This is a genomic window from Allomuricauda sp. CAU 1633, assembly GCF_017313225.1.
Classification (GTDB): domain Bacteria; phylum Bacteroidota; class Bacteroidia; order Flavobacteriales; family Flavobacteriaceae; genus Flagellimonas.
The window spans coordinates 1-57,671 of the sequence record NZ_JAFLNE010000010.1 but is presented as its reverse complement, the minus strand read 5'-3'; the positions used below and the strand labels follow the sequence as shown (position 1 = coordinate 57,671).

48 protein-coding genes and 1 other RNA gene (1 of these 49 running past the window's edge) are annotated in these 57,671 nt (G+C 41.1%); 19 read left to right on the top strand and 30 right to left on the bottom strand.

Annotated features, from left to right (window positions below):
- Positions 1-1,753, top strand: the 3' portion of a protein-coding gene (locus J0X14_RS17865) for a tetratricopeptide repeat protein (protein ID WP_207099189.1). Its footprint begins 35 nt before the window's first position; 1,753 of the gene's 1,788 nt are visible here — the last part of the coding sequence; its start codon lies beyond the left edge, outside the window; its stop codon occupies positions 1,751-1,753.
- Positions 1,754-1,858: 105 nt separating this feature from the next.
- Here J0X14_RS17865 and J0X14_RS17860 read toward each other — a convergent pair whose 3' ends face one another.
- Positions 1,859-3,043 (bottom strand): hypothetical protein, encoded by a 1,185-nt coding sequence (locus J0X14_RS17860; protein WP_207099188.1) that lies wholly within the window; start codon positions 3,041-3,043, stop codon positions 1,859-1,861.
- 250 nt (positions 3,044-3,293) lie between these two features.
- On the opposite strand from J0X14_RS17860, the gene glyA reads away from it, so the two are divergent.
- A complete protein-coding gene (gene glyA, locus J0X14_RS17855) occupies positions 3,294-4,568 on the top strand; it encodes a serine hydroxymethyltransferase (RefSeq protein WP_207099187.1) in 1,275 nt (424 codons plus the stop codon).
- A gap of 47 nt (positions 4,569-4,615) precedes the next feature.
- Here glyA and J0X14_RS17850 read toward each other — a convergent pair whose 3' ends face one another.
- From J0X14_RS17850 to J0X14_RS17810, 9 genes are all read right to left on the bottom strand, one after another.
- Positions 4,616-5,275, bottom strand: a complete 660-nt coding sequence (locus J0X14_RS17850; RefSeq protein WP_207099186.1) for a hypothetical protein — start codon at positions 5,273-5,275, stop codon at positions 4,616-4,618.
- A gap of 174 nt (positions 5,276-5,449) precedes the next feature.
- On the bottom strand, positions 5,450-6,118 hold the full coding sequence (locus tag J0X14_RS17845) for a response regulator transcription factor (protein WP_207099185.1): 669 nt from the start codon (positions 6,116-6,118) through the stop codon (positions 5,450-5,452).
- Positions 6,119-6,142: 24 nt separating this feature from the next.
- On the bottom strand, positions 6,143-8,239 hold the full coding sequence (locus J0X14_RS17840; RefSeq protein ID WP_207099184.1) for an ATP-binding protein: 2,097 nt from the start codon (positions 8,237-8,239) through the stop codon (positions 6,143-6,145).
- Between the two features lie 99 nt (positions 8,240-8,338).
- On the bottom strand, positions 8,339-8,530 hold the full coding sequence (locus J0X14_RS17835; RefSeq protein ID WP_207099183.1) for a hypothetical protein: 192 nt from the start codon (positions 8,528-8,530) through the stop codon (positions 8,339-8,341).
- Positions 8,531-8,567: 37 nt separating this feature from the next.
- On the bottom strand, positions 8,568-8,729 hold the full coding sequence (locus J0X14_RS17830) for a hypothetical protein (protein WP_207099182.1): 162 nt from the start codon (positions 8,727-8,729) through the stop codon (positions 8,568-8,570).
- Positions 8,730-8,867: 138 nt separating this feature from the next.
- Entirely contained in the window at positions 8,868-9,602 is a 735-nt protein-coding gene (locus J0X14_RS17825) for a LytR/AlgR family response regulator transcription factor (protein ID WP_207099181.1), read from the bottom strand.
- Between the two features lie 129 nt (positions 9,603-9,731).
- The gene (locus J0X14_RS17820) at positions 9,732-11,288 is read right to left on the bottom strand and encodes a choice-of-anchor Q domain-containing protein (protein ID WP_242528093.1); all 1,557 of its coding nucleotides are present in this window, start codon (positions 11,286-11,288) and stop codon (positions 9,732-9,734) included.
- A 2-nt stretch (positions 11,289-11,290) separates the two neighbouring features.
- Complete coding sequence (locus J0X14_RS17815; RefSeq protein ID WP_207099180.1) at positions 11,291-11,680, bottom strand: acyl-CoA thioesterase; 390 nt, start codon at positions 11,678-11,680, stop codon at positions 11,291-11,293.
- Complete coding sequence (locus J0X14_RS17810) at positions 11,680-12,744, bottom strand: glutaminyl-peptide cyclotransferase (protein ID WP_242528092.1); 1,065 nt, start codon at positions 12,742-12,744, stop codon at positions 11,680-11,682. The genes J0X14_RS17815 and J0X14_RS17810 overlap by 1 nt, the downstream gene beginning before the upstream one ends.
- A gap of 76 nt (positions 12,745-12,820) precedes the next feature.
- On the opposite strand from J0X14_RS17810, the gene ffs reads away from it, so the two are divergent.
- The 3 genes from ffs to fsa all read left to right on the top strand — a co-directional run bounded on the left by ffs (position 12,821) and on the right by fsa (position 14,451).
- Positions 12,821-12,919, top strand: an RNA gene (gene ffs, locus J0X14_RS17805) — signal recognition particle sRNA small type.
- Positions 12,920-12,942: 23 nt separating this feature from the next.
- Entirely contained in the window at positions 12,943-13,752 is an 810-nt protein-coding gene (locus tag J0X14_RS17800) for an SDR family oxidoreductase (protein ID WP_207099179.1), read from the top strand.
- A 42-nt stretch (positions 13,753-13,794) separates the two neighbouring features.
- On the top strand, positions 13,795-14,451 hold the full coding sequence (fsa, locus tag J0X14_RS17795; protein ID WP_207099178.1) for a fructose-6-phosphate aldolase: 657 nt from the start codon (positions 13,795-13,797) through the stop codon (positions 14,449-14,451).
- A gap of 58 nt (positions 14,452-14,509) precedes the next feature.
- Here the strand turns inward: fsa and J0X14_RS17790 are convergent, their stop codons facing one another.
- Positions 14,510-15,895: a TlpA family protein disulfide reductase gene (locus J0X14_RS17790; RefSeq protein WP_242528091.1), complete on the bottom strand. Its 1,386-nt coding sequence runs from the start codon at positions 15,893-15,895 to the stop codon at positions 14,510-14,512.
- Positions 15,896-16,061: 166 nt separating this feature from the next.
- Here J0X14_RS17790 and J0X14_RS17785 point away from each other — a divergent pair, with 166 nt between their 5' ends.
- Entirely contained in the window at positions 16,062-17,690 is a 1,629-nt protein-coding gene (locus J0X14_RS17785; protein WP_207099176.1) for an ABC-F family ATP-binding cassette domain-containing protein, read from the top strand.
- Here the strand turns inward: J0X14_RS17785 and J0X14_RS17780 are convergent.
- Positions 17,687-18,406, bottom strand: a complete 720-nt coding sequence (locus J0X14_RS17780) for a hypothetical protein (RefSeq protein WP_207099175.1) — start codon at positions 18,404-18,406, stop codon at positions 17,687-17,689. The two genes, J0X14_RS17785 and J0X14_RS17780, sit on opposite strands and share 4 nt — an antisense overlap.
- A gap of 214 nt (positions 18,407-18,620) precedes the next feature.
- Here J0X14_RS17780 and J0X14_RS17775 point away from each other — a divergent pair, with 214 nt between their 5' ends.
- A complete protein-coding gene (locus J0X14_RS17775; RefSeq protein ID WP_207099174.1) occupies positions 18,621-19,157 on the top strand; it encodes a fasciclin domain-containing protein in 537 nt (178 codons plus the stop codon).
- 2 nt (positions 19,158-19,159) lie between these two features.
- Here the strand turns inward: J0X14_RS17775 and pheT are convergent, their stop codons facing one another.
- Positions 19,160-21,577 (bottom strand): phenylalanine--tRNA ligase subunit beta, encoded by a 2,418-nt coding sequence (pheT, locus tag J0X14_RS17770; protein WP_207099173.1) that lies wholly within the window; start codon positions 21,575-21,577, stop codon positions 19,160-19,162.
- 129 nt (positions 21,578-21,706) lie between these two features.
- Between pheT and J0X14_RS17765 the strand changes: the two genes are divergently transcribed.
- Positions 21,707-22,954, top strand: coding sequence for a peroxiredoxin family protein (locus tag J0X14_RS17765; protein WP_207099172.1), 1,248 nt, complete (start codon positions 21,707-21,709; stop codon positions 22,952-22,954).
- Here the strand turns inward: J0X14_RS17765 and leuB are convergent.
- Both leuB and J0X14_RS17755 read right to left on the bottom strand, forming a co-directional pair.
- Positions 22,951-24,069, bottom strand: a complete 1,119-nt coding sequence (gene leuB / locus J0X14_RS17760; RefSeq protein WP_207099171.1) for a 3-isopropylmalate dehydrogenase — start codon at positions 24,067-24,069, stop codon at positions 22,951-22,953. The two genes, J0X14_RS17765 and leuB, sit on opposite strands and share 4 nt — an antisense overlap.
- Positions 24,070-24,105: 36 nt before the next feature.
- Positions 24,106-25,278 carry a 2-isopropylmalate synthase gene (locus J0X14_RS17755; protein ID WP_207099170.1) on the bottom strand — a complete coding sequence of 391 codons (1,173 nt, stop codon included), beginning with the start codon at positions 25,276-25,278 and terminating at the stop codon, positions 24,106-24,108.
- Between the two features lie 146 nt (positions 25,279-25,424).
- On the opposite strand from J0X14_RS17755, the gene J0X14_RS17750 reads away from it, so the two are divergent.
- A complete protein-coding gene (locus J0X14_RS17750; RefSeq protein ID WP_207099169.1) occupies positions 25,425-26,969 on the top strand; it encodes a hypothetical protein in 1,545 nt (514 codons plus the stop codon).
- On the opposite strand, the gene J0X14_RS17745 is transcribed toward J0X14_RS17750, so the two are convergent.
- From J0X14_RS17745 to panB, 3 genes are read right to left on the bottom strand one after another with little or no spacing between them, the layout of a single operon-like run.
- The gene (locus J0X14_RS17745) at positions 26,966-27,664 is read right to left on the bottom strand and encodes an RluA family pseudouridine synthase (protein WP_410548710.1); all 699 of its coding nucleotides are present in this window, start codon (positions 27,662-27,664) and stop codon (positions 26,966-26,968) included. The two genes, J0X14_RS17750 and J0X14_RS17745, sit on opposite strands and share 4 nt — an antisense overlap.
- Positions 27,658-28,383 carry an SGNH/GDSL hydrolase family protein gene (locus tag J0X14_RS17740; protein WP_207099167.1) on the bottom strand — a complete coding sequence of 242 codons (726 nt, stop codon included), beginning with the start codon at positions 28,381-28,383 and terminating at the stop codon, positions 27,658-27,660. Before J0X14_RS17740 ends, J0X14_RS17745 begins: the two co-directional genes overlap by 7 nt.
- A 15-nt stretch (positions 28,384-28,398) precedes the next feature.
- On the bottom strand, positions 28,399-29,217 hold the full coding sequence (gene panB, locus J0X14_RS17735) for a 3-methyl-2-oxobutanoate hydroxymethyltransferase (protein ID WP_207099166.1): 819 nt from the start codon (positions 29,215-29,217) through the stop codon (positions 28,399-28,401).
- Positions 29,218-29,289: 72 nt separating this feature from the next.
- Between panB and J0X14_RS17730 the strand changes: the two genes are divergently transcribed.
- Positions 29,290-29,772: a nuclear transport factor 2 family protein gene (locus tag J0X14_RS17730; RefSeq protein WP_207099165.1), complete on the top strand. Its 483-nt coding sequence runs from the start codon at positions 29,290-29,292 to the stop codon at positions 29,770-29,772.
- A gap of 25 nt (positions 29,773-29,797) precedes the next feature.
- Here the strand turns inward: J0X14_RS17730 and J0X14_RS17725 are convergent, their stop codons facing one another.
- From J0X14_RS17725 to J0X14_RS17715, 3 genes are all read right to left on the bottom strand, one after another.
- Positions 29,798-30,328 (bottom strand): STM3941 family protein, encoded by a 531-nt coding sequence (locus tag J0X14_RS17725; protein WP_207099164.1) that lies wholly within the window; start codon positions 30,326-30,328, stop codon positions 29,798-29,800.
- An 88-nt stretch (positions 30,329-30,416) separates the two neighbouring features.
- A complete protein-coding gene (locus J0X14_RS17720; RefSeq protein ID WP_207099163.1) occupies positions 30,417-31,520 on the bottom strand; it encodes a glycoside hydrolase family 105 protein in 1,104 nt (367 codons plus the stop codon).
- Between the two features lie 23 nt (positions 31,521-31,543).
- Entirely contained in the window at positions 31,544-32,968 is a 1,425-nt protein-coding gene (locus J0X14_RS17715; RefSeq protein ID WP_207099225.1) for an L-serine ammonia-lyase, read from the bottom strand.
- Between the two features lie 229 nt (positions 32,969-33,197).
- Here J0X14_RS17715 and dnaK point away from each other — a divergent pair, with 229 nt between their 5' ends.
- Positions 33,198-35,108, top strand: a complete 1,911-nt coding sequence (dnaK, locus tag J0X14_RS17710; RefSeq protein ID WP_207099162.1) for a molecular chaperone DnaK — start codon at positions 33,198-33,200, stop codon at positions 35,106-35,108.
- 69 nt (positions 35,109-35,177) lie between these two features.
- Here the strand turns inward: dnaK and J0X14_RS17705 are convergent, their stop codons facing one another.
- The gene (locus J0X14_RS17705; RefSeq protein ID WP_207099161.1) at positions 35,178-35,822 is read right to left on the bottom strand and encodes a response regulator transcription factor; all 645 of its coding nucleotides are present in this window, start codon (positions 35,820-35,822) and stop codon (positions 35,178-35,180) included.
- Positions 35,823-36,490: 668 nt separating this feature from the next.
- The gene (locus tag J0X14_RS17700; RefSeq protein WP_242528090.1) at positions 36,491-37,336 is read right to left on the bottom strand and encodes a hypothetical protein; all 846 of its coding nucleotides are present in this window, start codon (positions 37,334-37,336) and stop codon (positions 36,491-36,493) included.
- Positions 37,337-37,706: 370 nt separating this feature from the next.
- Between J0X14_RS17700 and J0X14_RS17695 the strand changes: the two genes are divergently transcribed.
- Positions 37,707-39,197 carry a potassium/proton antiporter gene (locus tag J0X14_RS17695; protein ID WP_207099160.1) on the top strand — a complete coding sequence of 497 codons (1,491 nt, stop codon included), beginning with the start codon at positions 37,707-37,709 and terminating at the stop codon, positions 39,195-39,197.
- Positions 39,198-39,203: 6 nt separating this feature from the next.
- Here J0X14_RS17695 and J0X14_RS17690 read toward each other — a convergent pair whose 3' ends face one another.
- Both J0X14_RS17690 and J0X14_RS17685 read right to left on the bottom strand, forming a co-directional pair.
- Positions 39,204-39,554, bottom strand: coding sequence for a tRNA-binding protein (locus J0X14_RS17690; protein ID WP_207099159.1), 351 nt, complete (start codon positions 39,552-39,554; stop codon positions 39,204-39,206).
- A gap of 64 nt (positions 39,555-39,618) precedes the next feature.
- The gene (locus J0X14_RS17685) at positions 39,619-40,011 is read right to left on the bottom strand and encodes a DoxX family protein (protein ID WP_207099158.1); all 393 of its coding nucleotides are present in this window, start codon (positions 40,009-40,011) and stop codon (positions 39,619-39,621) included.
- Positions 40,012-40,543: 532 nt separating this feature from the next.
- Here J0X14_RS17685 and J0X14_RS17680 point away from each other — a divergent pair.
- On the top strand, positions 40,544-41,062 hold the full coding sequence (locus J0X14_RS17680; RefSeq protein ID WP_207099157.1) for a hypothetical protein: 519 nt from the start codon (positions 40,544-40,546) through the stop codon (positions 41,060-41,062).
- Between the two features lie 68 nt (positions 41,063-41,130).
- On the opposite strand, the gene J0X14_RS17675 is transcribed toward J0X14_RS17680, so the two are convergent.
- Positions 41,131-42,090, bottom strand: a complete 960-nt coding sequence (locus tag J0X14_RS17675; RefSeq protein WP_207099156.1) for a helix-turn-helix transcriptional regulator — start codon at positions 42,088-42,090, stop codon at positions 41,131-41,133.
- Between the two features lie 169 nt (positions 42,091-42,259).
- Complete coding sequence (locus tag J0X14_RS17670; RefSeq protein ID WP_207099155.1) at positions 42,260-45,667, bottom strand: HEAT repeat domain-containing protein; 3,408 nt, start codon at positions 45,665-45,667, stop codon at positions 42,260-42,262.
- 336 nt (positions 45,668-46,003) lie between these two features.
- Here J0X14_RS17670 and J0X14_RS17665 point away from each other — a divergent pair, with 336 nt between their 5' ends.
- From J0X14_RS17665 to J0X14_RS17650, 4 genes are read left to right on the top strand one after another with little or no spacing between them, the layout of a single operon-like run.
- The gene (locus J0X14_RS17665) at positions 46,004-47,905 is read left to right on the top strand and encodes a DUF3604 domain-containing protein (protein WP_207099154.1); all 1,902 of its coding nucleotides are present in this window, start codon (positions 46,004-46,006) and stop codon (positions 47,903-47,905) included.
- 60 nt (positions 47,906-47,965) lie between these two features.
- Positions 47,966-49,840, top strand: coding sequence for a DUF3604 domain-containing protein (locus J0X14_RS17660; RefSeq protein WP_207099153.1), 1,875 nt, complete (start codon positions 47,966-47,968; stop codon positions 49,838-49,840).
- 5 nt (positions 49,841-49,845) lie between these two features.
- The gene (locus J0X14_RS17655) at positions 49,846-50,712 is read left to right on the top strand and encodes a peptidyl-prolyl cis-trans isomerase (protein ID WP_207099152.1); all 867 of its coding nucleotides are present in this window, start codon (positions 49,846-49,848) and stop codon (positions 50,710-50,712) included.
- A 2-nt stretch (positions 50,713-50,714) separates the two neighbouring features.
- On the top strand, positions 50,715-51,707 hold the full coding sequence (locus J0X14_RS17650) for a HupE/UreJ family protein (RefSeq protein WP_207099151.1): 993 nt from the start codon (positions 50,715-50,717) through the stop codon (positions 51,705-51,707).
- A gap of 85 nt (positions 51,708-51,792) precedes the next feature.
- Here the strand turns inward: J0X14_RS17650 and J0X14_RS17645 are convergent, their stop codons facing one another.
- From J0X14_RS17645 to J0X14_RS17635, 3 genes are read right to left on the bottom strand one after another with little or no spacing between them, the layout of a single operon-like run.
- Positions 51,793-52,200 (bottom strand): hypothetical protein, encoded by a 408-nt coding sequence (locus J0X14_RS17645; RefSeq protein ID WP_207099150.1) that lies wholly within the window; start codon positions 52,198-52,200, stop codon positions 51,793-51,795.
- Positions 52,200-53,582 carry a hypothetical protein gene (locus J0X14_RS17640; protein ID WP_207099149.1) on the bottom strand — a complete coding sequence of 461 codons (1,383 nt, stop codon included), beginning with the start codon at positions 53,580-53,582 and terminating at the stop codon, positions 52,200-52,202. Before J0X14_RS17640 ends, J0X14_RS17645 begins: the two co-directional genes overlap by 1 nt.
- Positions 53,583-53,588: 6 nt before the next feature.
- Positions 53,589-54,203: a hypothetical protein gene (locus J0X14_RS17635; protein ID WP_207099148.1), complete on the bottom strand. Its 615-nt coding sequence runs from the start codon at positions 54,201-54,203 to the stop codon at positions 53,589-53,591.
- Positions 54,204-54,758: 555 nt separating this feature from the next.
- Here J0X14_RS17635 and J0X14_RS17630 point away from each other — a divergent pair.
- Together J0X14_RS17630 and J0X14_RS17625 are read left to right on the top strand one after the other, a co-directional pair.
- The gene (locus tag J0X14_RS17630) at positions 54,759-56,033 is read left to right on the top strand and encodes a tyrosine-type recombinase/integrase (RefSeq protein ID WP_207099147.1); all 1,275 of its coding nucleotides are present in this window, start codon (positions 54,759-54,761) and stop codon (positions 56,031-56,033) included.
- Position 56,034: 1 nt separating this feature from the next.
- Positions 56,035-57,372, top strand: a complete 1,338-nt coding sequence (locus tag J0X14_RS17625) for a hypothetical protein (RefSeq protein WP_207099146.1) — start codon at positions 56,035-56,037, stop codon at positions 57,370-57,372.
- Positions 57,373-57,671 lie beyond the last annotated feature (299 nt).

The following is a 57,671-nucleotide window of genomic DNA, read 5'->3' as shown; positions in this document are numbered from 1 at the left end:
TTGGGTCATTTTTATCTTTGGAGTGTTCCAAACCACGATTTATTCCCAAAACAAGGGGCAATTGATCAAAGGCAAGGTGTCCGATGGCGTAGACCCCTTGCCCGGGGTCAATATTACCATAAAAGATGCCGATACGGGAACACAAACCGATGCAATAGGAAACTACTCCATTTTGGCTTATCCGCGCGATGTTTTGGTTTTCAGTTATATGGGCATGAAATCCGTTGAAATCATTGTTGAGGATGTCACCTCCGTTTTAAATATTGAATTGATGCCCATTATTCAAGAGTTGGATGAGGTGGTGGTAGAAAAAAGAAGAAAGAAAACTCGAGAGGAACTGGAGTTGGAATATGCATCCAACAAGCGTTTGGTAAAATCAGTCTTCGGTATTTTGGATGGGGAGCGCTCGGGATTTTCATTGAGGGTGATTGATGCATCGGAAATAAACCTGGTTGCAGGCAGTATTGCAAATGTTATACAGACAGAGTTTCCCGGTGTTCGGACACGGAATTGGACCAATCCACGGACGGGGACTTCGGGTCCCGCTATTTTCTTGAACAGGACGGCATCTTTTGGAAACGCAAAACCGGTCATATATGATGTTGATGGGGTGATTTTCGAGGATGCCCCACCAATTCCTATTGAAAACATTAAACGAATCGCTTTAATCTCAGGAGTTTCTGGCACCACTCGATATGGAGGCATAGCCTCTGGTGGTGTGGTTATCATAAACACAAACCAAGGGGTCTATGTCAGGGAACCAGGAACAGATAGTCCCTACGACTTGGCTAAATTGAGGAACAATTTTTTTGAGGAATCAAACACCAAGGAGTACCAAAGGAATGCCCTGCCAAAATATTTAGAAGAATTGTTGGCATCCAACACTTTTGAGGAGGCCAAGAGTATTTTTGAGAACCATCGTAAAGTCTACGGAGGCTCGCCTTATTTTTACTTGGATGCATTTTTCTATTTCTCGGATGCTTGGCAGGATAAAGAGATAAGTTGGGAAATCAATGAACATATCCGTTCAAGTTTTGAAAACAATGCGGTAATTCTTAAGACATTGGCCTATATGCTGGAAAAAGCGGGTAGGGGAGATTTAGCTCTGGAAGTATATCTTCAGGTCTTCAGATTAAGGCCAGCTTACGGACAGTCCTATAGGGACTTGGCCAATGCCTATTCCGAAATGGATGATTACAAGAATGCATTGAAATTTTATGCCCGGTATGTTGAATCAAGAAAATTACGTAAAACGTCTGCTCCATCTATGGGTATAGATTCCATTGTGCTGACGGAATTGAACCAATTGCTCAAGAAAAGGTCTGCCGAATTGGAGGAGGCCCATATTCTCTTCGACGAAAATACCATATATGGAACACGACTATTATTTGAATGGTCCAATACTGAGGCAGAATTTAAAATTCAGTTTGTAAATCCACAAAAACAATACTTCATTTGGAACCATACTTTGGAAGAGAACTATGATAGGATAAAAGATGAAAAAATAAAAGGATATTCCTCGGAGCAGTTTTTTATGGATGAAAACCTTGTTGGTAACTGGCAAATAAACCTCGATTATTTAGGAAATAAATCCTTTGACCCTACCTATATGAAGGCAACGGTTTGGACCAACTACGGTACTCCTTTTGAAAACAAAAAACTGTACTTTTTTAGATTATCCGAACAAAATGTAAACCAAAAAATATTTTCTGTCAAAAATAATCCAATGTTGGAAAGTGCAAGCAAAAGATGAGGAAATGGCGATTTCTAGATGGTTCTATTTGATATTTTTTCACCTTAGAAGACAGACAATAAGCTCCATAAAAAAAATCCCCGGCAACCGCCAGGGATTTTTATTTTAATTGAATTGATATTGTGAGACAATGTCTTTCAGCCTTGCTTTAAGGTCTTCCCCGGCATCATATACCATTTGTTCGTTGGACGGGAAGGGAACCTCCCGGGCATTCAAATAAATTAAAAGGTCATCTTCCAAAGCTCTTTTGTCCCCTTGAAAGTTGGCAAAAATATGCTCAAACACAAACTGACTGGCTAGGGGATAGGCATTGATTTCCTGTCCGCTTCTTAGGTCGGTAAACCGAACCTTGGCTCCAATTTGAGCGCTCTTGCTCTGTGTAAATTGAAAGAACCTACAGGTAACGGTACGCATTTTATCTACTTTAATGTCATTGCCCAAACTGTCCTTTGCCACATTTCCATTGGCATCCAACGCATATTCCCATCCGTCTTTGATTTGACGTTCTTTGATGATTTGGGTTTCGTTGACGCGCTCTGGGGAAATATTGATTTCCATAAAATCCAAATTCATGGCGTAGTCATATTTTATGTTGGACAAAGGGTTGGTGTGGTATTGCAACCAAAAATTATCAATACCAAAAGCATTGAAGTCCAATAGCTCTTCTTCTAATCGCTCTGGGATAATCTGCTCAGTCTGATTGGCAATTTCCACACGGACAAACTCCAAGCCTTTGTTATAAGCCTCGTCCATTTTGGCAACAGTTTCCTTATAACCAGGATTGATGTCCTGCAAATACTTCAAATCGTCATAAGCTGCTCTGTAATCGGCTTTGTATTTAGCGGAAGCCAAAAGACCTAGGGCGCTTTCATACAAATGTTCGGACAAGTCATCCTTTGTATTCAAAATTTGATTGTCGTAATTGACAAATTTAAATCGCGCATCCCTACCTTCTTCATAAATGGTGAGGGGCAACAAAGGTCTGATACGTTGTTGAATGTTCTTTAATCCCAAATACTTGTTGTAGATGGTTTCCAAATTGGCTGGGTTGCCATCATTCTGCAGAAAAGCGATTTCTTGTTGTTCTCTTTCCGCGTTCTTGGCAAAAGCCTCTTCCAAAAGGGTGATGTACTCCTGATTTCCCTTTTTGGTCTTGTTCTCAGCCAAGTTTTTTATGGCCTTGTTCATGGCGGTATGGTAGTTACCGCTATTGAGGGCTTCTTGGGTTTTTTTGACTCCTCCGCAGGCGGCAAGTAAAACCAATACAGTGATAAGTAGAATTTTTTTCATGGTTTTTTGATTTATTGGTTATGGATGGTTTTTCAATTGCTGTGCCAAAAACCAATATTTTTATAACGAAAAAGGTTGAACGGTAGTATAGTATCGATGAAATACTAAAAAACAACTCATTTTCAAGGGGTTAATGAGGAACGGGAAATTGTTAATTGCCGTTTGATAAAATCCACTCCATAGCTACTTTTTATGGATGAAATTCAACATGCAATTCGTAATTTTGGCCTTTCTTATAATTAAAGGCAAGATGCAAAGAGACCACAAGATTTTTGAATTAATAGCGCAAGAGAAGGATAGACAAATTGAAGGTATTGAATTGATAGCTTCGGAAAACTTTACCAGTCCACAGGTTATGGAGGCCGCTGGTTCTGTATTGACCAACAAATATGCCGAGGGCTATCCCGGAAAACGCTATTACGGAGGTTGTGAAGTGGTGGATGAAGTAGAACAACTTGCCATAGATCGTGCCAAGGAGTTGTTTGGAGCGGTATATGCCAATGTGCAGCCCCATTCAGGTTCCCAAGCCAATGCATCGGTCTACCACGCTTGTTTGAATCCCGGCGATACCATTTTAGGATTTGATTTGTCCCACGGAGGACATTTGACCCATGGTTCGCCCGTAAATTTTTCAGGAAAATTGTACAATCCGGTTTTCTATGGCGTGGATGAGGAGACTGGAATGTTGAATTATGATAAAATTCAGGAGATTGCCGATAAAGAAAAACCACAATTGATCATTGCGGGTGCCTCTGCCTATTCCCGGGATATGGATTTTAAACGGTTCAGGGAGATTGCCGATAGTGTTGGGGCTATTTTGGTCGCAGATATTTCGCATCCTGCAGGTCTAATTGCCAAAGGAATTTTAAACGACCCCATTCCGCATTGCCATATTGTAACCACTACAACCCACAAAACGCTTCGTGGACCACGAGGTGGACTTATTTTGATGGGTGAAAATTTTGATAATCCTTTTGGCATCAAATTAAAAAATGGAAATCTGAGAAAAATGTCTGCTTTGTTGGACTTGGCAGTTTTTCCAGGAAACCAAGGAGGTCCGTTGGAGCATATCATCGCAGCCAAAGCCATTGCATTTGGTGAGGCTCTTTCCGATGAGTACTTGCATTATATGATTCAGGTGAAGAAAAATGCCGAGGCCATGGCCAAAGCGTTTATGGCGAAGGATTACAAAGTAATTTCAGGAGGAACTGACAACCACATGATGCTCATCGACCTAAGAAACAAGGGTATCACGGGTAAAGATGCTGAAAAAGCATTGGAAAAAGCAGCCATTACCGCTAACAAAAACATGGTGCCTTTTGATGATCAGTCTCCGTTCATTACTTCAGGTATTCGTTTTGGAACTCCTGCTATAACCACTAGGGGCTTGAAAGAATCGGATATGGAAACTATTGTGGAATTTATCGATGAGGTAATCACTGACCCTGAAAACGAGGCCCATATTGCTGAAATAAAACAAAAGGTCAAAGATTTAATGAAATCCAGACCTTTGTTTAATTCGTAATGGTTGGGTTGTTGGTTGTACGGTTTAAGATTGCCCCTTAAACGTATTTATTCCAGAAGAAAAAGATCTTCATGACAGAGTTCCTTGTCATTTAGGGAATATATCATTACCCGGTGGTGTACTTTGTCTTCAAAATATAAGCCCCAATAGTCAAAATAGCTGCTTTGACTTTTTTTGGGTTCAAAAACATTTTGTGCATTTCCCTCATAGACAGGAACAAATACCTCATAGGGCATCTCTGTTAGGCCTTTGGTAAAATAGACAAAGTGTTCGCTTATTTTGGCAAGGATGGCACCTGTTTGTTTTGGAATGCTGAACTCACTTGTTCTGGAAACAACGATGGATGTATCCTTGTAGTGAAATGAGGCTTCAACGATATCCAATGAATGGCTGTTCTGGGCATTTAATTTTTCCAATGCTTTCGTAAAACTGGACGACATCTGTATCTGACTTTCCTGAGGATAGCTAAAATTGCCCCAATCGCCCCCATTAAAGTGGCGAAGGATTTCCGTAAGGCCAAAATTGAAATTCAAGTCAAGAATCAACTCAGCTTTGTTATGGGCACTGTTAAAATGGCATTGCATTTTGGCTTCTGCAAAAAATTCTCTTTCCAAGGTTTTGATGAACTCATCAACACCATTGACGGCCTCAAAAATCTTTGCACCGCTAAAGTGGAAATTAGGATCGTTCTTTCTTCGGGATGACATGTTTTTCAGCGTTATAATTTCGTACCACTAAAGTTAGAACGATTCTTTTTTTTTGGATTGGAGGAAATCCTTAAAAATTTTAGGGTTTTCCCATTATTTGTAGGGTTTTTACCTCAAAAAGAAGTGATATAAATTACGGTAATGCCTTGTGCAAGAAGAAAATGGATGAACCTCTTAGATGAACCCTCTATTTTTTGCGGCAAGAATGAGCGCCAGGTCGTTTTCGTTTTCGGTACCAAAAAGCGTTTTTAAGTGGCGCTTTCTGTTTTCAATGGAGGAGGGCGAAAGCCGTATAAATTTTTCCAAATCCTTGTTTTTGGTACCCTTGGAAAGATGGTACAATATCTGCCGGTCCTTTTCATCCAAATCAATATCGCTGGACATTTTTTTACGAATGGCAACTAAGGCTTTTGAAGAATAGTAGGGTGGGTTTTGTACAATGGTCTTTACCGCATCTTCCAAGGTTTTTGGGTCAATATCCGTTTTTACCAAATACCCATCGGGGTCCACAGTTTTTAGGATACTGTTGATGCGATAATTGTCGCTAAAGGACGACATGTAGACAATTTTACTTTCAGGGACTATTTTACGGGCCAAAATCCCCAGATCTTCTCCCGTATACGGTTGATCTTCATTGGGCGCGAAAAGCTGGACATCCAAGAACAGGATATCGTATTTAAAGGAATTGGCGGAATTTTCAATGAGTTTTTTACCAGATTCATATGAATTGGCGGTATCTACGAGGATGGTGTAGCCGTCAAAAGCAATGCGTTCAAGTATAAATTTATACCCAAGCATCGTCATTTCATGATCATCTATGGCCAATATTCTAAGCGTACTCATAATTTGGTTTTATAGAAATAAGATTCAGGCGTTTAAAGCTTGTTTTTGTGCTACATCTTGTAGCGTATTTTCCAACCCAATATATGTACTGGGTATCGTTATCGTAATTGTGGTGCCCTTGCCCTTGACACTGTCAATGGAAAAAGCCCCTTTAATTTTTTTGACCCTTGATGTGATATTGCGTATGCCAATTCCCCGTTTTCCTTTATTGGCATCAAAACCAACTCCGTCGTCCGAAATGGTGAGTTTTAATTTTTCACCATTCATTCCAAATGCAATATCAATATGTTCGCACTGGGCGTGTTTCACACAATTTTTGAGTGCTTCCTGAACAATTCTGTAGGCATTTATTTTAATATCACCCAAGAGATTGTCCCAATTCACTTTATTGTCGTACGTAAAAGAACATGCAATTCCGGAAGACTTTTCAATACCGTTGATCAAATCTTCCAGTGATACAATAAAGTTATGAAATTTTTCATAAGACGCATGGTTCAGCTCATGCGAAATGGTTCGGATTTCTTCTTCCACTTCGCGTAAACGTTCAATAAGGTCGGCACGTTGCTCTACCGAAGCATCATCATCACGTTCGTTCAATCCGCTTAATATGAGCCTAATACCAAGCATTTCGCCCAAGATGCCATCGTGCAGTTCTTCCGAAATTCGTTTTTGCTCCAGTTGCTTGCCCTCTTCAAATTTACCTTGTTGGGAAAGCATAAGATTATAAATCTCATGGTTGCTTTCCTGTTGTCTTTGCCGGTATTTGAGCCTATTGTTGTTGATGTACTGGAACAGGATAATAATGATGGCCATACCAAATAGGATTAGCCCCAAAATGGTGCCCATCCAGATTTGTTTTTCTTGGTAGAGGATCTCATTTTCATGTATCACCTGATCGGTTTCCAAACGGATGCGCGCAAACTTGTCCCGCTTGGTGCGTTCTTCTTCCTGTATGGTCTCGTTAAGATCATAGTAGGCATCAGAGTAGGCCAGGGCATTCTCGCCATCCAATTTGGTAAGCAACCGCAGCACCTCGGTCAAGCGTTCGTTGTTGTAGGTTTCTTGGGCCAAGGCCCGCGACTCTTTGGCGTATTGGAGTGCTGTTGCGGTATCACCTTGCTCGGCCAAAAGCTCAGCGTAGTATTGTTTTGCCCTAGGTTGATCTACATCATGATTGATGCTATCATTTAATTTGATGGACTGGTTAAGCAGTGTTTTAGCCTTTTCAACATTTTGTTCGCCTTTATAAATGGAATAGGCTTGGCTCGTAAGGGCTAAGGAGTATAATTCTGGGTTATCTTTCTTTGTGGTCTTATCCTTGAGTAGTTTGTCAAAAACTTCTTCTGCACGAAGAAAATCTTCTTTTTGTGAAAGCTCGTGGGCAATGTTATACTGATTTTGCTGGATGAATTCCGATTGTTCTGACTCATCGAGTTCATTTATATAAGAACCAGCCTTTTTAAAGTTTTCTAGTGCTTTTTCACTGTCATCCATACCACTAGCGATAATGCCAAGTACATTGTAACAATTATAGGTTCTTTTTGCATCACCTAAATCATCAAATATTCTTAGCGCCGAAGTAATACTTGTTTCCGCACCCAAATAATCTTTATAGGAATCCTGTATTTTTCCCATACTATAAAGCATTCTTCCTCTAAGGGAATTGGATGTTGAGTCTGTGGAAAGCTGCTCAAAACTTTTTAGTGCTCTTTGATAGTGGTAAAAAGCACTGTCCAAAACACCATAAGAACGAAAGAAGGCAGCCATATCCCAATGGGAATCTCCCAAAGCATCATAGATTTCTGCTTTTTCGGCCAACTTCATCACCTGCTGATTGGTTTGTCTGAATTGCAGAGAATCTTCCAAATTTTTATACGCCAGAGAAATTTTGGAAAGTTGTTCAACACCAAGACTGTCATTGGCCAAGGTGAAGACCTTGTCTTTTGCTTGCTGCAGTAGATTCTTCCGCTCATCCATAGAAAAATCAGCACTGTCCCGTGCGGCCATAACCCAAGCATCAATCAATTGGGCCTCTGGGTCAACCGTAACCGCTTGCTTTTGGGGCTGCTTGCCACAGCCTAACAGAGCAATGAAAAGGGCAATAAGGAATTTCTTTTTCAATATTCAGTAGGTTATTGTTGAGTTACTCCTATTACAAGGTAACAAAAAAGCCCCAAATCTTGGTTGAAATGGGGCTGATTGTATTTTTGACATTTTAAATTATAATTCCCTGTCGTCATCGGAAAAGGACTTAAACTTATAGGATTTGCTTTGTACGCTATCCTGAAGATAAAGCCTTTTTTGGATTTCACTTTCCTTATAAGATAGTGCTGGTCCAGCAAAATCGTTTCCTTTGGTCTTGCAGGCTATTATAAAGAACATTATAAATAAAGAAGGGAAAATCTTATTCATTTAATTCTCGTATGACTTTTTTTGGCTGGAAAACCTCCTAGTTTTCGCGATCATCATCATTTGAAGACTTACCATCCGTAGACTCTTGGTCCATGGTTTGTAATAGGGCTTCGGTTTCTTGTACATCGGTTTCAGGTTCGCAAGAATACATTCCAACGGCCAATAGTGCTAGTGCGAAAATACTTAGTGCTCTTCTCATAATATTAGGTTTATGGTTTAATAAATAGGTTTATGCGGCTAAGATATTTAGCCGCATAAGGGAAGGGCACTTTGCAACAAATGTTTTAGTATATGGCACAATTCTGCTAGAATTCTGCCTAAAAGCGTTAGAATTTTGCTAATTAACGGCCTTTACCGCGGTTTTGGAGAGCATTTCCTTTAAGGCGTCTATCTTATCCTTATAGGTTTTGGAAAAGGGGAGTTCCTCTTCCCGATCATGGTTTAATGTGCAGATGGACTTCCCATAATTGATACGGGATACATACCTGCTGTTCAATATATAGCTCTGGTGTATACGTATAAAGCCTTTGGGAAGTTTGTCCTCAAAAGATTTTAAGGTTTTAAAGGCGCTGACCACATTACCATCGCGCATGTAGAAATCTGTAGTATTGTTATCGGATTTTAGATAGAGAATATCCTTGGTGTCCAAATACCGATAATCATTGTACGATTTTAAACAAATGGTAGAGGGCAAGTGATGTTTTGGATGCACTTTGCGAAGCCGCATAACGGTCTTACGAACATCAAATTCGTTATGCGGGAGTATCCAATAGTCGAAAAAGCCGCTTTTTATAGCGTTATAGGCAAATTTTTTGGTTTTGGAGTATCCTATAATAATAGGAAGTGAGGGCATGTATTGGTTCAACTCCGTAACCATTTGAAAGTAATCCATTCCATCTTCGCCAAGATTGATCAGCACCAAATCGGGATTAAACTTCAATATGGTGTTTAATCCTTCTGATGGATTGGTGGCCACACCTGCGCAGGTGAAATCTTCATACTCTTGCAAGTAGAGCTGTAATTGCAGCTTGGAGGCTGCACTGGAATCGATTATGGCGTAGGTGTAATCCATGTGCAATTTACTGATTGCAAGTTACTAACGCACCAAAAAAACTCATTGCAGTTTTCCCTTAAAAAAACTATGGGTTTCCCCTTGAAACGGTTCTTTTTCCTACAATTCTCCTTAAAAATTCGTTAAAAGCTAATTATCTGTAATGAATTCGTAGGCGCCAATGTCCGGATTTTGGGTTCTATCGGTTCCTAAAATATCAGTGGGAACGGTGAGGGAAGCATCGGGGTCGGCAAGGTCAATGGCAGCGGAGTTTTCATGTATGTTCAGTTGGTTTTTGGTTTGGTTTTTAAACTCAGGGTCTTGGTTGAACACTATGTTACGGTAAAAACTGCTATTATCAAAATTATAGAGAGGGTTTTCGACAACGGAATCATCGCTCAGATTGAACTTTATGAGGCAATTGCTGAAGTTAAAGTTGAAATCAGAAGCCGAGTCCTGCTCCAGCAAAAGTTCGGTAGAAACACTTCCAAAGATGATGCTGTTCACAAAATCAGCATACTCCAGAGATTCGGTAGTTCTATCTCCAGAAGGGAGAATTGCAAAATTTTTAAGTGAAAGGGCCAGACCGTTTCTAGGGCCCTTATTCCAATAATTGGCCAAAGTGCTATGGGTAAAGTTATATTTTCCACCCAGTTCCCCATAAAAAGATGAACCGCCTGCACTTCCCAAAACCGTATTTTCGGCAACAATATATGCTTCAGTACTCCATACATTGTGGTTTTGGCTATTGTAAATCTGACTATTGCGAATGGTAAGGGTAGGGGTGTCCAATGTTCCATCGCCCTCAATACGCAGACCTACGGTGGCATTTTTTAGGGTAAGATGGTTGATTTGATTGTTGCTGCTCCCTTCCCGAAACCAGATAGTGCCCCATTGTCCAGGCTGGTCGGCATACCCAGGCTCTAAGCGATCTCCCTCAAAGATGACTTCGTTTTCCAGGAGTTCTTGGTCTTCACTCAGGACACCATTTATGGAAAGTGATGCCCCGACATCTACCAAAATACCGGAATTTTTATGAAAATGGACGTGTGTTCCCGGTTGCATGGTCAATGTGCTCCCTTCTGGAACAGCGGCATACCCATAAATTACATAGGGTTTTTCGTTGGTGAAGAGCAACTCTTCTGGTTCCAAATAAAATCCTTCCACTGTAATTTCAACTCCATTTTCATCCATGCCCAATACCAAGGATTCTTTGGTGCCATCGGATAGGGTTCGGGGATAAAGAAAAACGGCATCCCTGACTAAAGTGACCAATTCCACCTTCTGAGTCAAAGGTCTCGTACCGAATAAAAGACTTTCAGTATGCAGAAATTCATTTTCTGGGATTTGGGAAACATCGAAAGTGGTTTCAATAAAAATGTACAGACTATCCTTGGCCAAAAGCGGCACATCATCGAATTCTTTTCCAGGTAGGCCATCAACATTCAATCGATAACTACTGTTTTGACCTGTCTCCAAACCTACATAAGGAATGTAAATGTCCTCGTCAGAACGATTATACACTTTTAAGGAGTAGGTGCTGCTTCCAATATTGGTAAAAACGGTGTCCAAAAAAACCGTGTCCTTGGAAAATTCCAAATTACCAGTGCTTGGGGTGTATTCAAAATCGTTGCGACAAGAGGCGGCCCCAATAACAAGAAGCACCCCCACTATTGCAATAGTCCATTTAATATACCAACGATTCAAGTTTATGTAAATAGGTTTTGAACGGACTCGGGTACACGTTTGGGACGAAACGTTTTTGCATCCAAAAGGCACCATTCCGTATGAGCATTAACCAAAAGTTGCCCTGTTTTATTGTCCTTGATCTCAACAACTCTTGTGGAAATAGGCCCCTTATTGCTCTTTATATAGGTGTTCATTTGAATGGTATCGCCCAACACAGCGGATTTGTGGTAGGAAATATTGTGGTTTTTCACCACCCAAACCATTTCTTTGCGAATTTCCTCGGTGGTGACCTCTTGCCAATGGTTTTTGGAAATTTCCTGAATCCATTCCACATAACGGACATTGTTTACGTGGTTCAGGTCGTCCAAGTCTTGCAATTGTACTTCAAAGGTTTCGGTGTAGGCTTGCATCAGTCCTTTTTACGGATTTTCACCTCAAACAACTTGTCCCAGTTCTTGCCGGTCACAAAGAGCGTTTCTTTTTCCTTGTTGTAGGCCACGCCGTTCAGTACCGAGTTGGTATCGTCCCATTCCGGTCCGCGGTTTACCTTGCTTTTCAATCCTCCGAAGTTTACCACACCTTCAATGGCGCCAGAGGTGGCGTCAATGATCATCATACTTTCCTTTTGGTAGACATTGGCGTAAATCTTTCCGTTTACGTATTCCAGTTCATTGGCTTTGTTAAAGATGGATTTATTGGTAACCGTCTCTATATGGCCTTGCTCTTGAAGGGTTTCAGGGTCCAAAAACCAGATTTTTTCCGTGCCGTCACTTTTGTACAGTTTTTCGCCATCGTTACAAAGGCCCCAGCCTTCCCGACTTTCACCATAGGTGAAGGTTTTTATTTGCTCCAGATTTTCGGGATTGTACACATAACCCATTCCACTTTGCCAAGTGAGTTGGTACAGTTGGTTGTTGAGAATGGTAATGCCCTCACCAAAAACCGTATTTTCCATGTCTATTTTTTGAAGAACCTCGCCGGTTTCATAATTGACTTTCCGAACTGTAGACGCTCCCCGTTTTCCTGTGCTCTCATAAAGCATCCCATTGTTGAACTCCAGCCCTTGGGTGTACGCTGTGGGGTCGTGCGGATAGGTGTTGATGATATCGTAGGTATAGATTTCTGGAGCGGATGGTGCTAAAAGCCGAAGTTTTTCCTCAATTTCTACAGGTTGGTCCTCAATATTGAATTTGGCAGTGAGGACTTTGCTTCCTAAAGTCGGCACATTTAGGACAAGTTTGCCATCTTCCAATGGAAGTTCTTGCCCATCCATATAATAATGGACTTCTGAAATTTCGATATCTTTTTTGTTTTTGAGGGTTACCCCAACTTTTTGGTTTTGCTGAGGATTTTTCTCTTCCAACTGAATTGAAAAATGCTTGGATGGGTCGGCTTCCCCTCCACAGCCCAGAAAGAAAAGTAAAAAGCCAGAAATGGAAAGCAGTTTTACCATGGTTTTTATGTCATGCTTCATGATGAATGATCCTTGATCTTCGAAATTAAGGATGAAATAGGATTGTAACAAATTTAAAAGGTCGTATATTTGCAGTTGGCAAGTCCTACACGACCAGCTCCTGTAGAATCCCCCAGGGCGGGAACGCAGCAAGGGTATACGGTCGTAGCGGTGCGATGTAGGTAGCTTGCCTTTTTTTGTTCCCTGAACTCAGCTAAAATGGATAAAAAAGTTGTTCTGATCACCGGTGGTTCTTCCGGCATTGGCAAATCCATTGGAACTTTTTTGACTTCCAAGGGGTACACAGTGTACGGCACTACACGAAATCCCCAGAATTACCCTGATTTTGACGCTTTTGAACTGGTTCAGTTGGATGTAAAGGATGTGCAAAGCATTGAAAAAGCAGTTTCCCATGTCATTTCCAAGGAAGGTCGGTTGGATGTATTGATCAATAATGCAGGAGTGGGCATTACGGGACCTATTGAAGAAACGCCACACGAAGAAATCCTTAATGTTTTTGAGACCAATTTTCACGGCCCAGTGCATGTGATGAAAGCTGTTCTGCCCCAAATGCGCAAGCAGGGTGGGGGAGCCATTGTAAACATTACCTCCATTGCTGGGTATATGGGATTGCCCTATAGAGGATTTTACTCGGCCACCAAAGGTGCCTTGGGCATATTGACCGAAGCCCTTAGAATGGAAACCAAAGATTTTGGCGTAAATATTACCAATGTGGCCCCCGGTGACTTTGTCACCAATATTGCAGCGGGACGATACCACGCCCCAGTTTTGGACGGGTCCCCTTATGAAGATAAATATGCCCAGACCATAGATGCCATCAACAATGATGTGGATAGTGGGGGTGACCCCATTAAAGTGGCAGAGGCCGTGTACAAAATCATCAACCAAAAACGACCCAAAGTCCACAATCCGGTTGGGGCTTTTTTACAAAAGTTTTCCCTTACCTTAAAGAAGATTTTACCCGATAAAGTCTACGAAAAGCTATTGATCAACCATTATAAGTTGTAGTTTTACACTTCTTAGTACTAATCAAATTGAAAATAAGAAAGCATGAAGTTTTTTATTGATACCGCAAACCTAGACCAAATAAAAGAGGCTCAGGAATTGGGGGTTTTAGATGGTGTTACCACCAACCCTTCACTTATGGCCAAAGAAGGCATTACAGGGAAGGACAATATTTTAAAACACTACGTGGACATCTGCAACATTGTTGATGGAGATGTTTCTGCTGAAGTTGTTGCCACCGATTTTGAAGGCATGGTAAGAGAAGGCGAGGAGTTGGCCGAATTGCACGAACAGATTGTAGTAAAGGTGCCCATGATCAAAGATGGTGTAAAGGCGCTTAAATATTTTTCAGATAAGGGTATCCGTACCAATTGTACCTTGGTTTTCTCTCCAGGGCAGGCCTTGTTGGCTGCTAAAGCGGGAGCTACCTATGTTTCTCCTTTTTTGGGTCGACTGGACGATATCTCCACAGATGGATTGAACCTAATCTCTGAAATCCGATTGATTTATGATAACTACGGGTTTGAAACACAGATTTTGGCTGCCTCCATCCGCCACACCATGCACGTGATCGATTGTGCCAAAATAGGCGCTGATGTTATGACGGGCCCACTTTCTTCTATTGATGGACTGTTAAAGCACCCATTAACGGATATTGGTCTGGCCAAATTCTTGGAAGATTATGCCAAAGGAAATTCCTAAAAAAACAGAAAGTAAATAGAAGAGGCCCTGAAAATTCAGTTTTTCAGGGTTTTTTTATTTATAACGAAGTGTAGAGGTCGGCAAAGGCATCAACAATGACAGTGTCCTTGGTAATGATACACTTGTTGAGCTTGTCTATGATCATGGCCATTTGTATTTCCTTAAAGTTTTCGCCATGAAATTGGGTATTCTTGTCCAACTTATATTCCTCCACTAGAAGTTGCCATTGCGGATAGCTGGTCTTGAGATTGATGCCCACAAAATTGTGGTCAGGGTATTTCTTTTTTAGTTTTTCTACATGCTGCATATTGCTTCTAAACGGCTTCTGCTGAGAAGCGGTCCAAAAGTAGAAAACAGTATTCTTCTTTCTCCCGACAATTTCTTTGAGGGAGATATTTTGGTTGTTGATATCCTTCAATATAAAATTGGGAAGGGATTGGTTGGGCTGCAGATGTCGTATTCCTTTGTATAGATGATCTATTTCCTCTTTATGCTGCTCGTTGGAGGAGAGTTTATTGAACTTATCAATAAATAGCTGACACTCTTGACTTGGATTGTGTTCTTTCAGCAAATAATCCACTGCAATGTTCCTGAACAAAATATCCCTGATTTCCGTTTCGGCCACCAAACTGTCCACCAAATACAATTTGTGTTTATTAAAGTGTAGACGATCATTCACCGCCTCGTGGTCACCTCCGCAATCTTTTAGACAGGACATATAGGAAATATTCCCAAAATGCCATTTCATAAAATCGAAATAGGGTCTAAAATAGGTAAGGTCTCTATTGTTGAAATCTATATTTTTTCGGTAATCATAGAAAGATTCATCTAAATCGTGAATGGTTTCCTCGCCGGTCTTTCGCTTGTGATAGAACGGGTATTTTTCTTTTGTAATATAGCTGTTGTAATCTATGGTTGCCTTGGCCATGTTCAATGCTCGTTCCGAAAGCTGGTTGTCCACTACCAAATCATTGAGGTGGTTGATCTTTATGGCTCGCAATGAATCTATTTTTTGGCTAAAGGCTTCTGGATCTAAAGGGTAGTATTCATAAATCTGCGGTTCTTCGTTCTCATAAGCCAAAAACATTTCCACCAAAAAATTGTTCACCTCGCTTCCAGTTCCGGAAAAGACCAAGGATTCATCAAACTCAACAGTGTTCAATCGAGCCAAAAGACTATCACCCTCTTGTAGGTAAATATATTGGAGTTCTGGAGCATGATCAAAATGGTATAACCCCTCGTCAATCCCTTGTAGATTAAAGGAAAAGCGATTGTTGTCATCTAGTCTTACCGAGTCGATGTAGGCATCATTTCGGTAAAGGACAACGTAGTCATTAGTAGGGTTGACAATCTCACCGCCAAAGAAAACAGAAGCACATTCTCCGTTCTTCTTTGCACAACCAAAAGTTGACAATAAAGTGAGGCCGAGTAAAAATCTAACCATATAGGGAACCATACATTTATCAAACAAAATTAAGGATACCTGTTAGCTGAGCTTGTTAATGGGTAGTTAAATGTTGTAAAACTGTGTTTTTGTGGCGTTTAATAATATGCTCTTAAATTGGAAATACGGATAGGTTTTAGCTACTTTTGCAAAAAATAATAGTTGCATGTTATCAGTATCCAATTTATCCGTACAGTTTGGAAAACGCGTATTGTTTGATGAGGTAAACGTATCCTTTACCGATGGGAATTGCTATGGTATCATTGGGGCCAATGGCGCAGGGAAATCCACTTTTTTAAAGATTTTATCCGGCCAACAGGACCAAACCTCGGGACATGTTCATCTTGAACCGGGCAAACGAATGTCCATTTTGGAGCAGAACCACAATGCGTATGATGAATTTCCTGTATTGGAGTCTGTGGTGATGGGAAACAAGCCTTTGTACAAGATTAAAAAGCAGATTGATGCCCTTTATGCCGACTATACGGACGAGAATGCAGAGAAAATTGGAGAGCTGCAGGTTGAGTTTGAGGAAATGAACGGTTGGAATGCCGATAGTGATGCGGCGGCGCTTTTATCAAACTTGGGCATTACTGAGGATTTGCACTATACCTCCATGGCCGATATGGACTCCAAATTAAAGGTAAGGGTGTTGTTGGCCCAGGCCTTGTTTGGCAACCCAGATGTATTGATTATGGATGAGCCTACCAACGATTTGGACTACGAGACCATCAATTGGTTGGAAAACTTTTTGGCCAATTATGACAATACTGTAATTGTGGTGTCGCACGATAGGCACTTTTTGGATGCCGTGTGTACCAGCATTGCCGATATCGATTTTGGAAAAATCAACCTGTACTCAGGAAATTATACATTCTGGTATGAAAGTAGCCAATTAGCAGCCCGTCAGAGAGCGCAACAGAATAAGAAAGCTGAAGAAAAGGCCAAAGAACTCAATGAATTTATTCAACGTTTTAGCGCCAACGTGGCCAAAAGCAAGCAAGCTACTTCCCGAAAGAAGATGTTGGATAAATTGAAGGTCGAGGACATTAAACCCTCAAGCAGAAGATATCCGGCCATTATTTTTGACCGCGAACGTGAAGCGGGAGACCAGATTCTTAATGTGGAGAAACTTTCCGCCACTTCCGAAGATGGTGATGTTTTGTTCCAAAATGTGAACATCAACTTGGCAAAAGGTGATAAAGTGGCCATTCTTTCCAAGGACTCTAGGGCTACAACGGCATTTTATGACATCATTGCCGGAAAGACCAAGGCTGATTCGGGTTCCTATCAGTGGGGGGTGACCACCACCCAGTCCTATTTGCCAGCGGATAACTCGGACTTTTTTAAAGATGACATCAACTTGGTGGACTGGCTACGCCAATGGGCCAAGACTGAAGAGGAACGCGAAGAGGTGTACATCCGTGGATTTTTGGGAAAAATGTTGTTCAGTGGGGAAGAGGCCTTGAAGAAATGTACGGTACTATCCGGAGGAGAAAAAGTAAGGTGCATGTTGAGCCGTATGATGATGCTTCGCGCCAACGTTTTATTGTTAGATGAACCAACCAACCACTTGGATTTGGAAAGCATCACCGCCTTCAACAATTCCTTGAAAAACTTTAAGGGAACAGTGCTATTGACCACGCATGACCATGAGTTTGTACATACCGTTGCCAATAGGATCATTGAATTGACTCCGAAGGGCACCATTGACCGTTACTTGACCTTTGACGACTATATGTCTGATAAGTCCATTAAGGAGCAACGGGAAAAAATGTACGCCGTTACGGTCTAGGCATTAAAATATTTGCTGTTCCAAATAGTAGGATTAAAGTTCTTGCCCAAAGCAAATCCGTAGAAGATAACTACGGAGGCCATGCATTTGAACATAAAAAAGAAGATAATCCAAAACTCGGCAGTGCTGTTGTTTTTTGAAAACAGGCCGTTGGGTACCATCAGCGTTACCAAATAGCTGATCAGGACTACGAGCAAGGTGAGGTTGACCATATTTTTAAAAGGCCATGCCAAAAACTTGCGAAGCGGGTGCAAGTCATTGCCCCATTTGTGAATCAGATAAAAATAGTCATTGCCGATGGGTGCAAAGAGGAGGGGGTCGTCCTTGTCCTCCAATTTAAAGAGTTTGGAGGGTGCCATAATTTTGTATCCTTCTATTTTGGTTTGATGGATTGCCTCGAGTTGTTTTATTTTGGAAAGGGCACTTTGCGGAATCGTACCCTTAAAATAGGAGCTGTTCAAAAATCGTAGCCGGTAATCAATACAGATTTCCTTGATTTGGTCTATGTGGAAGATTTTATCGGTATCCAAAAGGTCAAAAATAAAATCATTGGAGTTTGATGTGTTTTTTGAGATGAGTTCCTTGGAAATTTTCTCATTTTTCAACGTGTCATTCCGCAGAATTTCCCGGACTTCTTTTAAAATTTGCTCCTCTTTTTTCTGTTTGTCCCTGATTCTTTGGAGCTTATCCTCAATGTCTGTTCCTTTAAAAAGCATACCTGTTTTCTTAGCAATTCATTCAAAGTTAAGCAATTGAGAAATTGATTGTGGAAGGGGGTTGAAAAAACCTCACGTTAACATTTCGTTAAATCAAATTTGAAGCTAAAAAAAGAGCTCTCGTTCTAGGAAAAAAATGTATCTTATCGAAGTTTTTGACCGTTAATCGTAAAACCACAATAATTGATAACCGCCCAAATCTGAGAACCAACCCATGAAAGCCCCCCTTCCTAGAATTTTGCTTTGCCTTCTTTTTATTGCCAGCACATCAATATATTCGCAAAGTACCGGTTCATCCAGTCCTTCCATAGCTCAAAATACAATAGGCTCGGATCACCATAAAATTCTTTCTGCCGCTGTTAAAGCCACAGAGTTGGATGCCGTTCTTGAGAACGCAGGGCCTTTCACGATTTTTGCACCTTCAGATGCTGCTTTTGAACGGTTTTCAAGTGAAAAGATTACACAACTCATCAATTCACAAGACAAAAGTGAATTAAAGTCATTGGTGGCCTATCATATTGTTGCAGGGCATTTAACGGCCTCCCGAATTCTTAGAGCCATGTGCAGGGGCAACGGCAAAGCCAGTTTCACTACCATTCAAGGAAAAAAATTATTGGCACATTTGGATGGCTATGACATCGTTTTAACCGATCCCATGGGAAATACAGCCCGAATCACTACGGCGGATGTCAATCAAAAAAATACGGTCATTCACGAAATTGACAGTGTGATTCTTCCCGCCCAAATGTAAATCTAACGTAGTTCCGCTCCTAATTCTTTTTGATACTGGGCCAGCAGCTTGCCCATTATTTTATCGATTTGCTTATCCGTTAAGGTTTTGTTTTCGTCCATCAGCGTAAAACTAACCGCATAAGATTTTTTCCCTTTGGGTAGATTTTTTCCAGTATAGACATCAAATAAATTCACCTTTTTCAAAAGCTTTTTCTCTGTGTTCCAAGCAATGTCGTACACTTTTTGGAACGAGGCCGAATCATCCAACAAAAGTGCAAAATCCCGCGTTACCTCTGGGAACTTAGGAATATCTTGGAAAGCTACGTTTTGGGTGCTTACCAATGACAAAATGGAATCCCAATGGAAATCAGCGAACAGGACGTCCTGTTTAATGTCAAACTTCTTTAAAATGGCCTTGCTCACTAATCCATACGAAGCCAAAGGGGTTCCGTTCTTGCCGCATGAAAGTCCTTCTGAATAATTGGAATCTGAGTAAGGTGCTGTTTCAATATCTTTCAAGCCCAATCGTTCAAACAAGTTTTCAACGATACCTTTAAGAAAGAAGAAATCCGTTTTCTTTGATGCCATGGCCCAACTATCATCTGCTCTGTCTCCAGAAATGAATAACGATAAATGTCGTTTCTCAAGGTTTTCTCCGTTGGATTTATGGTAGGTTTTACCGAATTCAAAAAATTTGAGATTGTTCTTCTGTCTGTTGTGGTTAAAACTTACCGTCTGCAACCCAGAGAGCAACATGGAAGTTCGTAAAACCGATAGGTCAGCACTTAGAGGATTCAACATTTTTATAGCTTCATCTTCATTGCCAATGCCTTCTGTTTCTGCCGCGACCAAACTATTGGTCATGATTTCATAGAAGCCTTGGGCAGCCAGCATATTCCCAACCACATCTTGAATTTTGTGGTTTTCAAATCGGGATGTTTTGGCAATCGAAGCCGTGAGCTTCTCTTTATAATCGATATTGTTGTACCCATAGACCCTCAAAATCTCTTCGATGACATCCACTTCTCGGGTCACATCCACACGATAGGTGGGAATGGTGAGACCAAGACCGGATTCTGTTACATTGTTGATTCGGATTTCCAAGGAAGACAATATGGACTTAATGGTATCTCTGGGAATTTCCTGCCCAATCAAGGAGTTTATTTTGTCAAACGTCAGGAACACCTGTCGGTCTTGCGGTTTTTTGGGATAGAGGTCCACCAATTCTGAACTAATATAACCTCCTGCGATCTCTCGGATGAGAAGCGCAGCTCTTTTTAAGGCATATTCCGTCATATTAATGTCAATACCACGCTCAAAACGGAACGATGCATCGGTATTGAGTCCATGTCTTTTAGCTGTTTTTCGGATGGAAACGGGGTCAAAATAGGCGCTTTCCAAGAAAATGGCAGAGGTGTGCTCTGTTACTCCCGAATGAATCCCACCAAAAACACCAGCAATGCACATGGGCTTTTCTGTGTCACAGATCATAAGGTCATCCTCATGAAGCTCACGTTCCACTTCATCCAAAGTTTTAAATTTTGTGCCCGCAGGAAGGGTTTTCACCTCAATTTTATTGCCTTTGATTTTTGAAGCATCAAAAGCATGTAAAGGCTGACCCAATTCGTGAAGCACGTAATTGGTCACATCTACCACATTATTAATGGGAGACAGGCCAATAGCTTTTAATCGATTTTTTAACCAATCGGGTGAATCCTGAATAATAAGGTTGCTGATGGTGACACCGCAATATCTTGGGGCAAGTTTACTGTCCTTAACCTCAACATCGATTTTCAAAGAACGGTTGTCAATGGAAAAATTGCTGGTGGACGGAGTCACCAACTCTTTTTGAATCTCTTTTTGCTCCAGCCCGGCCTTAAGGTCGCGCGCTACTCCAAAATGACTCATGGCATCTGCGCGATTGGGTGTGAGCCCAATTTCAAAAACCTCGTCATTCTCTATTTCAAAGACTTTGGAACAAGGGGTGCCGGGTTCAAGAGCTTCGTTCAGCACCATAATACCGTCATGGCTCTCACCCAGACCCAATTCATCCTCGGCACAGATCATACCTTGACTTTCCTCTCCTCGAATCTTTCCTTTCTTAATCTGCCAAGCTTCCCCTTCTTTGGTATACAGTGTGGTACCAATAGTGGCTACCGGAACCTTTTGACCTGCGGCCACATTGGGAGCCCCGCAAACAATCTGTAGATTGGTTTCCTGACCCACATCAACAGTAGTTAATTTTAAGCGATCCGCGTTGGGGTGTTGTTCACAGGTAAGTACATGCCCTACCACAATTCCCTTCAATCCACCTTTCACAGATTCAAAACTGGAAATGCCCTCAACCTCAAGACCTAGGTCTGTCAATAATTCCCCGGTTTTCTGTGCATCCCAATCAATCTGCAAAAACTGCTTCAACCAGTTGTAAGAAATCTTCATACCCCAATTTTAGAGTCGACAAATATAAAACAATGGGTGGACAGATTCAACGTAAATAGTGTTCATAAGTCGGATAGAGTTGTAAGTTTTGAGTTGGATTTCCTACATTTAGGAAAAATCTTTCAAGGTATGAGGAGAATTTGTGTGCTGTTGGCCGCTGTTACACTGTTTATTACATCCTGTAAAAAGGCAGGGGATCAAAAGCTGGCTTTAGGGGATTGGTTGGGAAAATTGGAAGTTTCGGAATCTCAATTACTCCCGTTTAATTTTACACTTTCCATGGATGAAAATGGGAAATACATGATGGAAATGCGCAATGGAGAAGAAGTAATCCATGTGGATGAAATTAAAATCAATGGGGATTCCCTTTATATCCGCATGCCGATTTTTGAGGGACACTTTTCCGGTACGTTCACCGAAACTAGAATGCAGGGTGATTTTATTGAAGAAGGTAAGGAGCGTTCGGTGCCCTTTACTGCGTTTCACGGAATAAAGGACAGATTTGAGGTGGATAAAGACGCCACAGTGAATATTTCAGGGATTTGGGAAGCCTATTTTGATGTGAATACCCAAAACGAATACCCAGCCAAAGGTATTTTTATGCAAAACGGCAACAAGGTTAAGGGTACTTTTCGGACCAAAACAGGGGATTATCGGTATTTGGATGGGGTTGTTACAGGTGATAGTCTAAAACTATCCGCGTTTGATGGCTCGCATGTATTTCTTTTTATGGCCCAGGTCACCGATAGTACTTTGGATGGTACGTTTTACTCTGGCAGACATGCGGTTCAAGAATTTTTGGGAGCTCGTAACGAAGCCTTTGAACTCCCCGATGTGGATTCACTTACCTATTTAAGGGAGGGGTACGATACATTCAATTTTACCTTTCCTGACACTTCGGGCAAAATGGTGAGCCTTTCAGACCCACAATTCAAAGGAAAGCCTGTTTTGGTACAGATTATGGGAACTTGGTGCACCAATTGCTTGGACGAAACCCGTTTCTATGTCGATTTCTTGGAAAAAAATCCACAATTGGACGTGAAATTGGTGGCTTTGGCCTTTGAATATGCCAAAACCCAAGAAAAAGCGTTTGAGGGCATAACACGACTCAAGGATAGGACTGGGGCGGACTATCCCATTCTTTTGGCCCAATATGGTACATCGAACAAACAAAAAGCCAATGAAAAGTTACCTATGTTGAATCACATTTTGTCGTATCCCACTACCATCTATATTGATAGAAATGGAGCAGTGAAAAAAATACATACAGGCTTCAATGGTCCGGCAACGGGTGAAAAGTACGAGCAGTTCAAAAAACAGTTTGCTGAAACCATTCGAGAGCTAGCCCAAGAAGAATCTAAAATTTCAGCCGATTAAATAATCGTGGATTTCCCTAAATCGATGTTTTCATCGTTCATGTTGAAATCATCCTCAATATCCACAATGTTGTGTGCGATAAAATCACCCACTTGATTGGTCCCATATTGACTTTTAGGTTTCAAATCAGGAGTAACAATTCCCTTCTTCAAGGCTTTATCAACAGCTTTTTTAATGGCAAGGGCCTCTTCTGCAAGATCAAAATGCTCCAATAACATGGCTGCAGATAAGATGGAAGCAATAGGGTTTGCGATATCTTTTCCAGCTCCCTGAGGAAATGAACCGTGAATGGGTTCAAACAAGGCATTCTCCTCTCCAACCGAAGCTGAGGCCAACAATCCAATGGAACCGCCAATGACACTACCTTCATCCGAAATGATATCCCCAAACATATTTTCGGTAAGAATTACATCAAACTGACTAGGGTTTAAAATGATTTGCATAGCCGCATTATCCACAAAAAGGAAATCCAAGGCAACTTCAGGATAACTTTCCCCAATTTTGGTTACCACCTTCCGCCACAATCGAGAAGATTCCAACACATTGGCTTTGTCTACCAAAGTGAGCTTCTTTTTTCTATTTTTTGCAGCTTTGAAGGCCAAATGGGTAATTCGGCTTATTTCTCCTTCGGAATATTCGCAAAGGTCGGAAGCCACAGTACCTTCTTCATTTAATTTTTTTTCGCCAAAATAGATGCCGCCTGTCAATTCCCGATAAATGACAAAATCGGTACCGGAGATAATTTCCTTTTTTAAAGGAGATCTGTCGAATAGGGCTGGGTGTGCCAAAACAGGTCTAATGTTGGCAAACAGCCCCAACTCTTTTCGTAACTTCAACAAACCCTGTTCGGGTCGAACTTTGGCACTCGGGTCATTGTCATATTTTGGGTGTCCGATAGCTCCAAACAATACCGCATCGGATTCTTTGCATAGTTTCAGTGTATGGTCGGGTAGGGGGGTACCCTTTTTTTGTATGGCGATGGCACCCACAGGTGCTTCTTTGTAAACAAAATGATGGTTGAACGTTTCCTCAACCGCTTGCAAACATTTCACTGCCTGGGCCAACACCTCGGGTCCTATACCATCTCCAGGAAGCAAAGCAATGTTCAAATTCATTTGGCACAACTTTGATTAGAATTCAAAAATGGAAAGTTAAGCGATACTTTGGATACTGATATTACTGGTTTCCACAATCTGGTGGATATCTTCGTCCAGTATTTCTTTTTTGACATCGGCAAACTTCAAGAAATTTTCATAGACGACATCAAGTTGTATTTTGGTAAGCTCGTACCCCACTTTCTTGGCTCGGTAGGCCAATGCAGCTCTACCACTTCGTGCAGTCAATACAATGGATGATTCATTGACACCAACGTCTTTTGGGTCCATAATTTCGTATGTCTCCCGTTGTTTAATGACCCCATCTTGGTGAATTCCAGAGCTATGCGCAAAAGCATTGGCGCCTACGATGGCCTTATTGGGCTGCACGGGCATTCCCATTTTTTGGGAAACCATTCGGCTTGTATCCCAAAGCAATTTACTATTTACACCGGTATCCAAATTTAGATAGGGGTGTTGTCTTAGAATCATTACCACTTCCTCCAAAGAGGTGTTTCCGGCACGCTCACCAATTCCGTTTATAGTACACTCAATCTGTCGAGCACCATTGATTACCCCGGCAATGGAGTTGGCGGTAGCCAATCCCAAATCGTTATGGCAATGACAGGAAAGAATGGCTTTATCGATACCTTTCACGTTTTCCTTTAAGTATTTCATCTTGGCACCGTATTCCTCGGGCAAGCAGTATCCGGTGGTATCTGGAATATTGAGCACGGTGGCCCCGGCTTTCACAACGGCTTCGCAAACCTGTGCCAAAAATTCATTGTCCGTACGTCCAGCATCTTCGGCATAAAACTCAACATCCTCCACAAAAGTCTTTGCATAGGCAACGGCGTCAACGGCACGTTCTATGATTTTTTCACGGGTGGAGTTAAATTTAAACTTGATGTGGGAATCCGATGTTCCAATTCCGGTATGTATTCGTGGTTTGTTTGCTTTCTTGATGGCCTCGGCGGCCACTTCAATATCTTTTTTCACGGCGCGGGTAAGTCCGCAGACCGTTGCATTTTTGACCAACTTTGAAATTTCTTCCACAGACTTAAAGTCACCAGGACTGGAAATAGGGAAGCCAGCTTCAATCACATCCACGCCCAAATCATCCAGACGTTTGGCAATCACTAATTTTTGCTCCGTGTCCAACTTACATCCAGGAACTTGTTCTCCGTCTCTCAGTGTCGTATCAAAAATTTGTACCTTATCTTTACCCATTATTTTTGTCTGTTTCTTCTAAGTACTACGAAAATAGAGAAGGATAAGGGAAGAATAAAAAAGGCCTGCAAACCTTTACAACGTTAAATTGTATTCGCTGTAATTTAATTTACTGAAATACAAATAGTTAAATTATATTTTTTACGATGACAAATGCCAGTAAGGACGCATTGTTCGTTTTGATTAAATCGCTTTCCAAGTCGGAAAAACGCCAATTTAAGCTGTATGTGGGCCGTTTGGGGGTCAATACGGATGCAAAATTTTTGGCACTTTTTAATCTTTTGGATAAGCTCCGTACATATGATGAACGTCAAATTTTGGAGAGCGGCATTGTAAAAAAGGCACAACTTTCCAACCTAAAGGCTCATTTGTACAAGCAAATTTTGGTGAGTCTTCGGTTGAATCCCGTGAACCAAAATGCAAGGGTGCAAATTCGGGAGCAGTTGGATTTTGCCACTATTCTCTACCAAAAAGGGCTTTACAAGCAGAGTTTGAAAATTTTAGACAAGGCCAAAACCTTTGCTATTGAACATGAAGAAAAGAATGTGGCCTACGAAATTGTGGAACTGGAAAAAGTCATTGAGACCCAATATATTACCCGAAGTATCCCGGATAGGGCCGATGAATTGGCTGTGCAGGCCAAGGAACTCTCTGCCTTAAATGTGATGGCAAGCAAACTCTCAAACCTTTCGCTGCAATTGTATGGAATGATGCTGAAAGTGGGCTATGTTCGCAATGATGAAGATTTGCAAAAAGTAAAATCTTATTTTGAGGCCCATTTGCCAGCCTATGAGTTGGAGAAACTAGGTTTTCGAGAGAAACTTTGGCTGTACAAAGCCCATTTGTGGTACAGTTTATTGATTCAAGACTTTTTGTCAGCCTACAAATATGCCAGTAAATGGGTAGACCTTTTTTATGAAAACGAAGAGATGATTCCCTTGAACCCAGTTTTCTTTTTAAAGGGCAATCATTATCTCTTGGAGTCACTCTTCTTCGTAAAATATGCTTCACAGTTCAGGGAGACGTTGGATCGTTTGGAAAGACAGGTGGAAAATTCCAGTTTTCCACAGAATGACAACATTGCTTCCTTGGCGTTTTTGTACATCAACTCCAATAAACTGAACCTTCATTTCTTGGAAGGAACTTTTGATAAGGGGCTATATTTGGTTAACATCATCGAATATGGCATCAAAAAGCATCGAGAACGGATAGATGAGCACCACATTATGCTGCTTTATTATAAAATTGCCTGTCTGTATTTTGGAAATGGTGACAACAAAAATTGTATTGTTTATCTAAAGAAAATCATTTCCAACAAAAATCTAAAAATGCGCGAAGATTTGATGTGCTTCGCAAGGGTGTTGAGCTTGGTGGCCCATTATGAGGCCGGCATGGACTACCATCTGGAAGTTCAACTTAAAAGTACCTATAAATTCTTGCTGAAAATGAACGACTTACATGCCGTTCAAAAAGAGATGATCAAATTTTTGAGAGGCTTGGGCGAAATCTATCCACACGAGCTTAAAAATGAGTTTCAGAAACTTTACAACGAATTAAAGAAGTACGAAAACCATCCCTACGAAAAACGGGCATTTTTGTATTTGGATATTCTATCTTGGCTGGAAAGTCACCTTGAAAATAAACCCGTAGGTCAGATTATCCGCGAAAAAGCACTTGCGGTTACCCGTTAAAGACAGGCATTCCAAACAGGATCTTCCGGTGGCGGAGCCACAAAGGTCATGATTTCCTTTTGCACGGGATGTTCCAATTCCAAACTTCGAGCGTGCAAGTGGATGCCTCCGTCTTTGTTGCTTCGATCAGCTCCGTACTTCAAATCACCTTTAATATGACATCCCATAGCTGCCAATTGTGCTCGGATTTGGTGATGTCGGCCCGTTTTCAAGTCGATTTCCAAGAGGTAGTAGTTATCCAGCTTTTTTAGGAAATGATACTCCAAAACTGCTTTTTTACTGTTGGGCACCTCCTTGTCATGCGCATAGGACTTGTTCTGCTTTGGATTACGAACCAACCAATGGGTCAAAGTTTCCTTTTGGTTTCTAGGCGCTTTTTGAACCACTGCCCAATAGACTTTTTTGGTATTCCCTTCGGAAAACAACTTGTTGAGTCGGGGAAGGGCTTTTGAGGTTTTGGCAAATAACACAATCCCTGAAGTGGGCCTATCCAAACGGTGCACTACGCCCAAATACACATTGCCGGGCTTATTGTACTTTTCTTTGAGGTATTGTTTTACCACTTCACTCAATGGAGCGTCGCCGGTTTTATCTCCTTGGACAATATCGCCCACCCGCTTGTTGACCACAATGAGGTGATTGTCCTCGTAAAGGACCTGAAGGTTGAAGGGGGTGGATTTTTCAGATTTCAAAATATGGTTTCTGCAATAATTTTGGCTGCGGCATGACTGCCTTTAGGGGATGGATGAAAATTGTCAGGACCATAGTACGAGAAATCCCCCGTGTCGGTAAAATACTGTTTCCAAAATTCACCTACAGGAGCCAACAAGGATTTGTTTATACTTGCTGCATCTTTGTAATTGGTAATGACACCATTGAACGTATGGTAGTATGTTCTAGATGGCCATACCATAAAAAAAACCAATTCCGAACCGTTTTGGTCACAAAGCGTCTTGAATTTTTCACCATATTCGATAAGTACTTCCCTGCCATAAGGTTGGGATGACGGCCCTTGCTGAATGATTACAAAGTCATAGTTGTTGTTACTGATACGTTCTTGAACATTTCCATCATTCCAATGGTCTATAATGGCATAGTTGGGCAAGGCCAACATTTCGGTTTTAAGATTGATTTGCTGATATGCGGCTTCTTCTTTAACCATTTTTGGAAGGTCATTGGTATAGGTAAGGCTGTTGCCCACAAAAAGCACTTTTAAAGTTTCCGAAAAAATGGGATCTTCTTCGTCAGTGTCAGAAGAATCATCATTTGTGGGTTCTTGCTCTTCGGGAGGGGTAACTTCTTGATCTACGGCATCATTGACAACTTCACCATTGGACATCTCTTCGGTTCCACATGCAAAAAGCAATGCAGCCATTGTCAAAAAAAACGTGAAACCAAATTTTTTGAGAATCATACCCTATGAATTTAATCAATATTGCTCATTTTCGTTAGGGAAATCCCTACTTTTTACATCATCCACATATTGGGATATGGCTGCACTCATTTCATCATACAGATTCATATACCTTCTGAGGAACCTTGGATGAAATTCGTGCGTCATGCCCAACAAATCGTGAACCACCAATACTTGGCCATCCACACCATTGCCAGCGCCAATACCAATAACCGGGATGGAGACACTTTCGGCCACTTCTTGAGCCAGTTTTGCTGGTATTTTTTCCAAAACAATGCCAAAGCAGCCCAATTCCTCCAACAATTTGGCATCGGATTTCAATTTTTCGGCTTCTTCCTCTTCTTTGGCGCGAACGGTGTAGGTTCCAAATTTATAAATGGATTGGGGAGTGAGCCCCAAATGCCCCATTACGGGAATACCCGCTTGGAGAATTCGGCTGACAGATTCTTTGATTTCGGTGCCGCCTTCTACTTTTATGGCGTGGGCGCCACTTTCCTTCATAATTCGGATTGCGGAACGAAGCGCCTCTTTAGAATCACTCTGGTAACTCCCAAAAGGAATATCCACAATCACCAAAGCCCTTTTGGCCGCCCGAACCACGGAACTTGCATGGTAGATCATTTGATCCAAAGTAATGGGAAGAGTGGTTTCATGCCCCGCAATAACATTACTCGCAGAATCCCCTACCAAAATTACGTCTACATTGGCGGCATCCACAATTTTGGCCATGGAGTAATCATAAGAGGTAAGCATAGAGATTTTCTCACCGCTTTGCTTCATTTCAATCAGGGATTTCACCGTGACCCTTTTGTATTCTTTTTTGGCAACAGACATTTGGTTCAGTTTTATGAGCTAAATGTAAGCAGATTTGTTTAATTTGGGCTTCAATCAAAAAACTACAGTATCATGAGAATTGTATTCAGTTTCGCATTTTTTTGTCTTGCGTTGACCGCAACATACGCGCAAGGACCCAATCCACCTGAAATGGATGCCCAACAAAAGGTAAAACAGGTCATTGAAACCTTTTTTGATGGCTTCCACAAGCAAGATTCCAGTATCATCAAGAAAACGCTTATAGATAAGGTAGTGCTTCAAACTACTGGGAGAGACCTTGAGGGTAAAACCCGATTTAGAGAAGAGAACTTGTCAGAAGTATTAGCATCTATTTACAGTATTCCAGATAGTATCAAATTTCAAGAGAAACTCACTTCATTTTCCATTCAAGTGGACCGAACCATGGCTAATGCTTGGGTAGGGTATGAGTTTTGGTTGAATGACGAATTCAGTCACTGCGGCATCAATTCGTTCCAATTGGTGGATTTTGATGGGGAATGGAAAATAATTTACCTCATTGATACTAGAGGAAAAGCAGGTTGTATGGAGGAGTAGACTACTGCTTTCAGGAGAATTCCATTTAGGATTTATAGGTATTGAAATAAAGATTCAGCTTTTCTTTCAACTGGGTATGGCTTAAGGCCAAACCGTTAGCAGAAATATTGAATGGTGAGTTGTAATTTTCAACATTGTATTTCATCAATTGTCTCCTAAGGGCATTCTCTTCTTTTTCCACCCAAGAAGTAGGATTTTCAACGTTTATGATTATGATTTTGGTGCCGTGGATGTTAATTTCATTAAATCCAAGAATTTTATTCCATCCAATAAAATCACTCATAGATTTACTGGGATCTACATTTAAACCTTTCGGGCTAATAATCAGCATGAGACGATTAGCAATCAACCCTTTTATTCCCGCATAGATACCCAATCCAAAAAAGAGAATGGAGACCACTCCGATACCTCTGATCAGCAATGGGCTTTTTCGCAAAGAATCGGAAAGTGAGTTGGCTTCAAGCACAAACCATATGCCCAAACCAACAAAAATCAAAGACCCTATCAATAACAAAAAGGACTTTTTCTTACTGCTGAATATTTCTATGCTTTCCATAAAATTGAAGTTAAATAGTGGAAGTAGAACGATGTAAATCCAGATTTATTAAGATTGGATTCAACAATCCCTTTAAAATCATAACGCTTCACTCGCCACTGTACAATTTGTAAACTTCAGTTCCTGCACTCAGGAAAGCTCCTGCACCATAGACTTCGGTTTTATCTGGCCACGCTTTCCCAGGAGCAGCGCCAATAGGTTGCACATAGCCCAGCATACCTTCGGGGGTTACATAGCTTGTCAAGGCCTTCCATGCTTTTTCAACGGAAGGACCATAGGTCTTTTTGTCCAAAAGACCTTGATTTATGCCCCAGGCAAGACCAAATACATAAAAGGAGGTGCCACTGGTTTCTGGTGTGGGATAAAATTCTTGTCCCAACAAACTCATGGCCCAATGTCCTTTTGGAGTTTGGATTTTCAAGAGTTTGGCGGCCATTTTCTCAAAGATGTCCCTAAAGTACTCGTATTCTGTAGCTTCAGGTTCCAATTCGTTCATGATGTTGGCCAATCCGGCGAAGACCCACCCATTGCCCCGAGACCAGAAGATTTTGGTTCCGTTGTCCAATTTGCCCATATAACTTTCATCACGATAGTATAGATTCTCCTCCTTATCAAAAAGAAAGTCAGTAGTGGCCTTGAATTCCTCCACCATAAAGGCGAGATATTTTTTTTCCCCGGTGATGTTATACAGTTTGGCCCAAACAGGTGGCGACATAAAGAGGGCATCACACCAGTTCCAGCGCGATTGATGATGGGGGCTTTGCCAAGTTAATGCGGTTTTGGCAGGGTGATACATGATGAAATCGAACTGCTCTTGGGTGGGTTTCATCATCGCTTTATCACCATATTTTTTATAGAGATCAAGGTAAAATTGCCCAACGGTGTGGTCATCAGCATGGTAGATTCGCTCGTGTAGCTCCCAATTATTCAATTCCCCCACAGTTTTTAGCCAAGTGTAATACTTATCACTATTTGCCATTGCGGCCCACTTCACCATACCCACATAAAGTGCTCCGTTGGTCCAATCGAGTGGATGGTGGGGTGTATCATATGTAAAAGCATCGCGATAATGCTCAATTTGCCAATCTGCAACCTTCTCCATGATGGCTTTTACTTCTTTCGGTTTGATTTCTTGGGAAAGAATGGTGGTTGAAAAAAGAAGACATCCCAATACGATACTAATGTGTTTCATGATTTTGATTCTATTTGATGAAATTAACAGTCACTTAAAAATACGCCAATGGCCAGACCTCCTTCTGAGGTTTCTTTATATTTTGAGTTCATATCCTTTGCGGTTTCCCACATGGTATTTACCACTTTGTCCAGGGGCACTTTGGTTTCTTTTGGGTCGGTGTCTAGGGCAAGTTCTGCTGCATTTATGGCTTTTATGGCTCCCATGGCATTGCGCTCTATGCAGGGAACCTGTACCAAACCGCCAATGGGATCGCATGTTAAACCCAAATGGTGCTCCATGGCAATTTCTGCGGCGATCAGCACCTGTTCGGGCGAACCGCCCATCAGTTCTGTCAGTCCTGCTGCGGCCATGGCAGAGGAGACACCGATTTCTGCTTGACAGCCACCCATTGCAGCAGAAATGGTAGCTCCTTTTTTAAAGATGCTGCCCACTTCACTAGCCACCAATAAAAATTGACGAACATCGTCAAAATCAGCATCGTGGTTTTCAATGACCATATAGTACATGAGTACCGCAGGGATGACGCCAGCACTACCATTGGTTGGAGCGGTTACCACCCTCCCCAACGAGGCATTCACCTCATTCACACTCAGCGCAAAACAGCTGACCCATTTGATGATTTGGCGGAATTTCACCTCTGTATCCCGTATACTCTCCAACCATTCCTGCGGATTGGAGTAGGGGACGTCACCTTTTAATTTTTGGTGCATCTCAAAAGCACGTCGTTTTACATTGAGTCCACCAGGAAGTTTTCCTTCGGTATGACAACCCGTGTACATACATTCCAACATGGTGTTCCAAATTTGATGAAGACCTTCATCAATTTCGGCGACAGTTCTTAGTGACAGTTCATTCTCCAATACAATTTCTGAAATGGATTTGTCTTGTTCCTGACAGTGCTGGAGTAATTCATTCCCAGTCTTTACGGGATGCGGAAAAGTTTTGAAAGTCTCCTTGTTTTCTTTGGCATGAATCAGTTCTTCCTTCACCACAAATCCACCACCAATGGAGTAATAGGTTTCCGTTGTGGTATCGCCGTTGGCCAAAAGAGCTTCAAACTGAATAGCATTGGAATGGAAGGGCAAAAACTCTTTTTTAAATATGATATCAGTTTTAAAATCGAAAGGAATTTCCCGTACACCACCAAAATTCAATTTTTGACTGGCCTTCAGTTCTTCCATTGAAACATCAATATGTTCAATAGGGACGGTGACCGGGTCGGTTCCCAGCAATCCCATCACTACGGCGATATCGGTGGCATGTCCTTTGCCGGTAAGCGAAAGGGAACCATAAAGAAAGACTTTGAGTTTTGTTACATCGTCAAAAATCCCCTGTTCTTTAAGTTCGCTTACCCATCGTTCTGCAGCCCTCCAGGGTCCTAGCGTATGGGAACTGGAAGGTCCCACTCCAATTTTAAGCATGTCAAACACACTGATACATTCCATAGCTGCAATTTGCTGTTCCAAATATAACAACCTCCACGATATAAAATTGGAATTGGAAAAGAAGGAATCAACAAAGAAAATTACCGTGACATACCTGCAATTTTGCCGAATTCCCGTGTAAATCCCATCAAATTGCTGACACCTTGTCATATTCTGCCGCATGGCATAATCATTGACCTTTACTGTGCGAGCTAAAAAAGAACATTAAACAGATATAACTTTAGATACGATGAGCAAAATTATAGGTATAGACTTGGGTACGACCAACTCCTGCGTCTCTGTAATGGAAGGTAACGAACCTGTGGTAATTCCAAATGCCGAAGGTAAACGTACCACTCCTTCTGTAATTGCATTTGTGGAAGGCGGAGAAATAAAGGTGGGAGATCCTGCCAAAAGACAGGCGGTCACCAACCCCAACAAAACGATTTATTCAATAAAACGATTCATGGGAAATAAATTCTCTGAATCCAAAAAAGAAGCAGACCGGGTTCCTTACAAAGTGGTAAAGGGCGACAATGATACTCCGCGTGTGGATATCGATGGTCGTTTGTACACCCCTCAGGAACTTTCGGCCATGATTCTTCAAAAAATGAAGAAAACAGCTGAAGATTACCTGGGTCAAGATGTAACCCGTGCGGTAATCACCGTTCCTGCATATTTTAACGATTCCCAAAGACAGGCCACCAAAGAAGCTGGTGAAATTGCCGGTCTTACCGTAGAGAGAATCATCAACGAGCCAACCGCAGCCTCTTTGGCCTACGGTTTGGATAAGAAAGATACGGACCAAAAGATTGTGGTATTCGACTTTGGTGGTGGTACACACGACGTTTCCATTTTGGAATTGGGAGACGGTGTTTTTGAAGTATTGTCAACTGATGGTGATACCCACTTGGGTGGTGATGATGTTGACCAAAAAATCATTGATTGGTTGGCCGAGGAGTTCATGAAAGATGAGGATATGGACCTTCGTAAGGATGCCATGGCCCTTCAACGTTTGCGTGAAGCTGCCGAAAAGGCAAAAATTGAGTTGTCATCTTCTGCGCAGACAGAAATCAACTTGCCTTACGTAACCGCCACCGCTTCAGGGCCAAAACACTTGGTGCGAACATTATCTAGAGCCAAGTTTGAACAATTGATTGAAGACTTGGTAAAAAGAACCATTGCTCCTTGTGAGACTGCATTGAAGTCTGCCGGTCTTTCCAAGAGTGATATAGACGAAATTATTTTGGTAGGTGGTTCCACCCGTATCCCAGCAGTACAAGAGGCCGTTGAGAAATTCTTCGGAAAAAAGCCATCCAAAGGAGTAAACCCAGATGAGGTTGTGGCCGTAGGTGCTGCTATCCAAGGAGGTGTGTTGACAGGAGATGTAAAAGATGTACTTCTTTTGGATGTTACCCCACTTTCATTGGGTATTGAGACCATGGGAAGCGTGTTCACCAAATTGATTGAGGCGAACACTACCATCCCTACCAAAAAGTCACAGGTATTCTCCACTGCGGCGGACAATCAACCTTCGGTTGAAATCCACGTATTGCAAGGAGAGCGACCTATGGCGGCGGATAACAAAACGATTGGAAGGTTCCACTTAGATGGTATTCCACCAGCACCAAGAGGTACACCTCAGATTGAAGTGACCTTCGACATTGATGCGAACGGTATCATCAAGGTTTCCGCAACGGACAAGGCCACGAACAAGACGCAAGATATCCGTATCGAGGCATCTTCTGGTTTGACTGAGGAAGAAATCAAAAAGATGAAAGCTGAAGCTGAAGCCAATGCCGAAGCCGATAAAAAAGCGAAGGAAACCGCTGATAAATTGAACGAGGCAGATGCCATGATCTTCCAAACTGAAAAGCAGTTGAAGGAATTCGGGGATAAACTGTCCGATGACAAGAAAAAACCGATTGAAGATGCTTTGGAAGAATTGAAGAAAGCTTACGAAACCAAGGATGTAGCCGTTATTGAACCTGCTTTGGAGAAAATCAATGAAGCATGGAAGGTAGCCTCTGAGGAAATGTACAAAGCACAGGCCGATGCGGCTCAAGCCAACGGTGCAGATACCGCTGGAGCAGATGCTGCAGCTGGCGATGCCAAAGAAGGTGATGATGTTGAGGACGTTGACTTTGAAGAAGTGAAGTAAACTTCTAAATAAATAGATTAAAAAACCCTGACTTTCGGTCAGGGTTTTTTGTTTGCATGGTTTTGGGAATTATGCAGCATTCAATTGCCGCATCTCCATCTCCCGAAGCTTTTGCAGTGCTTCGGATTTCGAGTTAACATTTAGTTTGACGTAAATGTTCTGGATGTGAAAATTCACCGCACTGGGTGTTACACAAAGTCGGTCCGCGATCATTTTGTACGTGAACCCCTGGGTAAGGAGCTCAATGATTTGATTTTCCTTTCGTGAAAAGGAATCAAAGGTCTTCATCTGAAAAGAACTGATGATTTTTTTGACCAAATCGTGTTCCAGCGCAACGCCGTGCTGGTCTAGCGCCTCCACTGCATTGAACAATCGCTCCTTGGTCAGCGGTTTGGTCAAATAACCACTGGCCCCTTTTTTAAAGGCTTCTTTAATGAGTTTAAAATCGTTCTTTTTACTCATCATCAAGACCTTGAGGTCTTCGTTTTTTTTATGGAGGTATTCCAGTCCGTCGATTCCAGAAATTCCGGCCAAGGCCACTTCTGAAATCACAATATCCGGATTGGTTCGCCCAAAATGGGACAATAGGTCGTGCACAGATTTATAAATACCGTACAATTCATAAGCCATCACATCTTCAAAATAAAACCTATAGATGGGATGCAAGCTCACATCATTATCAATGATCGCAATTTGTAATGGGTTAGTTTTCATGATAAGAAAGATTTGGGGGTCTGACTCTTTTACATAATTCGCCTTCCATTTTGCCCAAATAAGGCAAAAGGTATTCCATTCGAAGTATTTTCAAGCTTGATAAAATGGCCAAACGAAAGGTGTTTTCCGCGTTAAGTAGGTATACGGAAATACCCGTGGCGTATATCAAATTGAATATACCGACACTAATCCCAAAGGGATTACATCAAAAAAAATAAGGTTTAGAAAAGGTTGTAGGTTACCTAAAACTGAAGTTAAAAATGGGTTTAGGAATCCCTTTTTTCCGAGAGTTGTAGTTTTTCTTCATGACTAAAAGATTTGGGTTTGTATTATTTCAAGAATTAAAGTAGAAAAATTTTTACTGCATTAGACGAAATTGTAGCTTTTTTCGTTCAAATGCATTCTTCCGGTTACCCTGAGAGAGATCTATTTTAGATGGTAAATATCTATTAATCAGAATATTGAATAAAAAAACAGGGTGCTTTTAGTGGCACCCTGTTTCTGCTGAAAAAATCGGTCAGATTGAAATAATACAACCCGCTTTCTATGATAGACTGTCAGTTCCCCCTGTCTTTCTTATCATGGTCATGTGTGTTTCGATCTCGGCTATGAAACAGAATCAATGACACTTCAGGTAGTTGTGACCGATTAATTGTTTATATTTTTTCTTATTTGTCCTCGAATGAATTGCTGGTATATTCAACTCCTTCGTTCATTGCAGTTTGTAGGCTTGATCCGTTATCGGCAACATTATCATACCTGTTTTCGGTTTTCTTACTATTCCCATAAGCTACCGTATATTGAGAAATGGTTTGGTTTTGACCTCTGTTGCTCACCACAAAACCCAATCCTTTTTCTGGGCTCAACTGAATGGCATAATCATCGCTATCACTATTAATGTGGTTACCTAAGTTTACTGAAGGAGTCAAGGTGTTCATCACCACTTGTGTAGCATATAGGTCCAAGCCACCGTATCCATCACGTCCTTCGGAGGCAAAGAACAATAATGTACCATTATATAGGCTAGGGTATAGCTCATCTTCTTTGGTATTGACCTTTGGGCCCAAGTTTTTGGAAACACCCAAGCTTCCATCGGTTTTGATATCGGCTACATAAATATCGTATTTTCCATAACTCCCTTTCATGTTGGAGGCAAAGAACAAGCGTTTTCCATCCTCGGAGATAGTTGGGTGCTTGGCCGAAGCGTATTTTGGACAAACTTCCATTTTGGTGATGTTTTTCCATTCACCATTAATGTTCTCGGCTCTATAGATTTCATGTACGATTTCTTTTTTGGAGAAGACACCGTATAAAGGCTTTTGCTCGGAAGCTTTACTGAAGTAAGCTGTTTTTCCGTCTTTGGTAATGGTCATGGAGGGAACATACCCATCAATGGTGGAAAGGTTACCATCCAAAGTTGTACTGACTAAGTCTTTGGCCATTTGGGCCGTTGCAGATGTACTGCAAAAAATAATTCCTGAAACAAGTAGGCTGTAAAAGATTGAACGTGTCATGATATTAGATTTGGGGGTTAATAACATCACAAAGATCAAAAAGAATTACAGCGAATACTTATGAATTTTTCATAGGTTTTTGATTTTAACGACTAAAATGTGCATTTCATCGAATAAATTTTAACCATTTAACGATTAAGAAACATTCAAAGTGCTGATAAACGGACTTTTAGGTCGATAAACGACAATAAGAACACTCGTGGGAGGAGCCTAACTCTACTTGTTTATGGTTCTATATATAGTTCATAGCTTATTTCATGACGCTGTGGATCCCACAAATTAAATTACCTTCGCTAACGTAACCCAACTACCAAAACAGGTGGTGCAATTCATCAATTTCTTCAAAATACAATTGGTATACCTATAACAAATGGACATCACCATAGAAAATATCATTTTGGTCGGCTCAATATTGTTGCTGATAAGCATTATTGCAGGCAAGACCAGCTACCGTTTTGGGATTCCGACTTTGCTTTTGTTCTTGACCATTGGCATGCTTGCTGGGTCTGATGGTATTGGAGGAATTAATTTTGACAATCCAAAGATTGCACAGTTTGTAGGCGTAATTGCTTTGAACTTTATCCTATTCTCTGGGGGATTGGATACCAGCTGGCAATCGGTAAAGCCCGTTCTTAAGGAAGGAATCGCTCTTTCCACCTTGGGTGTATTGCTTACCGCAGTGGGACTGGGCTATTTTGTTTTTTTGATAACCGATTTCAGTATTTATGAAAGTCTGTTGTTGGGCGCCATAGTTTCCTCTACGGATGCGGCAGCAGTTTTTTCAATTTTAAGGGGTAAAAACTTGGCACTTAAAAAGAACCTTCGACCTACGCTGGAGTTGGAAAGTGGAAGTAACGACCCCATGGCCTATGTGCTCACCATTGCCTTTTTATCCTTGGTGCAACAACCGGACAAGAATATTTGGTCCATAGTTCCCTTTTTTCTATTGCAAATGGTAATAGGCGGGGCGTTGGGCTTTCTTTTCGGCAAATTGAGCAAAATTATCATCAACGGGATCAAGCTGGACTTTGAAGGGCTGTACCCGGTATTGACCATTGCTTTGATGTTCATTACGTTCTCTGCAACGGATTTTATCGGCGGAAATGGATTTTTGGCCATCTACATTTGTTCGGTGTACTTGGGCAACCAAAACCTGATTCATAAAAAGACCATCATGCGAATGTTCGATGGTCTGGCATGGCTTATGGAAATTGTTCTTTTCCTTACGTTGGGACTTCTTGTTTTCCCATCGGAGATAGTTCCATTTATAGGTATAGGTTTATTGATTGCACTTTTTTTGATTTTTGTCGCGCGACCACTCGCCGTTTTTATCTCTTTAATACCTTTTAGGATGAAACTGAGACGAAGGTTCTACATCTCTTGGGTGGGATTGAGAGGTGCGGTTCCCATTGTGTTTGCCACGTATCCACTTTTAGCCGGGATAGATAAGGCGCATATCATATTCAACATTGTATTTTTTGTATCCATCACCTCGGTGCTTATTCAAGGAACTACCTTGACTAAAGTGGCCAAATGGTTACATGTAGGCCTTCCTGAGAAAGTAAAACCCTTATCCCCAACAGATGAATTGCTCACCGAGCACCCTAAAGCACTGATGAAGGAAATAAGGATTGATGAAGGCTGTGCCGCCGCCGGATTAAAAATTGTAAATCTAAATTTCCCCAAGAAAGCCATCATTGCCATGATCGAACGGGATGGTAACTACCTTACCCCAAATGGGTCAACCGTGATCGAAGCAAACGACAAGTTGGTAGTGCTTACGGACAAGCCTGAAATCCTTGACAGGGTCTATGCTTCACTTTCAATGTCCCAAATTGGGGTGTTGGAGGAGGAAGATTAATACATTCTACCCAATCCTTGTTCCATTTTTTACGCTTCTTTCTGGTTGGATCAGGGTAATTTCCTTATCATCTCCAACACAGCCTAGAACAAGGCATTCGCTCATTAAGGTGGCAATTTGTTTGGGTGGAAAGTTAATTACGGCCACCACCTGTTTTCCCACCAGTTCTTCTGGGGTATACAATTTTGTAATCTGGGCCGAGGTCTTTCGGGTACCCAAGTCTCCAAAATCGACCATCATTTTGTAGGCAGGGTTTCTAACTTCTTTAAATTCCTCAGCAGAGATGATGGTACCGACCACCATTTTCACTTTCATGAATTCATCCCAAGTCAAGTCTTGGGGCATCTCTTTTTCCATGGATTTTATTTAAGCCTCAAAAATAAGGACTATCCAATCGAATAAAAGAAAGATACGGAACCTATTATGCGAAAAGTTTGTTCAAAATGGGGATTTGATGGCGGTGCATCCAGGTCAAAATAGCACAGAAAATAAAGGTGACCACTGCTAAGATGAAAAGGGTTCCTCCATCATTCTGGACAACAATGCCCAGTTGGGTAAGGTGCGAAAAGATGGCACCAGCCATTAGCCCCAGCCCTAGAACGGCACCCAACCAGGTCGTTCTTGGAATAAATAGGAGAATAGCGGCAATCAATTCAAGAATACCAATGCCAATTCTTCCAACAGGTTCCAATCCCAAGGTTTCAAAAATATAGACGGATTCCGGTGCGGCTGAAAACTTAAAGAACAGGGTTTGTAACAAAATAATAGCCGGAACGGCTTTTAAAGCTAGATTACTGATTGATTTTAGGTTCATTGTTTTGATAGTTTTTGTAATACATCGGGTTGGTCGTAAAACTTTGATATATTTTACTTTAGGGAAAAATTTTTACATCAAAATTGACTTTCCTGCCCCCATTGATTGTACCCAAAAGTGCTAACAAATAGCGTTTCCACGGATTATTTTTCTAAGATCTTGATTTCTGGTGTCTTTTTTACACTAAATGAGCCTTTTGGCCAATTTTTAGGTCTTTTGGGCCTAACAGCTTAATGCAAAACGTGTATATGTTTGCGCCCTTGAAAGACAGAAAGCTTACTGGTGGTCAAAGAGTTAGAGTAAGGAGAACACAAAGAGCAATACAATAACCGGTCAATGGGATCAGTGTTCATATGCATAGGAAGGTCAAAAGGGATGAAAGTTTTGGAGAATAAAATCACAAAGTTTTCTGGCTCAGACTTGACTTCAACCTTGAGAATGCAGAACCGCACTATAGGAAAACTGATAATTGAATTAGATAGCATTGAAAATGATAAAGACAACCATCATTAACCATATAAAAAAATATAGGATGAAATTTAAAAATCTAACAAAGGCCATGGATTCTCTATCAGGACAAACCCATAATGGGCCTTGTAACAAAAGCGTGTATTTTGAACTTCCTTCGGTTGAAATTTTATATAGCAAAGAGGGCTATCCGTGGCATATGCAAGCCGTAGTAGAATTTGAATTTGATAAAAACAAAATCGAAAGACTACAAGCAGAAATAGAACTTCAATTACAGATTGGCCATGAGATTTCCAGAGTATTGGATCACGAAGCAGTCAAATATATTAAGGTGGGGTCTTATATAAAAAATGGAACCATAGTTCATGATTTTTACTTGGATAGATGCTTGAGACAGCCTACACCGAGGTCTACCAACATACTTATGGGAATTGCGGGATACCGTAGCGTAAGCTTTAGTATGAACCAAGATAAGAATTGGAAGAGTGCAAATTCTTATTTCAGCATATTTGGCTGTGACGGCATGGAGCCTTTGTATCAAAAATTACTTGACCTAAATATATCATTTGCATTGGCAAACTAAATATCCTAAAAGCGTATTGGGATATTTAAGGTAGAAAGCCCAGTGATACTTTGGACCGCCACCCTTGGTTAAAGCTCACTGGGTAAAAAGCCGTGGTATTTTTTAAAGGCCCTGGTAAAGCTTCCGTGATCATCATACCCTAAAAAATAGGCCGTTTCGGAGATTGAAAGTCTTTTTGTCTCTATCAGCTCTTTTCCTTTTTCCAATTTGTTTTCCAAATGATAGCGATATGGTGGTTTTCCAAAAATTTGAGTGAACATTCGCTTAAATTTGGACCGACTCATCTGAATTAATTCACACAGTATATTGATGGAAACATTTTCGCAGACATTTTTGTCCAAATACGATTTGGCGTGGAACAGTTTCTCTGTATCTTCTTTGTGGAATGCTCTATTTGGGATTGATAGGTTTCTGCCATTAAACTTGAACAACAAATAATCCAGTATCTGATAGATTGTAGAGGTCAAATTCAATTTATGGGTCGAATCTTCGGTAACGTTGGCTACCACTGATCGTAAGTGATGATCTAAGTTTTCGGAGAGGAAAATAGGTTTATCCTGACTAAAAAACGCTTTTAGCCGATAATTGTCCAGGTCAACATTTTCTGTGAGCCATTCTTTGGTGAATAGTACTTGCACAATGTTCATCCATTCATTCGCTTCCAAATTGATATCTGCGGAGACCATGGAGGACGAGAAGAGCATATTGACATCTTGATAGCTGTGGCTAATTTCCTTGCCACCTTCAATGGTTTGACGAAGAACATTTTCGGAAAGAAAAAAATCCAAAATAAAAATGTCGTTGGTTTCAATGCTTTCCCTTTGGACCAAAACCGGATTGAATACTTTGAATTTTAAAAATTTGACCCATAAACCTTCCTGAATTATTTCATAACTCAGTTTACCCTCGCCAAAAGGCTTTTCCAAAAAAAGTTCTTGCCCTTTTAAAGTAGAAGGGAAGCAGTCGCTAAAATGTTTGAGCCATTGCGCTGGCTCTTGGTGTTTATAACTGAATTGATATTGCCCCATTTAAAAGCGTTTACCTCTGCTGTGTTAGGTATTCCTAAAAAGGGGGGGACTAGACCTTGTTAAAGAATCAAAGAAGCAGAAATAATCAGCTTCAGCAGTATATCAGTGTAAAATATACAAAAAAAGAATATTTTTTAGGAATATTTCGATAATCTACACGTCCAAATGCCTATTCCTCAGCTTTCAAGCTACTTAGATATTCTATTAAATCCCGTAGTTCTCGTTTACTGATCACTTTGCCCATGGGCGGCATGGCTGAGGGTAAATTTCGTCTACTTTGTATGCGGGAATGGGCCACTTCAAGAGGTTCTGCATCAGAGGTGCGTAAAATAAGTTCCTCTTCATTTTCAGATTCCAATAGCCCCGTAACTTCCTGTCCGTTGGTCAAGGTCAAGGTTACGCTGCCGTATCCCGGCGCAATTCGTTTTGTTGGTTCAATTAAGGCTTCCAACAATTGTTCCCGGGAAAGAATGTTGCCAATATTGTCCAAGGCAGGCCCCACTTTACCACCAGAACCCTTCAGGGCGTGACAGCGTACGCATTGGGCCGTGGGGTTGCTCACAAAAACAGTTTGACCTCCCCACCAGCTTCCGCCATGAAGGGTTTCAGCATAGGCATCGGTGCCATACCCTTTGCTTCGTAAGATGGCCAGTTGGTCATTGATTTTGTTGGAACCACTGTTGGCGGTAGCCTCCATTAAATCCAGCATAACTTCATCGTTGATGCCACCACGAATGGCCTGTTGCAACAAACTGGACAAAACGGCTTCGCTTTTTTCTGAGGGCATATCGGCCAAGACCTCTAGAACGGCTTGTTGTTCGCCAATTCCACCTCTGCTGAAAATTGGGTTGACCACATTGGGCAACTCTTCCTTTGTTAGTGAAAGTTCGCCCATTAAACTCACAGCGGTGCGTCGTACCTGAGCACTTTTGTCGTCCATTCCCATACGCATCACTTGGGCCAATTGGCTGTACCCCGTATTTCCTAAAGCTTTTAAAGCTTCGGACCTCACTTGGGGTGAGTCGTGTGTGCGCATCAATTGTACAAGTCGATTGTCGTACCCCTGTAATTGTAGGGAGGACAACAATTTTACGGCTCCCATCAATATTTCTGGATCATTGTCTTGCATAAATTCGGTAATACTGCAACCCACTTTGTTTTGAATGGGTTCCAAGGGTCGTGAAATAGCTCCTAAATGGTAGCCGTCAACTCGGTTCATTACCGAAGGGGATGTCCATGTGCTCAAAGCGGCCAAGGCCTCACCTCTTAGAACAGCGGGCGTGTTCTCGTTTTTGGCATAGCTGATTAAATTACCCAATTCTTGATCACCACCCGCCTGAAGTGCTGCACTGATCACACGGCGCATTAGTGGTTCGGAACTGAACTTTGGGTTTTCCAACAATGATGCCAATGCCGGCAGTGCCTCTTTAATGCCCCTGTCATCATTAATGGCTCTAGCAGCTTCGGTAACGATAAACTCATCGGTGTCCTTTAAAAAAGAAGCTACCTCCGGATTTTTCAATCTACGAAGGGCCAAGACCGCTGCAATTTTCAGGGAACGATTTTCGCTGGTAGCCAGGTTTGTCAAAGGTTCAACCTGTCCAATTCTGGAAAGGGCCAAGACCCCAGCATGTCGCAAGTAAATGTCATGGTCTGCATTTTCGGCAATCATATCCAGAAGGGGGTGAATGGCTTCTTCGGATTGGATTCTCCCCAGTGCTTGTGCCGCAAAAAATTGGATTCTAGGATTTTCAGATTTCAGAAGTGCTATCATTTTCTCACTTGCTTCCAAAAATTTCACATCTCCCAATACTTTTAGGCTTTGCGCGATAATTTCTTCATCCGTATCCTCTAAAAGGTCGACCAAAACATCTGCTTTGTCCAATTCTTTGGCAGCCAGTTGCCCGATGCCCCAAATGGCATGGATTCGCGCCAATTGATGTTCGTCTTCTTGGGCTGCTCGTTTTAGCTTTCGATATCCCCAAAAGGGACTTTTTGCCAATTGAAATTGCGCTTTTTGGCGTATGCGCATATCGGGATAGCGTAATAATGCTACAAGTTCATCATTGTCCAATTCCCCAAAATCCGTGGTCATCCATTTTTGGGTTTCGACCCGTTGTTCTGCCAAGTCGTTTTCTTCATCCGTAACATCCAGCTTCCAGACACGTCCCGAATTTTTGGTGTCCCAGCCGTTAATCCAGTCCGATAGGTAAAGGGCACCATCAGGCCCAAATTTAATGGCCGTGGGCAAAATGCCACTTAGTACATCCAGTTCTGAATTGAGTTCAAATGAGGCGCCTTTTGGTTTTAAATCGAAGGACCAGATATGGGATAGGGAAGGGTCACCCACAAACTCAACCAAAAAGAACTTGTCCACCCAATTGGAACCAAGTGCTGTACCAGGATTGAATTGCATTCCAGTTGGACCATTGTGATAGTTCATGATTGGAGGAATGATATGGGCCGCTTGGCCATCCCATCGAGGGAGGTAGAACTTTTCATCCATCCAGACCTTATAGCCATTGTTTTCGGGGTCTGTATACTTTCCATATTGCCAATTGGAGCGCCATCCGGCATCCGACCCTTCAACAATGTGAACCAATCGTTCACTTTCACCTCTATGGTCACCATCATTGTCGGAAGAAATAATATTGCCAAACTTGTCAAAAACAAATTCGTGGGTGTTCCGAAGGCCATGGGCAAAAACCTCAAAATCAGATCCATCTGGATTGCTACGCACAATGACCCCTTGGTTGGGATAGGGATATCGATTTCCTTCTTTATCGTTAATGTTGGCCCCAATGTCACCAATACCCCAATAGAGCTTGCCATCGGGTCCCATGACTGCGCCGGACATACCATGGCCACCGAAACCTATATGGATTCCAAAACCAGTGGCCAAAGAGGTTTTGGTGTCGAATACTTCATCCCCGTTGGTATCTTCCATGCGCCACATATCTGGCGCGACCCCCACAAAAAGGGTTTCTCCATCAACATGTAAGGCGTTGGCAACATCAGTTTCTGCAGCGTGGAAATCGTGCACGACCCGGGTCGCTTTTTCAGCGATTCCATCATGGTCTGCATCTTCAAGTCGCCAAACTTCTTCCTCTTCCACAGCTAAATCCCTCCAGTCATGGCTTCCATCTCCGTTAAGGTCCATCAACCACGAATTTTCCTCACTTTTTTCCACGGCAAAGGTCTCGTGCAAGAATGCCTTTCGGTCTGCCACGGACTCAAAACTATTGGAAGCGGTCATCCAGTGTCGGTAACCGCGTATATCAAATTCAGAATGCTTTTGTCGGTTGGTACGGGTAAAGAAGATACGGCCTTGTGAGTCTATATCCATGGCTATGGGGTCTGGGGCCAGTGTATCGGGCGCCCAAAGACTAAGTTCGAGCCCGTCGGCAAGTTGGATTACCCCCATATTTTTGGCCTCAGTAACTTTCTCGTTGAGATAGGCCGAATCCAGTTCAATAACAACTGGGATTTCAACAGGTTTAAGGGGTTCTTTTTTACAGGAAAAGGTGGTGAGCAATCCAAGAAGAATGCCCACATTTAACAATTTAGTATGCCTCATTTTTTTGGTTTCGTTCGTTTGGCGCGGAAAAGGTATAAAAAACACACTTATTCCCGTAGGTTAGTCCAAAAGTAATTGTCAAAAATTTTTAAAATAGGGTGTTTTTGAAGAAATACATGGGATATTTAGTGTTGATTTTTTTTGAAGGAAAAACTCTTGTTCTTTACTCCCAAACTTTCACGGTATAAACCCTATAAATCTTTGTTGTGGGAATAGCTTATTTCTCGAAGTATGTTTAGCTAACCCACTTATTTTAACGGTTTTAAAAGAGAAAGATGTTCTCTTTTTTGCTATATTCAAACACCATTAACCGTCTCTTTTCTAAACACTACCAAAATGAAAGCTATCAAATTCATTTCATTGGCCTCTTTAGTCTTTTTGTTTGCCTTAGGCTGCAAAAAAGAGAAGAAAGAGGAAATGAACACCGAAGAACTTTCTGCAGAAACAACAAGTCAAACAGAAATTCCAGTAAACCCTTTAAAAAATGTGTATTGGGGAGACCAACATGTACACACTGCATGGTCGGCAGATGCAGGGGCAGTTGGTACCCGATTGGGCCCAGAAGGTGCCTTACGTTTTGCTAGAGGTGAGGAAGTCACAAGTGCTACCCGTCAAAAGGCCAAATTGCATCGTCCTTTGGATTGGGTCGCCATATCCGACCACTCCGATGGTGCTGGGGTAATAACAGCAGTAATTGAAGGTGACGAGGCGGTAATGGGAGACCCCATTGTCGCACAATATCATACCGATATGGAAGCTGGGGGAGAAAAAGCGGCTGCGGTAATGATGGACCTGATCAATAGACAGTCCAATAATAATTTGCCCCCTGTATTTACAGATCCTGAATTTGCAAAATCGGTCTGGTTAAAAAACATAGATATTGTTGAGAAGTTTAATGAACCAGGGAAGTTTACTGCCTTTATCGCTTATGAATGGACCTCTAACTTTGGCGGTGGAAACAACCTACATCGTAATGTGATTTATCGTGATGGTCCAGAAATTGGTAAACTAATGAGCCCTATGACCACTTTTGATTCGGAAAATCCAGAAGATCTGTGGAAATGGATGGCCAATTTTGAAGAAAAAACAGGAGGATCCCTCTTGGCCATTCCGCATAATGGCAACCTTTCCAATGGATTGATGTTTAAAAATACCGCCTTTGATGGCTCTCCATTGACCAAGGAATTGGCAACATTGCGAAATAAATATGAAGTCCTTTACGAAATTACCCAAGGAAAAGGAACCAGTGAAACACATCCTATTTTATCACCCAACGATGAGTTTGCCAATTTTGAAATTTGGGACAAAGGAAATTTAGTCTTGGTACCCAAAACCAAAGAGATGCTTCAAACCGAATATGGGAGAAAAGCGCTAAAAGATGGATTAAAATTGGAGGAAGAACTGGGAATAAATCCATTTAAATATGGTTTTGTTAGTGGTACTGACACCCACACGGCTTTGTCAACAGCTGAAGAAGATAACTTTTGGGGTAAGTATCCAACCTCAGAGCCAAGTCCGGAACGATGGGAGGAAAAAGCCCTTGATTTCCCATCAGGCTTTGTTCGTGGTTGGGAATTAGGTGCTTCTGGTTATACAGGAGTTTGGGCCGAATCAAATACAAGAGCATCCCTTTGGGATACCATGAAACGAAAAGAAACCTACGCATCCACTGGACCAAGAATAACAGTTCGTTTCTTTGGCGGTTTTGATTATACCGAAAGTGATGCTGAAAATGCAAATGCAGTAGCCATTGGTTATGATAAAGGGGTGCCCATGGGAGGTGATATCAGTTCTGCTCCAAAAGGAAAAGCACCAACATTTCTGATTCATGCCGTAAAAGACCCAGCCAGTGGCAATTTGGACCGTATTCAGGTAGTAAAAGGTTGGTTGGATGCAGATGGAAACACTCACGAAAAAATTTATAATGTGGTGTGGGGCGATGCCGATACAAGAAGTTTGGATGCTAAGGGCAATTTACCTGCTGTTGGGAATACGGTTGATGTAGCAACTGCAACTTGGAAAAACAACATTGGGGATACAGAACTTAAAACATTCTGGAAAGACCCAGATTTTGAACCATCCCTTAAGGCATTTTACTATGTGAGGGTTTTGGAAATCCCAACACCAAGGTGGACCACTTTTGATGCGGTTAAATACATGCTCGAAATGACCGATGATGTGCCTAGAACCATACAGGAGCGAGCTTATACCTCGCCTATTTGGTACAACCCAAACTAAATGGATTGATCAAAAATTGATAAAAACACCTTTCTAAATTTCATTATAAACACTACCAAAATGAGAGTAATAAAATTAATTTCATTGACCTCCTTGTCCATATTGTTTGCCTTGGGCTGTAAAAAGGAGAAGAAAGAAGAAATAAATACCGAAGAGCTTTCCAGTGAAACAACAAGTCAAACAGAAATCCCAGCAAACCCTAATAAAGATGTTTATTTTGGGAATCTCCATGTGCATACCAGCTGGTCTTTTGATGGCTACATCAATGGTTCCGTAACTGGCCCAGATGATGCGTATCGTTGGGCACAAGGTGAAAGTATCGCTGGAGGAGGCGATGGTACCCCACTTCAAATAAAAGTGCCCTTGGATTGGTATGTGGTGGCAGACCATTCAGAGTTCATGGGTGCATTGCCTTTAATGGCAGACCCTAGTAGTCCGGCGAGCAAACACCCACTTACCGCAGATGTCACCGGAGGTGATCCTAAAAAATCGTTTGAAGCTTATACCAAAATTCTGGATGACATCTCAAATGGTAGGAACGATAGTATTTTAGGCAACCCAGAGCTACAGAAGAACATATGGGCAGAAATCATTGACATTGCAGACAAACATTACCAGCCAGGTAAATTTACCACCATGGCAGGCTATGAGTGGACCTCCAATCCTAAATGGAGGAACTTGCATCGCATTGTTATTTTTAAGGACACCGAGCATGTGGCAGACGTACCCTTTTCTGCCATCGATTCGGATGTGCCAGAAAAATTATGGGCATGGATGGATAGCCAACGGGCCCAAGGCAATGAGCTATTGGCCATTCCCCATAACGGAAATGCCAGCGACGGTTTAATGTTTCCTATTGAAGAATCTTATGGAGGCAGCAAAATTGGAAAGGCCTATTCTGAAACCCGTATGCGCAATGAGCCTGTTTACGAGCTCACCCAAATAAAAGGGACCTCAGAAACACACCCTGCTTTATCGCCTAATGACGAATTTGCCAATTTCGAAATTTGGGATTATACCTTGTCTGCTACTGCAACACCTCCAAAAAATAAAAAAGGAGGTTATATGCGTGAGGCCCTGATTCGTGGTATGCAATATGAAAAAGAAGATAAAGGCAATCCTTTTAAATATGGTTTCATAGGGGACTCTGACACGCATAATTCGGCATCTACCATAGAAGAAGACAACTATACTGGTAAATTCGGCTTTGAAAACGACCCAAAACACCGTTTAGACGGACCTCCGGGAGTTACTGAGGCTGCAGCAGGACAAGTTAGAGAATTTAGCACTGGCGGTCTGGCCGCGGTTTGGGCGGTTTCCAATACCAGAGACGCAATTTTCGAGGCTATAAAAAGAAAGGAAACCTATGCTACTTCAGGACCACGAATGAAAGTGCGTGTCTTTGGAGGTTATGGATTCGACAATACTATTCTCGACAATTCAGAATGGGTGCAAACCGCTTATGATAATGGCGTTCCCATGGGTGGCGATTTGAAAGCCTCAACAGGTGAAGCGCCCTCCTTTATCATTCATGCAGTAAAAGAAGCCAATGGTGCAAATCTAGACCGTATACAAGTGATAAAGGGATGGATTGATGACAAAGGTGACGCCCAAGAACAAATCTATAATGTTGCACTTTCCGATAACAGAACCGTAGATGCCAATGGCAAAGCTGCTCCAGTTGGGAATACCGTAAATGCTGCTGAAGCATCCTATACAAACGACATTGGAGCCACCGAATTAAAGACCGTATGGGCCGACCCTGATTTTAATGCTAGCCAATATGCGTTCTACTATGTAAGAGTCATTCAAATTCCTACACCTAGATGGAGCACCTACGATGCAAAAAAATTAGGAAGAGAACCTCGCGAAGATTTACCAGTTAGCATTCAAGAACGAGCCTGGAGCAGTCCAATTTGGTACACCCCTAATTAATTTATATGAAAAAATTGATAAAAGAACCTTTGGTCCATTTTTTTCTATTAGGCATTGTACTGTTTGTCATCTACAGTCAAGTAAACAAAAATGATTCTGAACAGGATATTGTAATCGACAATGCCGATATAGCACATATGGCCGAACTGTGGCGCATGCAATGGCAAAGACCTCCAACCTCCGAAGAACTGCAAGGCCTTATCGAAAAATATGTCAACCAAGAAGTTTTATATCGGGAAGCCCTTAGAATGAATCTGGATCATAATGATGAAATTGTAAAACGTAGGCTGGCCCAAAAAATGGAATTTTTAGGGCAGGATTTGTCCGGTCTGGTGGCGCCAGCTTCCGAAGAAAACCTAAAAGCCTATTTTGAAGACCATAAAAAGGATTTTGAAACCCCATATAGGTACACACTTTATCAAATTCTTTTTACCGAGGACAATCATGTCAACCCTTTAGAAAAGGCCAAAAACGTTTTACAGAAATACGGCTTATCAGATACTCAAGGTATGCAAGACAAGGGTGATGTTTTCCTTTTGAATTACAAACTGAAAGATACAGATGCCTTTTACCTAAACCGTGAATTTGGGGAACAATTCACCAAGCAATTGGAGGAATTACCAGTTGGCCAATGGATAGGGCCGATTAAATCCGGTTACGGTGTTCATTTGGTCTATCTTGAATCGAAAACTCCGCCTAGCATACCCAGTTTTGCTGAGGTTAAGGACAAAGTGAAACGGGAGTACGAATACCAAATGGAACAGGAAGGCCAAGAAGCCATCCTAAAGGCACTTCGGGAAAACTACAAAGTTCGCATTACAGCTGACAATCTTGAAAAAGCTACGATAGATGAAATCGCCCAAAACAAATAGTGATGAGAAGATTCTTTCGACATATTCTATTGGTTTTTGTTCTGCTGTCTACCCGTTCGGTGGACGCCCATGAGATTCGGCCGGCTTATTTGCAGATAGTGCAACAAAGTGACAATCAATATCAACTCCTGTGGAAAGTACCCACTTTGGGCGATATGGTCTTAAAAATTTATCCACGTTTCGAGGATAGTTTTGAGTTGACTGAGGCTGGACTTGCCAGACCGGTTAGTGGGGCTATGATCCATAATTATATGCTAACCGGAAATCGTCCTTTGGAGGGTAGTCATATTGAAATTGTGAACCTGAACAAAACAATGGTCGATGTATTGGTAAACATTACCTACCTCAACGGAGAAAAAGTTTCGTTGATGTTACAACCTGATGCCACTGGTGCCCTTTTACCAGGTAAGACCAGTAAATGGCAGGTGGTAAAGACATACACCGTTCTAGGAATTGAACACATTTGGTTCGGGATTGACCACTTGCTGTTCGTTTTGGCATTGATCATCATTACAGTTGGATTCAAAAAAATTGTAAAAACCATTACGGCATTTACTTTGGCGCATAGCATTACCCTTAGTTTGGCCGTTTTGGGTTATGCAAATTTACCTGGCCCGCCCGTGGAAGCTGTGATTGCATTGAGTATAGTGTTCTTAGCTTCGGAGATGCTAAAACTGCAACAGGGAAAACCCTCTTTAACGGCTCAAAAACCATGGTTGGTTGCCTTTTCTTTTGGGTTGTTGCACGGTTTTGGTTTTGCGGGAGCATTGGCAGATGTTGGATTGCCCCAATCGGAAATTCCGTTGGCTTTGGCATTTTTTAATGTTGGGGTAGAGGTGGGTCAGATTGTGTTTGTTTTGGCCATGTTGCTTATACTTCGATTATTGGCCTTGAAAAAAGATTGGTTGCCCGTTTTAAAAAAGATTCCGGCCTATGCCATTGGAAGTGTCGCAGCCTTTTGGGCCATTGAACGGGTTATTGGATTTTGGAGCTAGTTTTGTAGCTTGCAAAAAGGTAATATTATTCCTTTTTGCCTATTCATAAAATGATAGTTTGTTCTTTATGGATATAAAGAAGGACTCATAAAGATTCAACCTTTGTCATTTCGTTGCCACAAGCATCAGATCCCGAGGTTTTTAGAATCTTATTTTCCACCACTATGGTTTCATCCCTCCAAGTTGCCGTTCCAGCAGTGTTTCTCCATTTCACCCTTCCCGTATAGACACCAGGGTTTTTCTGGGTTAAAAGAAAGCCAATTTCATCCACGGTAAACTTGAACCTATCAAGCCCCCCAAGCTTTGAATAGCGTCCTTCTATCTCTCCATTTTCGTTGGCATAAAAGGCAACGACACGTCCATCACAGCCTTCCCAAGACCCAATAATGTTGGTATTGGTGGAGTTCACAACCGGATTTACAGATTTACAACTGACCCATAATCCCAAACTAAGGGACAGCAGTAGGATGAATTTTAATTTCTTTGTTCCCATTAGTCCTTTCTTTGATATTTGTCTTTCATAAATTCAAAATACATATAGCCAAAACGGTCGTACCAGTCTTCAACCCCGTACTTGGCCTCACAAATGTTGAGTTCCATCATGGCATCGGCCAGACTTTGAAGAAATTCACCATATTTATTATCGTAAGCCTGTTCAAGATCCGTTACTGACTTTTCAATGTTTCTTCGCTGCGTTTGCCAAGCCAGACCACCAACTCCACTGGGCGTAAAGCCAGATACATCATCCCCAAAAGAAATGGCCGCATTGGAAAAGTCCTTAGTGCACTTATAAATAGTGGCCAGCTTTTCAAATTGATACCTCATATTGTTAAACTTCTTTCGGGCTTCTAGAAAACATGAGGCGCACCCTTGGTCTTCCTCTTCTGAAATTTCGCCATTTTCTTCAAAATACAAATCGGTGCAAATGGAAGGAATGGAAGGGGCTTGGGCCGGTGGCGCTGAACTGATACACTTACCCAGTCCATTATTGTAGGTGCTATAAAGCAACTTCACGTTGTCCCATTGTTTCCGGATTGTGGAGATGGTCTTGTCTAAATTACCCACCGCTTTATCTACCAACTTTCTTTCACTTTCCAGAAGATCGAGTCTTGTATTGAGGTCTTCCATTGCATTTTTTTTAAAGGCCTCAAACTGTTCCACAGAAAGGAAATCACCAGCATCCTGCGCAAAACCACCAAAAGGCAATAACGAAAAAAGTATTAAAATCACTGCAGTACCCTTTCCTTTCCGCCCCATAAGCTTTCCTGCCAGAACACCAATAACCAATAACGCAACCCCAAGGGCTATGTATAACAGATAATTGGCACTTCCGCCACCTCCACCTTCATCAGCTTGGTTAGGTGAGGTTGCACCACTGGATGTCATTTCGTCTTCATTGATTGTTCTAAAGGCACTGCCCAAATACGTTTTCTTTTCAGGACTGGCTAAAACGGTGATATTGTAAAGGGAATTGTTGGGCTGTTCCGTTTCTATCTTTATTCCAAAACTTCCCCAAGTACGTATTTTGAAATCAATCATCCCATCTTGAGCATTGGCAGTATTCTTTTCGGCCTGCACGGCTTCCCAATTATCTTTTGCCAGACTGACTTTTAGAGGGGTGCCATCCACGCTGGTCACCAAAACATCTACAAAGTTGTAAAGGTCGTGTCCTGTAACATAGTGGTACATTGCGGAATCTTTCAATCGATTAAAATAAACAATGCCCAATTCTCCTTCATGCCCTGCTCTGGTATCCGCCAGCAGTTTCAGTTCCACGGGTTGAATTGCTTTGTCCAATGTAAAAGGTTGGGCGTATCCCTGAAATGCTCCAATGAAGAGGAGGCTGAACAAAAAAATCTTGTGCAATGGTTTCATCTTAATTTAGTTTTTGTAGTGATTGATGAGATAGTTCGCAATTTTATAGGTGTTCTGTTTCTGTTCTTCTCTTTGAGAGTCAGTTAGTTTGGGACCATCGGGGTTCAAATAACTGTAACTGACTTTTATAGGGTTCCCATAGTTGGTGTTCAACAATAGCAGGAAGCCTTGTACAGGATGTCTTTTAATATACGTATCACCGGATTCACTTATGCTAACCTCCATCATCTCATTTTTCAGTCCACTTTTTATTTCATCTTCAACGATGTTTTTGTCTCCCCATTTTTCGAGGCTTATCCCATAATTGACCGTAAAATTTCCCGGATGGGTTACTTTGTACCAACAACTACCTTGATAGTTGCTTTGTTCCTCCACTTGATTATCGCCGTACCCCAATGCCATTGCCAATTGAGAGGTGGTTAGTTTGCAATCCTCGCTTGGAGCGTATAGCTGGGTATAATCCCCTTGTTGTTCAAGATCAATGGTGTTGCCTGCTGGTGCCTTTACTTCTGTTTCAGAGGTGCCTGAAGTCGAAGTTGTTTCCTCCTTTTTTTTGGAGTTACCGCAGGCTGAAAGTATCAATACGGCCAAAAAGATGTTGAAGATGTTGGATGTTTTCATGTTTTTAAAGTTTGCGTATTATGGTCGTGATTGGTAGCGAACCAATCTATTTTGTGATTATTGAATGAAGACTTTTGTAATAAAAATATGAGGATCTAAGAAGTATGTCTATTGATGGAACATCAACGAAGGAGTTGTCATAAGGGTTGTCTGACATAGACCAGTTTTTAAGGGTTTGTTTGGGGAACTACACCTTTATGCTGGTTAACCATTTAAGATGATTTCATTACCAATATACAGTAATTCAAATGATTATAGTTTGAATTAAATGAAAATTAGATGAATGGTAACGAAGCGGTCACCTTTTTTGGGACTGTAAAGAGGTATTATAAAAACAAAAAACCGCTAGAGTAAACTCTGCGGTTTTTACATTCAAGACTCGCGCTTTATTGCGGAGGAAGAGGTATTTGAACCTTTTATATTTACTTTAATCATTTTTTATAAATAGTCTAATAATCAGTTACTTGTTGATAAGTCTTTAAAACTATTATATGTTAAAATACTACTTAAACCTAACTTTACTGTCAACCAGATTGTCAACCAATAGGTTTAGGTATGAAGTTTACATTCAATTTAAAGAAACCCAATAAAAATGGGGAATCCCTCATTCTTTTCTCCGCATATTTTAAAAGCGAAGGAAAGAAGTTTGTGTACTCCACTGGTGAGTTTCTGTCACCTGAGGAGTGGAATTACAAACTTAGGCAACCTAAAAACTTAACAGGGAGAACGGAAGAAGCAAATCGACATCGGGCAATTCAAAGACAATTAGACAGATATTCAAACTTCTTTTCTGATGTAATTAGGGAATATAAGCTTGCTAACAGAGAGATTACCACCTCATCTATCAAAGAGGACTTTGATATAGAATTTAAGCGCACAAAAGCTATCTCTAGCAAATTCTTTGAAGTTTATGACCTTTTTATATTATCCAAGGAAACGGATTTCACTGAAACAGCTAATTCAGTAACTACAATTAATCGATATAAGTACAACAAGAAGTTACTTAAAGAATTTGAGGATCACCGAAAAAAGAAAATTCATTTCAATCAAATCAACCAAACCTTCTATAACTCATTCATTGAGTTTTGCATTAAAGTAAAAGAACATTCGGCAAACACCCTTAGAAGAAATGTTGGGCTTTTCAAAACCTTTATGTATTGGGCTTTTGAGGACAATCACACCTATAAGATGGACTTTCAGAAATTCAAACTTCCAAAGGCGCAGGACACCGATGAGGTTGCCCTGACCCAAGAACAGATATATGAAATTTTTGATTTTGATTTGAGCAAAAACAAGCGACTGGAGAAAGTGAAGGACTTATTTGTTTTTGGGTGCGCTACAGGAATGAGGTATAGCAATTATTCCAAGGTTCGTAAAGTGGACGTTCAAAATGAATTGATTCGAGTGGTTGACGACAAGAACAAAGAGAAGACTTTAGAGATACCTCTGAATGACCTTTCAAACTACATTTTGAAAAAATACGAATATCGATTACCCAAAATTTCAAATCAAAAGTTCAATGATTATTTAAAAGAGCTATTTGAATTGATGGAGTATAATTGGACAGTAAAAAAGACCATGAAAATAGGTCGTGATATTGTGGAAACGTTTAGCCCCTTCTATGATAGAGTATCTTCTCACACAGCAAGGCGTAGCTTCATTACCATTATGAAGAATGAGAAGATACCGGATAAGGTAATTATGAGTTATACAGGCCACAGAAGTTTGGAAGTTTTCAATAAATACTACAAGCCAAGTATAAAGGAGAAGGAAACTTTTATGAAGACAGTTTGGAAGTTAGACAAATCTAAGATGCTAAAAGCTCAATAATATGGAGAGGAAAATAACATTCTTTGCTGAAAGTCTAGAGGAGATGGATTATTGTGGAAGTAAGTTATTACAAGCAAAAGGTGGAATTTTTGAATTTCCATTTAAGGTTGAGCCAACTTTAACCAAGCACAACTTGCTTAACTGTCAAGATTGTAAAAATCATTATGATAAATTAATTCAAGGGTTTAATGATACCCTTAAAAGGTTTCCTAACTGCTGTTCCAGTCATTCAAAACTAATTAACCTTGGTGAATTTGCTGTCGGGAATTACAGTGATTCAGCAATTTGGTCAGCGGATAAGATAATGTTCAGTTATCATCATTTTCTGGAATTTATAGACAATGATGAATGGTATAAAGAGATAACAGATTATTTCGAGTACTGCATCGAAAGTTATGGTAGTTTTCCAAGAGGCTATGGTGAACCCTTTTTACTAAGCAATTATTTTTCTTGTTTACTCCACTTAATTAATCATATAAAAACTGAACTCACTTCTGATGTCATCAATCAAAAGGAATTGATTCTTCGGACGGAAAGAATAATTAACTATTTAAACTCTTATTCTGATGCAGATTTAAATAAGAATAAAACGAAAAACTTCAATCTGCTAATGTCAAAATATGATGAGTGGTTTTCTTTATTTCCGTTTGATATGGAGTACTTTAAACACCTTAAACGAACTTTTGAAAAACAGATACCAGTTTTTAGAGGAACGCATCAAAACAAATATCTGGGAAGTACAAAGTTGGAATTACATTCACTAGATGATTTTGCTGAGGTATTAATTAGTATCACGAAATCAATTTTATCTGAAGTTAATGGTTTAAAATTATACAAAGAAGGAAAACTGAATGATGCGGAAAAAATCTCTTTAGACCTAATAATCCAGAATCGGGAATTGGAACTTAAGGAATTGTCTCTTAAATCCAACATATCCAAAGTACAGTATTTAAAAACATTAAAGGATTGGCTAAAATCTGAAAAAAAGTTTATTAGGGACATTACCCCTTACTTATCAAAAGAAAATAAAAACAATAATTCTTCTAAAACAGGAAGGCCTAATAGAACTGATATTGCATATTTCTGTTACTACACTTCTGAGACAAAAGAGTTAATCATAGGTCACCGTTTTCCTTCTGATAAAGCTTGGGGAGAAATTGGTCAACGATTCAACAGAAATGCCACCAATATAAAATTGATGTACAATATTATTCGAAAGAATCAGCAGGAACGGTTAACTGAATCTAAGAAGGGGAATATTGAGTATGTTTTAGAAAATATGCTGGGTGACTACCCTAAAGCCAAAAGCATGGCTGAAAAAGAGCTTAATATGACTTAATAAAATTCGTAGTACCTACTACGTAGTTACTATTCACCGTTATTCTTACCTCCTAATAATAGTATTGCTCAAAAATATTGAGCGATATGGAAAATCCATTTGTAGCAATTGAGAAAAGACTATCGGGCATTGAAGACCTGTTAAGTCAAATCTATGCAAAATCAGTTGAGGAAGAATGTAGATACCCCGATCTTTAGGACAGTTTCTCTACAAAACTAACATAATTATCAAGCTGCTTTTCTATAAACATCGTTTGGTCTTTGGTATTCAATGGACTGGTGTCTTCTTTCATGGTTGTA

What these genes read in the sequence shown, in the direction of transcription:
- J0X14_RS17860 (WP_207099188.1), bottom strand. Translation starts at nt 3,043, where the DNA reads ATGAAAAAAATTCTACTTATCACTGTATTGGTTTTACTTGCCGCCTGC.
- glyA (WP_207099187.1), top strand. Translation starts at nt 3,294, where the DNA reads ATGCAAAGAGACCACAAGATTTTTGAATTAATAGCGCAAGAGAAGGAT.
- J0X14_RS17850 (WP_207099186.1), bottom strand. Translation starts at nt 5,275, where the DNA reads ATGTCATCCCGAAGAAAGAACGATCCTAATTTCCACTTTAGCGGTGCA.
- J0X14_RS17845 (WP_207099185.1), bottom strand. Translation starts at nt 6,118, where the DNA reads ATGAGTACGCTTAGAATATTGGCCATAGATGATCATGAAATGACGATG.
- J0X14_RS17835 (WP_207099183.1), bottom strand. Translation starts at nt 8,530, where the DNA reads ATGAATAAGATTTTCCCTTCTTTATTTATAATGTTCTTTATAATAGCC.
- J0X14_RS17830 (WP_207099182.1), bottom strand. Translation starts at nt 8,729, where the DNA reads ATGAGAAGAGCACTAAGTATTTTCGCACTAGCACTATTGGCCGTTGGA.
- J0X14_RS17825 (WP_207099181.1), bottom strand. Translation starts at nt 9,602, where the DNA reads ATGGATTACACCTACGCCATAATCGATTCCAGTGCAGCCTCCAAGCTG.
- J0X14_RS17815 (WP_207099180.1), bottom strand. Translation starts at nt 11,680, where the DNA reads ATGCAAGCCTACACCGAAACCTTTGAAGTACAATTGCAAGACTTGGAC.
- J0X14_RS17810 (WP_242528092.1), bottom strand. Translation starts at nt 12,744, where the DNA reads ATGAAGCATGACATAAAAACCATGGTAAAACTGCTTTCCATTTCTGGC.
- J0X14_RS17800 (WP_207099179.1), top strand. Translation starts at nt 12,943, where the DNA reads ATGGATAAAAAAGTTGTTCTGATCACCGGTGGTTCTTCCGGCATTGGC.
- fsa (WP_207099178.1), top strand. Translation starts at nt 13,795, where the DNA reads ATGAAGTTTTTTATTGATACCGCAAACCTAGACCAAATAAAAGAGGCT.
- J0X14_RS17790 (WP_242528091.1), bottom strand. Translation starts at nt 15,895, where the DNA reads ATGGTTAGATTTTTACTCGGCCTCACTTTATTGTCAACTTTTGGTTGT.
- J0X14_RS17785 (WP_207099176.1), top strand. Translation starts at nt 16,062, where the DNA reads ATGTTATCAGTATCCAATTTATCCGTACAGTTTGGAAAACGCGTATTG.
- J0X14_RS17780 (WP_207099175.1), bottom strand. Translation starts at nt 18,406, where the DNA reads ATGCTTTTTAAAGGAACAGACATTGAGGATAAGCTCCAAAGAATCAGG.
- J0X14_RS17775 (WP_207099174.1), top strand. Translation starts at nt 18,621, where the DNA reads ATGAAAGCCCCCCTTCCTAGAATTTTGCTTTGCCTTCTTTTTATTGCC.
- pheT (WP_207099173.1), bottom strand. Translation starts at nt 21,577, where the DNA reads ATGAAGATTTCTTACAACTGGTTGAAGCAGTTTTTGCAGATTGATTGG.
- J0X14_RS17765 (WP_207099172.1), top strand. Translation starts at nt 21,707, where the DNA reads ATGAGGAGAATTTGTGTGCTGTTGGCCGCTGTTACACTGTTTATTACA.
- leuB (WP_207099171.1), bottom strand. Translation starts at nt 24,069, where the DNA reads ATGAATTTGAACATTGCTTTGCTTCCTGGAGATGGTATAGGACCCGAG.
- J0X14_RS17755 (WP_207099170.1), bottom strand. Translation starts at nt 25,278, where the DNA reads ATGGGTAAAGATAAGGTACAAATTTTTGATACGACACTGAGAGACGGA.
- J0X14_RS17750 (WP_207099169.1), top strand. Translation starts at nt 25,425, where the DNA reads ATGACAAATGCCAGTAAGGACGCATTGTTCGTTTTGATTAAATCGCTT.
- J0X14_RS17740 (WP_207099167.1), bottom strand. Translation starts at nt 28,383, where the DNA reads ATGATTCTCAAAAAATTTGGTTTCACGTTTTTTTTGACAATGGCTGCA.
- panB (WP_207099166.1), bottom strand. Translation starts at nt 29,217, where the DNA reads ATGTCTGTTGCCAAAAAAGAATACAAAAGGGTCACGGTGAAATCCCTG.
- J0X14_RS17730 (WP_207099165.1), top strand. Translation starts at nt 29,290, where the DNA reads ATGAGAATTGTATTCAGTTTCGCATTTTTTTGTCTTGCGTTGACCGCA.
- J0X14_RS17725 (WP_207099164.1), bottom strand. Translation starts at nt 30,328, where the DNA reads ATGGAAAGCATAGAAATATTCAGCAGTAAGAAAAAGTCCTTTTTGTTA.
- J0X14_RS17720 (WP_207099163.1), bottom strand. Translation starts at nt 31,520, where the DNA reads ATGAAACACATTAGTATCGTATTGGGATGTCTTCTTTTTTCAACCACC.
- J0X14_RS17715 (WP_207099225.1), bottom strand. Translation starts at nt 32,968, where the DNA reads ATGGAATGTATCAGTGTGTTTGACATGCTTAAAATTGGAGTGGGACCT.
- dnaK (WP_207099162.1), top strand. Translation starts at nt 33,198, where the DNA reads ATGAGCAAAATTATAGGTATAGACTTGGGTACGACCAACTCCTGCGTC.
- J0X14_RS17705 (WP_207099161.1), bottom strand. Translation starts at nt 35,822, where the DNA reads ATGAAAACTAACCCATTACAAATTGCGATCATTGATAATGATGTGAGC.
- J0X14_RS17700 (WP_242528090.1), bottom strand. Translation starts at nt 37,336, where the DNA reads ATGACACGTTCAATCTTTTACAGCCTACTTGTTTCAGGAATTATTTTT.
- J0X14_RS17695 (WP_207099160.1), top strand. Translation starts at nt 37,707, where the DNA reads ATGGACATCACCATAGAAAATATCATTTTGGTCGGCTCAATATTGTTG.
- J0X14_RS17690 (WP_207099159.1), bottom strand. Translation starts at nt 39,554, where the DNA reads ATGGAAAAAGAGATGCCCCAAGACTTGACTTGGGATGAATTCATGAAA.
- J0X14_RS17685 (WP_207099158.1), bottom strand. Translation starts at nt 40,011, where the DNA reads ATGAACCTAAAATCAATCAGTAATCTAGCTTTAAAAGCCGTTCCGGCT.
- J0X14_RS17680 (WP_207099157.1), top strand. Translation starts at nt 40,544, where the DNA reads ATGAAATTTAAAAATCTAACAAAGGCCATGGATTCTCTATCAGGACAA.
- J0X14_RS17675 (WP_207099156.1), bottom strand. Translation starts at nt 42,090, where the DNA reads ATGGGGCAATATCAATTCAGTTATAAACACCAAGAGCCAGCGCAATGG.
- J0X14_RS17670 (WP_207099155.1), bottom strand. Translation starts at nt 45,667, where the DNA reads ATGAGGCATACTAAATTGTTAAATGTGGGCATTCTTCTTGGATTGCTC.
- J0X14_RS17665 (WP_207099154.1), top strand. Translation starts at nt 46,004, where the DNA reads ATGAAAGCTATCAAATTCATTTCATTGGCCTCTTTAGTCTTTTTGTTT.
- J0X14_RS17660 (WP_207099153.1), top strand. Translation starts at nt 47,966, where the DNA reads ATGAGAGTAATAAAATTAATTTCATTGACCTCCTTGTCCATATTGTTT.
- J0X14_RS17655 (WP_207099152.1), top strand. Translation starts at nt 49,846, where the DNA reads ATGAAAAAATTGATAAAAGAACCTTTGGTCCATTTTTTTCTATTAGGC.
- J0X14_RS17650 (WP_207099151.1), top strand. Translation starts at nt 50,715, where the DNA reads ATGAGAAGATTCTTTCGACATATTCTATTGGTTTTTGTTCTGCTGTCT.
- J0X14_RS17645 (WP_207099150.1), bottom strand. Translation starts at nt 52,200, where the DNA reads ATGGGAACAAAGAAATTAAAATTCATCCTACTGCTGTCCCTTAGTTTG.
- J0X14_RS17640 (WP_207099149.1), bottom strand. Translation starts at nt 53,582, where the DNA reads ATGAAACCATTGCACAAGATTTTTTTGTTCAGCCTCCTCTTCATTGGA.
- J0X14_RS17635 (WP_207099148.1), bottom strand. Translation starts at nt 54,203, where the DNA reads ATGAAAACATCCAACATCTTCAACATCTTTTTGGCCGTATTGATACTT.
- J0X14_RS17630 (WP_207099147.1), top strand. Translation starts at nt 54,759, where the DNA reads ATGAAGTTTACATTCAATTTAAAGAAACCCAATAAAAATGGGGAATCC.
- J0X14_RS17625 (WP_207099146.1), top strand. Translation starts at nt 56,035, where the DNA reads ATGGAGAGGAAAATAACATTCTTTGCTGAAAGTCTAGAGGAGATGGAT.